The following is a 55,662-nucleotide window of genomic DNA, read 5'->3' as shown; positions in this document are numbered from 1 at the left end:
CTCGCGCTCGACCCAATGCCAGGTCAGCGTACCGCTTCCCGCCGACACGGGCTGGTCGCAGTCCTTCAGCACCATTAACAATCAGTCAGCGAAGGTGCCGGTCTGGTGGGGGTTCATGCACGCACTCTCGCGCGCCGTTACCGGCGCTTCGGTGGCGGCAATCCCGTGTGGGACAGACCTGCGGCAGATGAGGATGGAAATCGACGCAACCCGCATCGACGACCCGGTACTGGCTCAGGAAGTGGTGGATTTCAGCCAGGATTGCTACGGGCCAGCCCGTGCCAAGCTGTTCATGCAGCGTCCGGACCTCGATGAGGATCAGATGCACGACGTGACCTGGATCGGTTCGCGGTATTTCACTGACACGGGCGGCTACTACGACAGTTATCGGTCCAGCACGGCACGGGAGTCCTGGCCCTATGACAGCAGCCGGGATGCGGGCTTGGCGCAGGTCGCCAACGGCGGCGGCTATCCGACCTGCCAGCAGTGGTGGGCCGATGGCAGCAACGGCCTGCGGGCACGGCTGCTCGGGCAAGTGGACCCGAGCCTTTTGAACCGCCTGGCGGGCTGGGCCGGGTTCCTGAGCCGCACCGAGGTTGACGACTCGGTGATCCGCGCGATCGCTTCGCCGCGGCAGCAGAAGCTGAACCAGGGCAGCGTCTATACCGACTATGGCGGCCAGATCGACAAGACCTTGCCGAACATCGTGACCCGGGCCACGGGCGACGTCGGGATGGCGGTCGGGGCGATTGCGGCGTTTCCCGCCATGGACGTGGTGCGCCAAGCTTTGCCCATGGTGCTTGCCTTGCTCAAGATGGCATTGGTCATCTGCATTCCGCTCGTGCTGGTCGTGGGCACCTACGACCTGAAGACGGTCGTCACTGTCAGCGTCGTACAGTTTGCGCTGTTCTTCGTCGACTTCTGGTTCCAGCTCGCGCGCTGGATCGACAGCACCATCCTCGATGCGCTCTACGGGTGGGGCTGGGGATGGAACCGGCCGCACAGCAATTTCGACCCGGTGGTGGGGCTGAACAACGCCTTTGGTGACATGCTCTTGATGTTCGTCATGGGCACGATGTTCCTGGTGTTGCCGACCTTCTGGGTCGCAGCACTGGGGTGGGCAGGTGTTAGGGCCGGTGCGATTGCACAGAATCTCGCGACGGGATCAAAGGAAGCGAAAGACAGTACTTCATCGGGGGTCAACAGGGTGACGCGCTGAACGCCTAGTCGTCATACGGATTGTTCGGGTCGTGCGGGTCGAGACGATGTCCGTCGGACGAATACAGGCCGAATCCTGCTTCACCATGGCGCAGTTCGTCTCGTGGCAGCGAGAAGTCATCAGTGCCTTTGCCAAGACCGCGAGCCACAACCAACAGGCACACCAGCAGCAGTGCCGGCCAGAAAGCAACGTACAACAGCAGTCCCAGCACAACCAGCTTGACCGCCCACAGCAGTACGGTGGTGCCCGTCACCGGAACTCCCTTGGAGACCAACCAGTTCGACGTGCGCCGCTCACCGTGCGCGTAAGCGCGCCACCCTCGGCCAAAGGCTCGGCCGATGCGTTCTGCGAAGCTGATGCGGGTTGTAGTGTTCATGGTCGTCTCCTGCTGCTGAGGAAGATTTATTCCAGTTTGCTCCACGTCATTCGGTTCGGGGCTTCAATGTGTTCTCTTGCTGTTTCAGGGCGCTTCGTCCGGCTCCACCGGGCCGGGGTCAGGTTCCACGCCGATGCGATAGGCGGCAACGAAACGCGGCCAATCCACATGGTCAACCAGGTCGATGTCCTCGATGACGCTGACCTTCGTTCCCGCACGCTCGAACAGAGCGATGCTCGTGTCGGGATAGTTGTTGCGCGACGGATAGAGCAACCCGTCGAACAGTGGCTGGCCGTCGTCATCGAGCATCGCATGCACCTGGGCAGACACCTGCTGCGTATGCGTGTAGTTGCGGTTGGCCAGCTGCTCCAGATTCAGGCCGAAGTAGCCCGCCATGATGCCCGGCGCCGTGAGGTCGGCCAGGAGCACGTCGGCCATCACGCCTACTGCGCGCACCATCCGGCCCTTAACTTCTTTCAGCGCGATCGAGCGCTCCGTGTCCGCAAGCCACTGGTGCTTGTGAAACACCGACTCCATCAGCGCCGTGGGCAGGTCGCGCCCCAGGTACAGCACGCCATAGTCCCGCGCCGGGTCATCGTAGCGATTGGTGCCGCTGCGGCCATAGTACAGCGGGCTGCCCCGATAGACGATGCGGCTCACATGCTGGAGCAGTTCACCGGCATCGATCAGGAACGAAGGCAGTTCGCGGCTCATGGCGGTCTTGCCTCAATGCACCTGGACGCCCAGCACGTTGAACACCGCTTCGGCCACGTCATCGATCGTGCCATGCGTCACCGCATCCACCGGCGAGCGTCCGCCCAAGCCTTCGAGCGGTTCGGATAGTGCGCGGTAGATCGTCCAGTGGTCGATGCCCTCGACCTCTTGAAGCACGGTTTGGGTCAACTGCTGCTTCACCGGGTCGAGCTGCCAGTCGGGCAGCTTCTGGCCGCGCGGCCCCACATTCAGCGCCAGCAGCCGGCGCGCGAGGATGTCCTTGTAGATCTGCTGGCGCGACTTGTCCGCCAGCTTGGCGTACTCGGGGATCGGCAGGTTGTGCGGCTGGTTGAAGGATTCCAGCAACACGGCGCGGCCTCGCTGGACGTCGGTTTCAGTCGGGGTCCAGCGCGTTTCGGTGCGCAGCGCGGCCGCCTTGCGCGCCAGGGCCTGCTCCACCGTTTCGCCTTCGAGGTTGGCTGGCAGTTTTACCGCCTCCACGCGCTCGTGAATGAACGCCTGCAACTCGGCCGCGAAAGCCGGCGCATCCAGGATTTCAACGGTATCCGCGAAACGGCGCACGTCCTCCACGGTGACGCGCGGCAGACGATCGGCAATGAATTCAATGGCGGTGGGCATGGTCATCTCCCAAGCAGGTTTGAGACAGGATTCACTCTAGTCGCCCTTGTCGCATTTGTCAACTTAGTCGCCTGAGCGAGAGCCTACCTGCCGGGGGTAGCGTCCCCGCAGCATAGGCAGGGGCCAGCGCCAGGTCTCCGTCCAATCCATTCGTGCGGGTTCCACATTGACGCTGGAGACGCAACCCAGGCCCGGCTATACCGAAACGGTTAAAGGCCAAAGGGCCGAAACGGCAAGGGAATGGGGTGCAAGGGGAAAGGCCCTACCTCGAAAAGGCGAAAAGGCCTCCCGGCCGGCCCCCCAGAGGACACCCGCATGCTCTCCCTGTTCCAGCGAAAACGGCCCCCGGTCGCTGCCCCGTCGCCAGCGCCCGCCACCGACCTCCCGAAAGGGTTGCTGCGGCCCGAATCGGCCGCATCGCTGCTGGCAACACCGCGCCGGCAGAAGCTGCTGGAACACATCTGGCAGCGCACGTCGCTGTCGCGGCGGCAGTTCGCCACCCTATACCGCACGCCGCTGGAGCACTACGCCGAGTTGGTCCAACAATTCCCCGCATCGGAAAGCCATCACCACGCTTACCCCGGCGGCATGCTGGATCACGGGTTGGAGATCGTCGCCTATGCGCTCAAGCTGCGGCAGTCCCATCTGCTGCCTATTGGCGCCAGTCCCGAAGACCAGGCGGCGCAGTCTGAAGCCTGGACTGCCGCAGTCGCCTATGCCGCGCTGCTGCACGACATCGGCAAGATCGCAGTCGATCTGCACGTCGAACTGGCCGACGGCAGCACCTGGCACCCGTGGCACGGCCCGCTGCACCAGCCATACCGATTCCGCTATCGCGATGATCGCGAGTACCGCCTGCACAGCGCCGCGACGGGGCTGCTCTACCGCCAACTGCTCGACCGTGAGGCCCTGGACTGGCTCAGCGGCTATCCCGACCTGTGGGGACCGCTGCTCTACGTCCTGGCCGGCCAGTACGAGCACGCCGGCGTGCTAGGCGAACTTGTCGTGCAGGCCGACCGGGCTTCGGTGGCCCAGGAACTGGGCGGCGATCCGGCCCGCGCCATGGCTGCGCCCAAGCACGCGCTGCAGCGCAAGCTGCTCGACGGGTTGCGCTACCTGCTCAAGGAACAGTTGAAACTGAACCAGCCGGAAGCCTCCGATGGCTGGCTCACCGAGGACAGCTTGTGGCTGGTGAGCAAGACGGTCTCGGACAAGCTGCGCGCGCACCTGCTGTCTCAGGGCATCGACGGCATCCCCGCGAGCAACACCGCCGTCTTCAACGTGCTGCAGGAGCATGGCATGTTGCAGCCCACGCCGGACGACAAGGCGGTCTGGCGCGCGACCGTGACCAGTGCGACCGGCTGGTCCCACTCGTTCACCCTGCTGCGCCTCGCTCCCGCGCTGATCTGGGAAGCCGGCGAGCGGCCGACGGCCTTTGTGGGCACGGTAGCGGTCGATGCGACACCCGCAGAAAACGACGTCGGTGCACCGGCCACGCCACCTGTGGCTGGAGCGCCGCCAGCCCCGGAGGGCCAGGAGACGCCGCCATGGGAGGGTGGCAACACCGTCGTCACCGCGTCGCCGCCCACCGCCCAGCCCATGCCTGATGTGATGGAGGACATGCTGGTCATGGTGGGCATGAGCGACACGCCCGACGTTCTCCGGGATGAGCAGACCGATTCAGCCAAAGTTGCTACCGCACGCTCCCAAGTACCCATGCCGACGACTGCCGTGACCTCGCCACCATCGCTTGCACCCATAGCTGCGTCGCCATCCTTGAGCGCACAGCCGTCCGGTGAGCATTTCATGGAGTGGCTGCACCAAGGGATCGCGTCGCGCAAGCTCATCATCAACGACGCGAAGGCGCTCGTGCATACCGTGAGCGATACCGCGTACCTGGTCAGTCCAGGCGTGTTCCAACGCTACGCACAGGAGCATCCGCTGGTGGGCACGTTGGCCAAGCAGGAAAGCCAGCAGGATTGGCAATGGGTACAAAAGCGCTTTGAGCGGCTGCAGCTACATCGCAAGCATCCCAATGGCCTGAATATCTGGACCTCTGACGTCTCGGGCCCAAGAAAGTCCCGCCAACTGCATGGGTATCTGCTGAAGGATGCTTCCCTTGTATTCGCCGAGATACCGCCAAACAACCCCTATCTTTCATTGGCCAAGGAAGGATGAATCATTTCGGAGAAGCCTGATGAGAGAGGGTCCGCGGCTAGATGCGACTATGTGACTGCATCAGCGTGGCCTTCACGCCATCGCAATGCCTCGATCACCAACGCAAGCGCCGGTGAAATCTGCTTGCGGTTCGCGTAGTACAAGTGATAGCCCGGAAACGACGGCCACCACTCCTGCAGCACCGGTACCAACCGGCCCTCATCAATGTGCGGCTGCATGATGTCGAGGGGCACAAAGGCAAAGCCCATGCCATCCAAAGCGGCCCGGAGCATCAGGAAGGTGTTGTTGAACGTGGTCTGGCCGCCCACGCGCACATTGATCGACTGCCCATCCTTCTCGAAGTCCCACGCATACAGGCCCCCGTGGGTTGGTAGCCGTAGATTGATGCAGCGATGGTCGGTCAAGTCATGCGGCGTGACTGGCAGCGGCTTGCCGGCGAGGTACTCGGGGGATGCGGCCACCGCCATGCGCAGATTCGGCGCGATGCGCACGGCGATCATATCCTTGTCCACGCGGTCGCCTATGCGCACCCCAGCGTCGAAGCGGTGCGCCGCGATGTCGGTGAACGCATAGTCCACGCTGAACTCGACGTGGACGTCGGGGTAGTCCTTCAGCAGCGGCAGCAACCGAGGCCAGAGGACGGTGGAGATGGCGTGGTCGTGCGCCGTGATACGCACCGTGCCGGCTGGCTTGTCGCGCATGGCGCTGAGCGAGCCCAACTCCAGTTCGATCTCGTCAAGTCGGGGCGCCACTGCATCCAGCAGCCGCGCGCCGGCCTCCGTGGTGGACACGCTGCGGGTGGTTCGCGTCAGAAGCCGCACGCCCAAGCGGGCCTCCAGGGCCAGCATGGCGTGGCTCAGCGCAGAGCGGGACAGTCCCAGTTGCGCCGCGGCCCGGGTGAAGCTGCGTTCACGGGCCACGGCGACGAACGCTTGCAGGTCGTTGAGGTTCTCTTTTGCCATTGGTGAATCCTTTGCATCACCGTATATCAATTTTACGGTCTTCTAAACCAATGAAGAGAGCACTACAGTTCCATACGGACGATATTGCCTGCCAAAGGCAGTGAGCTGTCGAGGGATTCCTTGGCAATTACAGGCCACGAGCGAGACCCTGCTTGGGTGTTCCGCATTTGCCAACGCAGGCCTCGATCAAACCAGGAGGAAACCGATGCGATCTCGCTGCGCATCTGCGGCTTTGCTATTGGCATTGGCGGGGGCAATCACGCTGGCACATGCCGAAAAAGGGACGGATGCACCTCGGTCCATGCCCGCGCAGCGTTCAGCAACACCGAATCAAGGAGCCAGCTCGATGAATATCAGTTTGACGATCAACGGACAGGTGCTCTCCGCGACCTTGGAGGACAACGCCGCTGCGCGCGACTTTCTCGGCTTGCTGCCGTTGACGCTGGACTTGGAGGACTACGCCTCTACCGAAAAGATCGCGCAGTTGCCCAAGAAACTCTCCACGGCTGGAGCGCCAGCGGGTATCACACCTTCCGTTGGCGACATCACCTACTACGCCCCCTGGGGCAACCTCGCCATCTTCTACAAGGGCTTCGGCCATGCCAATGGCTTGGTCAAGCTCGGCCGCATCGAAGGCGACATCCAGGTGCTACGTGGCCGCGGCCCGTTGAACGCTCGAATCGAGGCCGTCGGGAAAGACTGATGCGCCGGCCAACGCTCACCCTCAAACATTGAAAGGAACAGCCATGGAACTCAAACGCGCTGGATCTCAGCCTTCCACCAAAGGGCCTGCCGAGTGGTTCACCGGCACGGTTCGCATCGACCCGCTGAACAACCCGCCCGCACCGGCCCGCGTGTCGTGCGCTGCCGTCACCTTCGAGCCGGGCGCACGCACGGCCTGGCACAGCCATCCGCTGGGGCAGACGCTGATCGTCACCGCCGGCTGCGGCTGGACGCAGTGCGAGGGCGAGCCCATCGTGGAGATCCGCGCAGGCGATGTCATCTGGTGTCCGCCCGGTCATCGGCACTGGCATGGCGCTTCGCCGACCACGGCCATGACGCACATCGCGATCCAGGAAGCCCTGGATGGCAAGAACGTCGAATGGATGGAACACGTCACCGACGATCAGTACCTCGCCGGGCCGCGCGGCTGAGCCGTCTTACTTCAGGAAAGGAAACTCATGCACTCGTTCCTCAAACTCGCTCTATGCGCGACCGCTCTGCAGGCCACGATGGCCTTGGCTGCAGAGCCGCAGGCCAACACGTCCGCTGATGCGCAGCAGATCACGCGCGCGGGGGACCAGCCCTCGGCTGCTGGCCCCGCCGAATTCTTCACCGGCCGCGTGCGGGTCGATCCTGTCTGGCCCGCCGACAAGAACATCAATGCCTCTGGCGGCCTGGTCACTTTCGAGCCCGGCGCGCGTTCGGCTTGGCACACCCATCCAGCGGGACAGCGACTGGTCGTGACCTCCGGCGTCGGGCTGACGCAGGAATGGGGCAAGCCGGTGCAGGTCATCCGCCCCGGCGACGTCGTGTGGTGCCCGCCCGGCGTCAAGCACTGGCACGGCGCAGCGCCCGGCACGGCCATGAGCCATCTGGCCGTCACCGGCACGGTGGATGGAAAGAACGTCACATGGATGGAGAAAGTCACCGATGAGCAATACAACGCACGCTAAACACCGTGGGACGCGGGCTCGTGCCGGTGTGCTGGCCTTGGCGCTGACCGCCGCATTGAGCCACGCATCCCATGCACAGGAGACCCAGCCGATGAACCCAGCACCCGCCAGCGCGCCCAGCGCTTCCGAAACTCTTTCTGCACGCCAGCAGGCCATCGTGCCCATTGCGGCATTTGCCGCCGCAGGCGACATGGCCAAGCTGAATGCCGCGCTCACCCAAGGGTTGGACGCCGGCATGACGGTGAGCGACGCCCGTGAGATCCTCGTGCAACTCTACGCCTATGCCGGCTTTCCGCGCAGCCTCAATGCGCTGGGTGAGCTGATGAAGGTGCTGGAGGCCCGCAAGCAGCGCGGCATCCAGGATGCGCCGGGCAGCGCGCCCAGCCGCCCCATCCCGAAGGGCGACGCACTGCTGGCCGCGGGCACGGCCAACCAGACCAAGCTGTCGGGCGGGCCAGTCGAAGGGCCGCTGTTCGATTTCGCGCCGACGGCGAACGAGTACCTGCGCACCCACCTGTTCGGCGACATCTTCGAGCGGGACAACCTCGATTGGCAAAGCCGCGAGCTGGCCACCGTGGGCATGCTCTCGGCACTGCCCGGGGCCGATTCGCAACTGCAGGCGCACATGCGCATCAGCATGAACGTGGGCCTCACGGCCGGTCAATTGCGGCAACTCACCCAGGTGCTGGCTGCGCGAGTGGATGCCGAAATGGCTCGCCGTGCGAGCGCGGCATTGGATCGCCATCTGGCGACCACGAAGGGGAAGTGAACATGGCATCCCCCATCCAACGCCGGCTCGGATGGGCGGGTGGCCTGACAGGGGGCGCCGCCTTGGGAATGGCGGTGTGGGCCAGCGAGATATCCAGTCCCGTGCAGTTCCCCGAGAACTACAAGCAAGGCGTCCACTACGCCACCGTGGAGCGCGGCAACGTGCGCGAGGAAATCTATACCAGCCGCGAAGCCATCGAGGCTGCCAGCAAGAACCAGCCGTTGCCCGATGGGACGGTGATTTTCATGGAGGACTACCGCGACGGCAAGCTGCTGCGCTACATCGCCATGGAAAAGCGGGCTGGCTATGGTGATGCGCAGCCAGAGGACGTGCGCACCGGGGACTGGGCCTTCCAGTCCTTCGGGCCGGATCGCCGCATCAACCGCAGCGAAAACCTGGCCCGCTGCATGGCCTGCCACAAGCCGCAGGCCCGCAATGACTTCGTCTTTACCTATGCCCGCATGCAAACGTTGGGGAGCAAACAACCATGAAAGCCACCATGCTGTACGGGCCGCGCGACATCCGCTTCGAGGAGCGGCCCGACCCGGCCATTCTCAAACCGACCGACGCCATCGTGCGCATTGCCGCCACCTGCGTGTGCGGCTCCGATCTGTGGCCCTACCGGGGCATTCAGTCCACGCCCGATCCCATGCCGATGGGCCATGAGTATTGCGGCGTGGTCGAGGATGTGGGCAGCGCCGTGCGCAGCGTCAAGCCCGGCCAGTTCGTCATCGGCTCTTTTTTCGCCTCCGACAACGCATGCCCGGTCTGCAACCATGGCTACCAGTCGTCCTGCCAGCAGGCCGAATTCGTCGGTGGCGCCCAGGCGCCGCTCCTGCGCGTGCCGCTGGCCGATGGCACGCTGGTCGCCACCCCGTCGATGCCCTCGCAGGCCATGCTGCCTGACTTGCTGGCTCTGTCCGATGTGATGGGCACGGGTTGGTTCGGCGCGGCAGCGGCTCAGGTTCAGCCCGGCTCCACGGTGGCCGTGGTGGGCGATGGGGCGGTGGGCCTGCTGGCGGTGCTGTCCGCCAGGCAAATGGGAGCCGAGCGCATCATCGCCATGAGCCGGCACGCAGCGCGCCAGCAACTGGCACGCAGCTTTGGCGCCACCGACATCGTGGAAGAGCGCGGCGACGAAGGTGTTGCACGCATCCAGGACATGACCGAAGGGCTGGGCGTGGACTGCACCATCGAATGCGTGGGCACGCAAGAGTCCCTGTGGCAGGCCATCCATGCCACGCGCGTGGGCGGCCATGTGGGCTACGTGGGCGTGCCCCACGGCGTAGAACTCAAGGGCGAGGAACTGTTCTTCGAGCACGTGCATCTGCACGGTGGCCCGGCGCCGGTGCGCCAGTACCTGCCGAACCTGATCGGGCTGACGCTGGATGGCAAGATCCGTCCCGGCCAGGTGTTCGATCTGACCTTGCCGCTGGCGCAGGTGGCCGAGGGCTACCAGGCCATGGATGAGCGCCGCGCCATCAAGACGCTGCTGATGCCGTAATGTCGCTAAAGCCGAGCGGTGGGTTCACGCATGCAGCGGATGCCTTGGCGTCAACGGAACGGCGCCGCGCACAGGCGACACTGACTGCGGCACTCCTGGGGTTCTTCGTCATCACCCTGGATGCGGTGGTGGTCAACGTCGCCCTGCCAACGTTGGCCCACGATCTTGGCGCCAGCGTGGACGGGCTCCAATGGGTCGTTGATGGCTACACGCTGATGTTCGGCGCGCTGCTGCTTTCGGCCGGCGCGCTGGCTGACCGCATCGGCGCACGCCGAGCCTTCGGCATCGGTCTGGCGGTGTTCGTCGTGGCCTCTATGGCCTGTGGATGGGCGCCGACTCTGGCGGTATTGGTCGCGGCACGCCTGGCACAAGGCGTCGGCGCAGCGGCGATGATGCCGGCCTCCATGGCGCTGATCCGCCAGGCGTATCCAGACCCGGTTCGGCGCGGTCATGCGGTAGCCCTGTGGGCCATGGGCGGCTCCGTGGCGGCCACATCCGGCCCGGTGATCGGTGGCTGGCTGGTTTCGCTGGACTGGCGCTGGATCTTCTTCATCAATCTTCCCGTCGGCCTGCTGACCCTGATATTCCTGGCGCGCACACCAGCGTCACCGCGGCGTCCCGCGCCCTTTGATGCGGCGGGACAGATGACGGCTGTACTCGCCATGGGGGCGTTGATCTACGGGGCCATCGAGGCGGGTGCGCAGGGGCTGGGTGCAACGCCGGTGTGGCTCGCCTTCGCGCTGGCATTGTTGGCGCTGGGTGCCTTCGTGTGGTCGCAACGCCGTGGGGCGCACCCCATGGTGCCCTCGGGCCTGTTGGCGCCACGCAATGCCCGGATTTCCATGGCGGTGGGCTTCACGTTCATGGTCGGCTACTTCGGTCTGCCGTTCGTGATGAGCCTGTACTTGCAACAGCAGCGCGGCCTGTCGGCGCCTGCGACGGGGATCGCCTTCCTGCCGATGATGTTGATTGGGCTCGTGCTGACGCCGTTCAGTGCGCGGCTGGTGCGCCGCTTTGGCGCGCGAACCATGATCGTGAGCGGACTGATGAGCATGGCCGTCGGGCTGGCGGCCGTGGCAGCACTGCCGGCGTCGGCGCCGGTCGCCTGGATCGCCGCGCTGATGGTGCTGGTGGGCCTGGCCGGCCCGTTTGTTGCGCCGCCGGTGACGGCGGTGTTGCTGTCCAGCGTACCGGCGGCGCTGGCGGGCACGGCCAGCGGCGTGTTCAACACCAGCCGCCAAGTGGGCGGTGCGCTGGCGGTGGCGGTGTTCGGCGCACTGCTGACGCAGGCGTCCAGTTTCATGGCGGGGATGCGCACCAGCTTGTTCGTGGCGGCTGGCATCGCCCTGATCACCGCGGCCGTGGGAACGCGCCTTCAGTCATCCGGTTCATCCGAGACGCCCGAGAGCACCTAGGGTGTGTTAACAATCGTTTGCTATGATTTGAGGAGCAAAACTACAAATCTGTGCAATGGCGAGAGAGCTTCTAAGTGACGCCAAATGGGCAAGGATCGAGGCGATGTTGCCCGGCAAAGCCAGCGACAGCGGAGTCACCGCAGCAGACAATCGGCGATTTATAGAAGCCGTTCTGTGGATCGCCCGAACAGGCTCACCCTGGCGTGATCTGCCCACAGAGTTGGGCAACTGGCACAGCACATACACGCGCTTTAATCGTTGGTGCAAACGCGGCAGATGGCTGGGCATCATGAGCGTGCTGGGGGTGGACCAGGATTTGGAAGCCCTCATGATTGACAGCACCATCGTCAGAGCCCACCAACATGCAGCGGGAGCCCAAAAAAAGCAGGCGATCAAGCCCTTGGACGCTCCAGAGGCGGGCTGAGTACCAAAATCCATGCGGCAGTCGATGCGCTGGGCAACCCGCTGCGCTGTTTGCTCAGTGGTGGACAGGTAAGCGATGTGACGCATGCGCAGGCATTGATAGAAGGGTTTGAAGCCGATGCCGTGCTGGCAGACAAAGGCTATGACGCCAATCATGTGCTGGAGTACCTTGCGCAGCGCGATATTGAGGCGGTTATACCGCCCAAAGCCAATCGCGTGGAGCAAAGAGAGTATGACCGTCATGTGTATAAGGATCGCAATTTGGTGGAACGGTTCTTCGGTCGTCTCAAGCAGTTTCGCCGCATCGCCACGCGATACGAAAAACTGGCGCGTAACTTCTTTGGCATGCTCAGTCTCGCTTGTGCCTATATCTGGTTGGCTTGATTGTTAACACACCCTAGGCGGATCGTGTTGGCCCGCTCGGTGATACGCCGGACCATCTCGTCCGCGATGCTGCGCTGGACGATCAGCCGGGAGCCCGCCATGCATGTCTGCCCCGTGGCAGCGAAAATGCCGGCGATCACCCCGTTGACGGCCGACGGAATGTCGGCGTCATCAAACACCACCTGAGGCGACTTGCCACCCAACTCCAGCACGACGCCATTGAGCTGGGTCGCCGCAGCCTGCGCCACGGCGCGGCCAGTAGCGGTGGAGCCGGTGAAGACCACCTTGTTCACACCTGGGTGGCCCGCCAGATGCGCGCCGATGTGGGGGTTCATGCTAGTTACCACATTGAACACGCCGGGCGGAAATCCTGCTTCCGCTACCAGCCGAGCAAAAGCCAGCGTGGAGGCAGGTGCATGTTCCGAGGGCTTGATCACGAAGGTGCAGCCCGCGGCCAGTGCCGGTGCCAGCTTGAATACCATCAGCATCAATGGGGCATTCCACGGCGTGATGGCGGCGACCACGCCCACGGGCTTGCGCTGGGTGTAGACCAGAAAGTTATTCTTGTCGGTCGGGATCGTGCGCCCTTCAATCTTGTCTGCCAAGCCCGAGTAATAGTTAAACCACTCCGGCAGGTAACGCAGCTGGAAGATCATCTCGCGGTACAGCTTGCCGGAGTCCCGTACCTCCATGCGTGCTAGCCAATCGGCGTTCTGCTCGACCAGTTCGCCCAGGCGGCGCATGAGCTTCGCACGCTGGAAGCCGCTCATCCTGCCCCAAGGCCCGTTCAGGGCCCTGCGCGCGGCCGCCACGGCCTGGTCGATATCCTCGGTGTCGGCATCGGGCACGTTGGCCCAAAGCTCGCCGGTGTAGGGATTCACGGTGCCGAATGTCTTGCCGGAGCGTGACGACACGTACTTGCCGTCGATGAACAGGTCGAATGTCTCCAGATTTGTGGTTGGCGCGTCGGCCAGGGCTTCTTGATTCATATACTGCCTCCAGGTGAAAATTGCTTCGGACCCTCGTTCGAAGCACGGGATTTGGAATGGAGGCAGTCTAGAAAATTGCGGTCAAAAGCTGTACTGAAACGTTTTCCTGCGCGTATAACCGGAAGTGATAGGGCCCCGCGTCATTACCCATTCAAGGCTAGGCAATTCATCGGATGAGGGCGTCCGCGTCCCACTGCCAATGATGGAAGATCAAACGGTCGTGGTGGCAATTCGACGGCTGACAAGGCGCAGTTGCTCGATGAATGCGCGCGCGGCGGGCGTGGGTAAGCGCTTGCCAAGCCACACTACGCTGATCGGCGGTAGTGTGAGATCAAGAGCAAAGGGCAGCAACTGCGTCAAGCCCAACTTTACGTCGTCCTGGAACACCTCGACCGGCATCGGGCAAACGATATCTGAATTGAACATCAGCGAACGCATGACCAAGTAGGACGTGGATTCCACCGGAGTCTTTGGTGTCCCCACCAGTGCGCGACGAAACATGTCTTCGAGCGCCGGTCTCGTCCGCACACCGGTCGGAGGCAGTATCCAAGGATAGGCCAGCACGTCGCTCCATCCGGGATGGGAGAGAGTAGTCAATGGATGTCCTGTCCTCACACCCAACCGGAAGACCGATTCGTACAAGGCCTCGGTGCGCAGTTCCTTGTCCTGTCCCGCGTAGAAGCGCCCTACCAGAAGGTCAATGCCGCCGGCCTTGAGATCTCTGAACATGGCGTCGGAGTTACCTTCGAGCACGGTGGTCGTGATGCGGGGCGCAGCCTGTAAGAGCTGCGATAACGCCAGCGGAACCAGATGCGGCGTCGAGACCGGAAGCGTGCCAATAGTAATGTGCCCGGCGGCGCCACTGTGCCATAGTCCCAGCTCTTCTTCAGCATCCTGTAGCTCCGCCAACACCAGGCGCGCGCGACGACACAGTATTTCCCCTTGCGGGGTCAAGACACTGCCCATTCCGCTGCGCTGCACCAAAACCTCACCCGAACCTTGTTCGAGTTGCTGCAGTGCCTTGGTGGCCGCCGGCTGCGTCACGTGGATCGCTTCGGCCGCGCGTTGCAGTGAACCTGTATCAGACAGAGCCACCAAGAGTCGAAGCTGGCTGAGGCGGATGCGGTGGTGAAGCGGTGACGTACTCATGATCAGAAAGATCCTCTAACGACCATCAGATCATGCCCGAAAGGCGCGTCCTGTACGCCTGGACGCGTTAGCGGAGTTACTCCGGTTGCAGCCCCAGGCTCTGGATCAGCCTGGCCATTTTTTCGTCGTCGCGGCGCAGTTTCAGGGCCAGCGCCGCTGAGCTGGTATCCGGCACAGCCCCCATGCCTACAGACTTCATGCCTTTGACGACCTCCGGCTCGGAGAGCACCGCGGCGATGTCGCGGTTCAGGCGCTGTGCCACGGCAGGCGGTGTACCGGGAGGGGCGAAAACAGCGAACCAGAACTCGCTTTCGTACCCTGGGGCCACCTCCGCGATCGCCGGTATGGACGGAAAGTCCGTCAACCGCTTGGCGCCCGACACACCGAGTGCAACCAGTGCACCGCTCTTGATGTGCGGCTCTGCCGTGCTCATCACGATGAACATCAGGTCGGCATGCCCAGCCAGCACGTCGTTGAAGGCCTGCGGCCCCCCTTTATAGGGGACATGATTCTGCTTGAGTCCGAGTTGCTGCTCAAGCAGGGCCATGTTCAGATGGTGGGGTGACCCGAGGCCCGCCGAAGCGTAGGCGATCTTTCCCGGTTGGGCGCGCGCCTTGGCCACGTATTCCGCCATCGTGGCGACCTTCAGCGAGGGGTGCGCGACCAGCACCATCGGCGATGCTCCCAGCTCGATGATCGGAACCAGATCCTTGAAGGTCTGTGCGGCCGCACCCTTAAGCAAGCGCGGCGAAACCGTCAGGTACGAGTCCGCGACGATGACGAGCGTGTGGCCATCGGCTGGCCCCTTGGCGGCCTGTGCGACCCCCAGGGTGCCTCCCACCCCCGGCCGGTTGTCAACGACGACAGACTGGCCGAGCCGAGGACCGAGTCTCTGCGCGATCAGCCGTGCCACGGCATCCATTGCCCCACCGGGGACCGTAGGGGCAATCAGCGTAATGGCCTTGCTCGGAAATTCGGCCGCGGCTGCGGTGGCGGAAAAAAGCGACAGCGCCGCAGTGGTGATGGCCGTGGCGGCTGCGTAAAGCAGGCCGCGGCGACTGAGGTGCGTTCCGTACATGTCTTTGTTTCCTGAGGTCAATAGAGTGAGGATCGCCGTCAAGCGCGTCCCATCGGAAAAGGAGATCGATCGTCGGCCAGCATGAGTTCGCGCGCCAGTGTCTCGAACAGGGCGGCGCGCGCACTGGCATGCGCCGGATCGTCGATCAGGTTGACGCTCTCATCCGGATCCTTACGCAGGTCGTACAGCTCGCTCCAGTAGGGTTGGTCGTAGGTCGTGAGCCGATGGGTATCGGTGATGACTGTGCGTGCACGAACGGGTACCTTGAGGCCGAACGTCGGTGCATGGCCATCCTCCTCCACCAACACGGCGTCCCGGCCTGCCTTGCCGTGTTCTGAGAGCACCGGCAGCAGATCTCGCCCTTGCATTCCGTAGAAGGGGGCCAAGCCGGCCCTGGCCAGGATCGTAGCGGGTATATCGATGGTTGAGGCCAGCGCCAGCGTCGAATCGACTTTGGCTTGCGAAGATATCGTGCCTGGATCAGACCAGATGAAGGGCACGCGTACCAGACTCTGGTAGTGCAGCGCCGCTTTCAGTAGCAGACCGTGGTCACCCATGAAATCTCCGTGGTCGCTGGTGAAGATCACAATCGTGTTGTCGTCAAGCCCCAGGTTCTTCAGCTGCGCGAAGATACGGCCCACGACGTCATCGATCATTGTGATCATCCCGTAGGTCAACGCCAGCGCAACCTTTGCCTCACGTTCATGGGCTGCGAAGCTCACTGTCGAATGGATGCGCCCCACTCTTTCTGCACGTTCGCGATGCAATGTCGCCACGGGTGCAAAGGAGTCGTCGCCAGCTTGATAGAAGGAGCGCGGCAGAACCATTTGCGCCGGGTCATACATATCCCAGTACTTGCCGGGGGGCGTGAAGGGATGGTGCGGGTCGGCGAAGGAACAATGCAAGAAGAAGGGTTGCTCGCGTCGCGCTGCGTCGTCCAGGAACGCCAAGGTCCTGTCGCCTACCCAAGCCGAGGGGTACTGGTGCTCCGGCACCCGCGTGCGGTAAGCCTGTGGTGCCGGATACCGATCATCGGGAATCGCGTTCCCAGGCCCACGGAGGCGGTCAATGTCGCCAGCCACCTCGCCCAGCCAGCGCGCATAGTCGCCTTCGACCATGTCGCCATGCATCGTGCATAGATCGACGTGATCGAAGCCGTAGTAGGGGGTCTGCACGCGGTGTGTCGGGTCGGTGCGCCAGCGACGAACCATCTCCTGTTCGTAGCCGCCTTCGCTCCAGCGCGAGGTAATGGCATCCGCATGCGCGTCCTGGGGGGCCTGCATGCCATCGGGCACCGGATCACGTGGTGCTTCAGCCGGCATGTCGGTCATGTTCTGAAGATGGCATTTGCCGACCAGACCGGTTCGATAGCCGTCGTCGCGCAGCAAATCCACGAAGGTGGTGGCATTGCGTGCCAGTGGAATGCCATTGCAGCGCGTTCCATGCACTGATGGCATGCGGCCAGTCATTAACGACGCTCGATTCGCCATGCACACGCCCGTTGCGACGTACATGCGTTCGAAGCGTGTTCCACGTCCTGCCAGTGCGTCGAGGTGGGGGGTGCGTACCTGTTGGTTGCCGTAGCAGCCGAGGTGGTCGGCGCGCTGCTGGTCGGTAGTGATCAGGAGGAAGTTGGGCTTATGGCGCATGGAGGCTTGTCCTGTGGTCTGCGTGAGTCGATACGCGCTCGTGTGTGTGCGCCGCAGTCTAGGGATGCCTGCTCTGTGTCGGTAGTGAAACTAATTCCCTTGGCCATAACCAACGGTGATATGCCCGCAACTAGATTCGGGCGGCTGTGCGTGACGATCTGACGGAAAAACCTCCTGGCCACAGGCGGGTGGCGCGATGCTGCGAGCCAACAAGTCACCGGTGCGCCGCGTTCGGAGCACTCGCAGATACGGATTCAATTGGAGCGCCCCAAACTTCGGTCTGCATGGGAATCGGCGCCTGCTGATGGCGTTGGTACCGCTGACAGGCTTGCTGCGACGGCATCGTTGGGCGCCACTCGCGCCCACGTGATCCCATCTGTGCACGACGCCTTCGGTGGTTGCAGAGGCTCCAAGATGGCTAGGCTTGGGTCCAAGGTGTCGAGCACCTTGAAAATCTCGAGTACGCATTCGTTCGGTTGGCTGATGTTCGCTGTCTACCGTCTCTTGATAGGAATGGCGTTGCATCAATACCTCATCCAACGTCGTACAGGTGGCCGTGTTGGATCCCGGGATGGTGGATCCAGCCGCGTGTCGTGCTACTGACGATGTTGGTTGTCGCGGTGATGGCAAGCATTGCCACGCACATCATGATCCCCGACTTCAGATCGTGGCCAAGCGACCGGACTCCCGCGCCCGCTGGGCATCCGGGAAACGGTGACATCAGCGCGCTCGTCTTACGCTGCGGCAGACTCGCGCGTGGTATCCGCCCCGAACAACTCGAACACCATGCCGCGCAGCCATTGGTTGACTGGCGTACGGTGCACCCTGGCATGCCAAAACACATTGATCGGCACATCGGGCAGCTTGACCGGATGCGTGCGTAGCGTCAAGCCAAACGGATCGGTAAGCGTCTGCGCCAGGCGCTCGGGCACGGTGGCGACCAGCGCAGAGCGCTGCAGGATATGGCCCACGCTCACGAAGTGCGGCACCGTCAACCGCACCACACGCTCGATGCCCGCTTTCTGGATCAGCTCGTCCACCTTGCCATGTCCTGTGCCAGCCGACACGATCACCAGATGCTCGGCGGTCTTGTAGTCAGCCAGCGTCAGGCGCGGACGGTCCAGAGCATGTCCGCGTCGGAACAGACACACATAGCGCTGACGAAACAGGCGCCGCTGGAAGAAGCCGGCCTTCAACTGTGGAAGCAGCCCGATAGCCAGATCCACCTTGCCGGCTTCCATGTCGTCGCGCAGGTTCACTGCGGTGTTCCGCACGGTGTTCAGTACCACGCCAGGCGCCTCGCGCCCCAGCCGCTCGATCAGCGCCGGCAGAAAGACAATCTCGCCGATGTCAGTCATGCCGATCGTGACGGTTCGCTTCAAACTGGCAGGTTCAAACTGCGTCCCCTGGTTCAAGCTGCTGTGGATCATACCCAGTGCATATCCCACAGGCTCGCCCAGTTGCTCTGCGAACGAAGTGGGCACCATGCCGCTGGGCGTGCGAACAAACAGCTCATCGCCGAAGATGCGGCGCATCTTGGCGAGCGCATTGCTGACCGCGGGCTGAGTTAGGCCCATGTTTTCGGCCACCTTGGATACACGCCGCTCCACCATGAGTTGCTGAAACAAGACCAAAAGGTTCAAGTCGATGTCCGACAGTTCCATTGCCGCACTCCATCACTATGAATGATATGAAGAATGAATGTTATTGTAAATGGTGATTATTTGGCACAATCTGCGACAGTGCCTTCAGGCCACCATTCATGGATATCCTCGTTCAGCCTCTCAATCATGTGATCAGAGTCACGCCAGGTGCAAACCTGCTCGAAGCGCTGCGCGCGGCGCAGGTGCCGATGTCGTATTCCTGTTTATCCGGACGCTGTGGAATCTGCCGGTGCCGTGTACTCGATGGTGAGGTGCTGGATGTTGGTCGTGAGCAACAACGGCCCGTAGACGGCATGGACAGTACCGTCCTGGCATGCCAGACCTATTTGACCGAGCCGTGCACGATCGAGGTACCCGCGCCCAACGAAGCGGTAGTGCACCGCGCGCGCATCGTTAAGGCCACAGTTGTCAACGTCGCGCCGATCGCTCAAGACATCATCCGGTTGTTGATTAAGCCTACCAAGCCAATGGCGTTCTCACCTGGACAGTATGCGCAGATCGCGTTCACGCCGACGCACACGCGACCGTATTCAATGGCCGGCATCTCCGACGACGAACTGCTGGAGTTCCACGTGCAGCACATCCCCAACGGCAGGGTCAGCAGCTATGTTGCTAACAGCCTCCGCGTTGGCGATGTCGTGAAAGTCAGTGGTCCTCTGGGTGCCGCCTACCTGCGGCACCAGCATGACGCCCCGACGCTGTGCGTGGCCGGTGGCACGGGACTGGCACCCATCCTATCGATAGTCCGCGGCGCCGTTGCGGCCAAGATGCTCAATCCGGTCCATCTGTATTTCGGCGTGCGGTCACCGCGCGAGCTATACGGCATGGATTGGCTCTCCGATCTACAGCGAGCGTATCCCGCGCTGAAGGTTCATGTGGTCGTCGCATCAGGCGCGAACTCGGCGACGCAGCGCCGGGGCCTGGTTACTCAGGCGATTGCCCAAGACCATACCAGCCTGCACGGATGGCGCGCTTACCTGCGTGGCTCACCACCGATGGTGGAAACCGCTATGGTGGTGATGCGCAGCAAAGGCATGGAAGCGGCGCACATCTATGCCGAGGCGTTCTACATGCAGGGAGACTGAGAGCTTTTTAGCCCTCAGCCAGCGTCCGGCTGCACCCCTGGGGACGCCTTGCGAAACGCCTCCATTTGCGCACAGGCTGCATCGACCGCCTGCACCAGCGGCCAGCGCCCGATGTCCATCTTGAAGCGGCGTGCACTCTCGACCTGCGGCACCAGGTAGACATCGGCCAGCGTGGGGCTGTTGCCGAAGCAGAAGTCACCCCGCCGCGTATCGGCCGCCAGCAGCGCCTCGATGGCGTCGAAGCCCGCGCTGATCCAGGTGCCGCACCAGTCGTTGACCACCGCCTCGTCCGCTCCGAAGCGATGGCGCAGCGCCTCCAGGATGCGCCGGTTGTTCACCGGGTGGATGTCGCAGCCCACGATGGCCGCGAGAGCACGCACGTGTGCTCGCTCGCCAGCATCGACGGGCAGCAGCGGTGGGTTCGGATGTCGCTCTTCGAGCCACTCGATGATGGCCGGCGACTGTGTCATGCGGTGGCCATCGGCTTCGAGCACGGGCACGAACTGCTGCGGGTTGATGGCCTTGAAGGCGTCGGCAAGATGCTCCTCGCGCCGCAGGTCGATTGCGACCTGCTCGTAGCGGAGGCCCTTCAGGTTCAGCGCGATGCGCAGGCGGTGCGAGGTGCCGCTGCGAAAGAAGGTGTAGAGCTTCATGGTCACAGGTCCATCAGTCCAGAGAGATCTTGGCGCGTTTGACGACGTCGCTGAACATGCGCGAATCGCGTTCCATGGCCTTGGTGAGTTCACTCGGCGGGCCGATGTAAGGCTCGAAGCCGAAGGTAGCCAAGCGATCCTTAACCTCGGCGGTCGCCAGCACCTTGCCGACGTCGGCGTTGAGCTTGTCGATTGTCGCCTTCGGCGTACCAGTGGGCGCGAACAGGCCGACCCAAGTCTTCACCTCGAATCCAGCCGGGCCGCCCGCCTCGCTGACCGTCGGGACATCGGCGTAACCCGGCAGCCGCCTGGGTGCGGCGAACGCCAGGAACTTGACCTTCTTCGCCTGGAACATCGGCCCGGCGGTCGCCGCCGTACCGAAGGCCCACTTGATGTCACCCGTAGCGACCGAGGTGTATACGTTGCCCATGTCCTTGAAAGGCACATGCGTCATCTTCGTGTCAGTTGCTGCTTCGAGCATCGTTGCGCCGACGTGGGCTACGCTGCCGATGCCCCAGGAGCCATAGGTGATGTCACCAGGCGCCGTCTTAGCCGCCTTGATCAAATCGCCTACATCCTTCCACGGCGAATTGGCGGCCACGACGACAAAGAAGTTCGTGAAATAGACAGGTGCGACCGGTTCGAAGTCCTTCACTGGATCATAGGGCAGTTGCTTGAACAGATGCGGCTGCAAAGCCATGTGGGTGTTATCCACCTGAAGCACCGTGTAGCCATCGGGCGCTGCGCGCTTGGCGTCACCGATCGCGATGAAGCCGTTGGCACCTGGCTTGTTGTCGATGACGAGCTGCTGCCCCCCAGTTGCGAGACAAGCGCTCGCCGAGGATGCGCATTACTGCGTCGGGGCCACTCCCCGGCGAGTACGGTGCTACCGAGCGCACCGGCTTGATCGGGTAGGTCTGAGCCACGGCGGCGGGCAGGTGCGCCGCAACTGCGAAGGCGAACGCGCACATCGCAAGCGCGCGGGCGATGGAACGTGAACAGATATAGTCAGGCATGGCGGTGGCTTTCTGGAACGGTGTGGATGGGATTAGAGGGGCGTGATTTGCATGCGCTCTGCACGCTCAACCAAGCACCTGGCTGCGGTGCGCGTGGAGCGCCTCGAAGATCGGCGCGTCGCTGAAGCGGAACAAGTCCAGCGCCGTGGCGTCCGACGCCCTTGCCGTGAACGGCTGCCACGACGGCACCACGAACAGATCACCTCGCGTCACCTCCCAGGTGTTTTCACCCACGGTGACAGTGCCACCGCCATCAAAAACCTGGAACACCGACGAGCCCACTTCGCGATGCGTCAGTGTCGAAGCGCCTGCGCGCACGCGGTGCATTTCGGTCCGCATTGTCGGCAGTACATCGCCGCCTGTTGAGGGGTTAGTGAAGCGCACGGCCGCGTGGCCGGGGCTCACCGTGCCGGCCTGGCCTTCGGCCTCCAGCGCGAGTTGATCGGCCAGCGCTCGATCGGTATCAACCCAGCGGTAGGCCAGTAGTGGCGTGGCGGGCAAGGCCGACTTGCTTGAGACCGGACGCAGGCCTGGATGGCCCCACAGCCGCTCGGAGTACGAACGCTCGGCCGTGGTGCGCTCAGCCGGCGTGATCTTCTCGCGACCCACCTCGAAAAACTGGCTTTCGGTGTAGTACGAGAACGGGATGTCCAAGCCATCGATCCAGGCCATGGGCGCGGTGGCTGCGTTGTGGTGGGCGTGCCAGTTCCAGCCGGCCTGCGGCAGGAAGTCGCCACGCGACATGCGCACCGCATCGCCATTGACGACCGTCCAGACGCCTTCCCCCTCCACCACAAAGCGAAAGGCGTGTTGCGTGTGGCGGTGCTCCGGTGCATCCTCGCCCGGCATCAGGTATTGGATCGCCGCCCACAGGGTGGGCGTGGCGAAGGGGCGGCCGCCGAGCGCCGGGTTGGCCAGCGCGATGGCTCGACGCTCGCCGCCACGGCCCACCGGCACGATCTCGCCGGCCTGCGCAGCCAGCGCCTTCAGGCGGTCCCAGCGCCACAGATGTGGGACGGCCTTGGACTTCGGGTGCTTCGGCATCAGGTCGCCGATCTCGGTCCACAGCGGCACCAGCAGCTCCTGCTCGAAGCCGCGGTACAGCTGCTCCAACGCGGGAGACGGGTCGGGTTGCCCGCGGCCAGCGACTGCGTGCAGCCGCACGGGGGAAGGTGTCAGATCGATGGTCATGGTGGGGTCTTCTTGTTTCAGTTCACGGTCATTCGGCGGCACCGACGTTCAGCACAATCCCGCCCACGCCTTCGATTTGGCCGTCGATGCGGTCGCCCGGCTGCAGCGGGCCGACGCCCTCGGGCGTTCCCGTGAAGATCAGGTCGCCGGGCAGCAGGTGGTAGAACTTGGACAGGTCGGCGATCAGTTCGGGGATATTCCAGATCAGCTTGGACAGGTCGGACTTCTGCCGCACTTTGCCGTTGACCGACATGGACAGGTCTCCCTGGCTCAATACCGTTTTCGGCATGGGCACAATCTCAGAGACGATGGACGACTGTTCCACGTCCTTGCCCAGGTCCCAGGGGCGGCCCTTCTCGCGAGCCACGAGTTGCAAGTCACGACGCGTCATGTCCAAACCGCAGGCGTAGCCGTAGATGAGGCTGGGCGCATCGGCTTCGCTGACGCGAAAGCCGGGCGCACCGATGGCCAGCACCAACTCCATCTCGTGGTGATAGTCCTTGGTGCCGGGCGGGTAGGCCACGGTGGCACCGGATTCGACGAGCGTGGACGGGGCCTTGGTGAAGTAGAACGGCACCTCGACCGACTTGTCGACCGGACGGCCCATCTCGACCGCATGCGCGTGATAGTTGCGCCCGACGAAGAACAGGCGCTGGATCGGCAGGCGCTCGCTGCGGCCACGCACGGGCAGTGAGTAGACAGGAGGCGGGGTCCAAAGGTATGTGGTGGTCATGGAGTTTTCCTTTAAGGTTTAGGGGGTGGGATGAGGGATCCGGCGTTGGCGGCGCGCGCGTTTCGGGCTGCGGCCTCACGGGCTGCATGCTGTACCGATGCGGACTTGCCGTGGTCGATCAGCAGCACGGCCAACATGCCGATGGCGCCGGGGATGGCGATGGCAAAGAAGTTCTGCTGCAGAGGCAGTTGTAGGCTGACCAACACACCGATGACGATGGGCGCCAGGATCGCGCCACCGCGGCCGATGCCCAGCGCAAAGCCCAGACCGGTGGAACGGATCGCCATCGGATAAAACTGCCCGGTGTAGGCGTTGGCTACGATCTGTGTGCCAATGGTTGAGGCCCCTGCAAGGGCGATCACGATGAACAACAGTTCCTGCGGCATGGCAAAACCCAGCAGGCTGACAGACACCGCAGCCAGCGCGTACATGGACGCCAATACGGTCTTGATGTGAAAGCGGTCAGCCAGCCAGCCGCCGCCCACCGCGCCGACGATCGCACCGACGTTGAGAACCAACACGAAAGTCAGCGCCGAGCCTAAGCTGTAGCCAGCACCGGCCATCAGCTTGGTCAGCCAGGAACTCAGCGCATAAACCATGAACAGGCACATGAAGAAGGCTATCCAGAACATCAGAGTGCTCCAGCTTCGGCCCTCGGCGAACAGTTGCCGCGTGGGCGCGCCCTGTGCCTTGTCGCGCGCCGGCACGGTGAGATGGTCAGAGTCCTGCGGCTGGTAGCCGGGCTCGATGCGTGCGGCGATGCGCTTGAGCTCCTCGTGCCGGCCCTTGGCCAGAAGGAAGGGCATGGACTCGGGCAGCGACTTCAGGATGAAGGGGATCAGCAGCATCGGCAGCGCGGCGGCGAAGAATACCGACTGCCAGCCGTAGCTCTCGATCAGCCCTTTGCCCAGAAGCGCCGCCAGAATGCCGCCGACGGCGTAGCCGCTGAACATCAGCGTGACCAGCGTGGCGCGCACCTTCTTAGGCGCGTACTCGGTCATATGGGCGACCACGTTGGGCATGACGCCGCCGATACCCAGGCCGGCCAGGAAGCGCGAGGCGGCGAACAGCAGCGGATCGCGCGTCAGGCCCGCCGCCGCCGTGAACAGGCTGAACAAGGTGATGCAGATGACGATGGACCAGCGCCGGCCGATGCGGTCGGCTACCGCGCCCAGGAAGACGGCGCCAAAGGCCATGCCAAACAGGGACGAGCTGACCATGAGGCCGGCTTGCGTCGGGTCCACGCCCAGGTCTTTCATGATGGAGGGCAGTGCGATGCCGACCACCGCCAGGTCATAGCCATCGAAAATGATGATCAGGGCGCACCAGAACAGCACGAGGCCGTGGAAGCGGTTGAAGCGGGCATCGTCCGCGAGTTGGTGAACGTCGATGTGACGCATGGCTTTGTCTCCTTGAATTTCTTGCAACGGGTGGCCGTGCCGTCAGAGCTTGGCCAACGGCGTGCCCAAGTCGGCCAGGCGGGCCGCATCGACGTTCTTGCGCTGCTCGATCAGCCGGCGCGCAAAGCGCAGATCGCGCGCGGCGTTGATGCCGATGGCGGCTTCGATCACGTCGCCCGCCAGATAGAGCAGCAGGCCGCTGCCCGCGCCTGGGTCGCCGCGGGTGACGACCTGGTGTCCGGGCCTGGGCAGGCCATAGATCTGCAGATTCATGCCGTACTGATCGGACCAGAACCAGGGCAGCGGCTGGTAATCGACCTTCATGCCGAGGGCTGAGCGCGCGGCGGCAATGCCTTGTTCCTGTGCGTTCTGCCACGACTCCAGCCGCAACGGGCGCCCGGCCCAGGGGTTGGGCGCGACGGCCACGTCGCCGGCGGCCAGGATGTCGGGATCGGAGGTCTGGCAGCGCGCATCGACGATGACGCCGCCGTCGCAGGCCAGCCCCGCGTCCCGCGCCAGCTCATCGTTCGGGACCAGGCCCACGCCCAGCACGATGGTGTCGCAGCGCAGTGCGCCGCCATCGGCCAGCAGGACTTGTGCGCGCCCATCGGCATTGGCCGCAAAGCCCGCAACCCTGGCCCCGAGCAGCACCTCGGTGCCCTGCGCGCGGTGCAGCGCCAGCAGGTGCGCGGACACCTCGGGTGGCACCGTGCGTTCGCACAGGCGTGTCTGTGTTTCGAGCACCACGACCGCGGCGCCTTTCTTGCGCGCCGTGGCCGCCACTTCCAGCCCGATCCAGCCACCGCCGACCACCGCCACGCTGCGCCCTGGGGCGAGCAGCGGCGCCAGCGCCAGCGCGTCGTCGATGGTGCGCAGCGTATGGATGGCGGCGGCATCGGCGCCAGGCAGCGGCAGGGTGCGCGCGCGCCCGCCGGTGCACAGGATCAGCTTGTCGTAGGCCAGCCGCTCGCCGCCGGCCAGCACGACATGCCGAGCAGCGCGGTCGATGCGGCGGACCGTGGCGCCGGGGCGCCAGTCGAGCGCCAGCGCCTCGAAGGCCTGCGGCGGCATCAGCCGGGTGCTGTCCGGCAAGGCCTCGCCGGCCAGCACGGCCTTGGACAGCGGCGGGCGCTCGTACGGCGCATGGGCCTCATCGCCGATCAGCACGATGCGGCCGGCAAAGCCTTCCTGGCGCAAGCCATGGGCGGCCCAGCCGCCGGCCTGGCCGGCGCCGACGATCACGATGGTGGCGATCGGGCATGCGGCAGCCGCGACCGCAGGTCGCTCAGCGTTCATGCGGGTCTCCTTGTGGGTGGTGGGCGGCGTTCAGTCGAGGGCCAGCCAGACGCGGCCGCCCTCGATTTTCACGGGGTAGCTGCGCACGGCCTCGGTCACGGGCGCACAGGTCGGCCGGCCGTTGCGCACGTCGAACTTGCCCTGGTGCAGCGGGCATTCGATTTCGTGCCCTTCCAGAAAGCCGTCGCACAGCCGCGCATGGCCGTGGGTGCAGAGGTTGTCGGTGGCGAATACCTCGCCCCCGACCTCGTACAGCGCGATATCGTGGCCCGCGACGGCCACGCCGATCACATCGCCCTCGGGCACCTCGTCCCGCGCGGCGGCATCCGTCCAATTCAGGTTGTCGGTCGTCATGGCAGTGCTTTCAGATCGGGTAGATGAGCGAATTGGGGATCATCTCGCTGTCGTAGACCACGAGGCGGCTGGCGAATTTGAGGCCCTCGGGCGTGCGCACCACTTCGTCGAGGTAGCGGCCCACATTGAACACCGTGGATTCCTTGGACAGTCGGGTGCGCAGCACCGCATAGTTGGCCTCGCTGTGGATGCGGCCGTCCGCATCCACCCGGTGCACGATGGGCGCGCCGACCACATGGCGCTGGTAGTAGGGATCGTGGAACAGCGTCTCGCGGATGCCGTAGACGCGGTCCTTGAGCATGCCCTTGCTATCGAAGGCCAGCGTGGCCAGCGGAAAGCCGCGTTCATGGTTTTCGCGCGGCTGCAGCTTGTAGACGCAGGCTTCGGTGAAGAACTCGGGCCAGGCTTCCCAGTCGGCGGCGTCGAGCGTGGCAGCATAGCGGGCATAGAGCTGGGTCAGCTCGAAATAGTGGGGGAACTGCATGATCAAGCCTCCATCACCGTGCGCCAATATTCATACATGCCCCGGATCAGCGTCTCGGTGACCATGTGGTCGGTGTCGCCCACCTCGCGCCCGCCCAGCTCGGCCAGCGTGCGGTGGCTGGGCTTGGTCTCGAAGCCTTCCTGCGACCATTCGATGACCTCGCCGTCGTCGGCCGAGACGAAGCCGGCCGGGCCGAACAGATTGGCTTGGCGCAGGCGGCGCTGTGTCATCTCCTCGTTGTCGTCCTCGAAGCCGAAATGCGTCCAGACGAAATCGAAGGCGCCATGCCCGTCGGGCTGGATATGGCGCGTGGAGACGCTGTTGACTTGCTGCTGGAAGATAACGCTCGGGAACACGGTCATCATCACCGCCGTCGGCTCGCCCCACCAGTCCTCGTGGACGATGTCCAGAAAGCGTGCGTCATGGAGCTGCATACTGTCCTTGAAGCTGGATACCTGCGTGACCTGCTCGGCCTTGCCGGAGGCGCCGCGCCTGGAGACCATGGCGGCGTGGCGATGGCGCGCGTCCATCAGCATCTGCGACTTGTTGTCGGCGCGCCAAAGCCCGAAGGTGACGAACCAGGTGTGCAGCAGGCCCGGGTGGTACGGATCCTTGATGTTCTCCTGCATCAGCTTCCAGTTGCCGGGGATGCGCTGGCGGTTGTAGCCCAGGATCCTGAGCTTGCGGCCGTTGAACAGGCGATCGAAGTAGCCGAGGATCACCGGACCGAGGAAGTCCTCCAGCGACTCCACGTCATGGTCGAAAGACGCGAAGACAACACCGCCTCGCGTGGCCACCTTGAGCTTGGTCAGACCGTGGTCGGCTGGATTGAAGTCTGCCGGCATGCCACCGTTGACCTTGCCATCCTGCTTCACGCCGCGGCGAAACGGCACGCCCTGCAAATCGCCAGACAGTGTGTAGTTCCACTGGTGGTAGGGGCAGGTCAGGCTTTCGCGGTTGCCATGCCTCTCGCGGCAGAAGGCCATGCCCCGATGCGCACAGACGTTCTCGACGACATGGATCGAACCGTCCTTGTCGCGCACCAGCAGCACCGAGCGCTCGCCGATGACCGTGCGCTTGAAGTCGCCGGGGTTGGGGATCTCGGCCTCCAGGCCAACGTAGTTCCAATGGTTGCGGTAGAAGAGCCGGTCCAGTTCCTTGCGATACAGGATCTCGTCGGTGTAGGCCTGAAACGGGATGCGGCTGGTGCCGTCGGTTTCCCAGCGGATCTGCTGTGGAAAGACGGTGACGGGGCATTCATGCATGGGCGTCTCCTTTGTTGTGCTGTGGGTGCACGGCGCGCTGGCGATGCCACGCCGCGTGCTTTTCTGGACGCGATGACGGGCCTTATGTCGGAGAAAAACCGTACCTCGCGTCTGGATACGGATCATTCGCTACCAGGCTATATCAGTCAATGGAATGTCTGTGATACACAACATCACCGACATGAATGTAGACACGGATGCTGCGCCCCTCGCGCAAAAGCTGGGGCGTACTGAATCGATCTTCAGCAAACCGCCCACGCTCTCATGGTTTCAACACGTCCGCCTGTTTGAATTAGGTGCGCCGCAGAAAAAACAAGAAAATCAAGTACCCCGAAAGTCCATTGAACGCCCGAAACGATCACCAATCTCAGATCCGTGATTTCGCCTGCGACCTGGTCATCTCCCTTGAGTTCGTCCGACCACCCAGTCTGCCCGCCCGCCGCGCAAGTTCGCAGCGATGTGCTGCCCCAGCCGGTTTTCGATTACTGGCTTCCAGGGCACCAAGCTGAACCCCATACCGTCATCGAGCATGGCAAAGCGCCCGCTGGCCAGCATCACACTGCGCCGATAGATGCCGGCCACGCGCTGGCCGTCGGCCACGGGACGATGTTCCATACCAGTGTCGGCGGAAATGTCCTTGCCGGCCTGCGCCAGTTCCCGATTACGTAGCGTGCCCAGCAGGTTCCGGGCGAGGATCACGCGCTGTCCACGCCGTTCGGCCAGCCCCTGTTCGGCCAGGAAGTCGGCGCGCTGTTGCATTGCCTGCTTGGCCTCGCCGCCAAAGCCTAGGTCGCCCAGCCCTGAGCCACCGCCGAGCAATTGCTGATCGAGCCAAGTGGCGCCGATCACGCGCGCCTGCCGCTCGATGGGCAGGTGCGATTTCAACTCCACGGCCACTCCGCCCATCCGCTGCGCGTCGTGCTGGCGACCGCGTTCGGTCAGGTCATCAGGCACTTTCCATAAGCCCTCGGCCGCGCGCTCCACGATGCCCGCCCGGCGCAGAACTTCCAGCCGCCGTACGTGCGCGGCAACAACTTCCTGCGGATCGCGGCCCCGCACGGCCTGACCCTGCGCGATGGCGAGGTGATGATCGGCGCGGTACAGGCCATCGCTCGCCAGCGCGGCGATGTTGCGGTCGGCCGCACGCACGTCCGCCGACCCTTTCACTTCAACTACGGCGCCCGTCGGATAGTTTGCCTGCTCGTCACGGGCGTTGAGCGCGACGTAGTGAGTCTTGCCGTCCACCCCGTCGATGACCAGATAGCCCCGGTCGCGCAACTCGTCGACGAGTCCCTTCGCGGCCACGCGGCCGACGATGGTACGGCCATCATCGCCCGGCTCGAAAACCGCCAGCTCGCGTGGCTCGCCGTTCATGGCCCGCTGCATGGTACGGATGATGTCGCCGCGCTCGCCCAAGGCGCGCAAGGTCTTTTCAGCGTCGGCGTGAACGGCCCAAGTGCCAGGCTGCATTTCATCGGCCAGGCCCATGCGCTGTAAGCATTGCAAGCGGCCCACCAGGAATTGCCGCTGGCGTTGCAACGGAGGTTCGTTGAAGCGTTCGATATGCACCCGACCATCGTCGCCGGCCTCGCGTTGTAGCGTGCGATCCAGACTCGTCCACCGCTCCTGCTCCACCTCACGTTGCAAGGTCTGCTCGATTTCCAGCTCGGTGCGCGGCCCAAGCCATTCGGTCGCCAGCTCGGCCGCGCGATGCCGAAACCCATCGGCGATGTAGTCGCCCGCGATGATGAGATCTTTGCCCGTGTCGTCGCGCCCGCGCACAACGAGGTGGGTGTGCGGGTTGTCGGTGTTCCAGTGATCGACGGCAACCCATTCCAGCTGCGTGCCCAAGTCGGCCTCCATACGGCCCATCAGGTGCCGGGTGTAGGTGCGCAGGTCTTCCAGCTCAGCCCCGTCCTCGGGCGAGAGGATGAAGCGGAAATGGTGCCGGTCATCGGCGCAGCGTTCCTTGAAGGCATCGAGATCGGCTTCGTCGGTCTGTGGCCCATAGGCCCGGCCTGGTTCGCCGTCGCGGCCCACACCGTCGCGCTCGATGTAACGCAGGTGCTTGGCGAGCGATTGCGGGCTGGCTTGGCGCTGGTTCACCAACAGCGTCTTGATGGTCACGCGCCGCGACGTGGGCGTGAGCTTCGCGCCCGCAAACCGCGCCGTCGTATGGCCGCGCCCCAAGCGCGAGCCGGGCCGCTGGCCGGTGGTTTTCCCGCCGCCAGCCGATGCCGAGCTGCGCACCGAAGACTTGCCGCTGCTGGCCTTGCCGGTCTGCTGGAGCACCTTGGTGATGAAGCTCTGGCCCCGGCTCTTCGGGGCCTTTGGAGGGGTCGGGCGGATGCGGAAATCGTCGTCGCGGCGGTCGGTCATGGCTGCGCTCCCTGCAAGCTCTGGCGTGTCCGGGCGTGCGAAGCACGCGGACATGCCCGCATCGGCGCGGGCTTCGCGCCCCATGCGGCACGGCGGCGAAGCCGCTGCGTGCCGCGCTACCCCCACGTGCAGACAGGCTTTCGACGCGGCCCGGTGCCGCGTCCTTTTGTCTTGCCTTCCGCCTTTGCCCCTCGCTGGCGCTCCGGGCAGCGGCGGCCCGGCGGCGCTGCTGCACGAGCAGCCAGCACGCCGGCGAACGCGCGAACCAGCGCGATGAAGGCCGCAGGCCGGGCGCGTTCTAGGCAAGACACCTGCACATGGGAAGGCAGCGCGAAGTGCGGTGCGAATGCACCCGCACTGCACGCGCGACGACACGGCGACGAACAGCAGAACGACACGCCCGATGGCACGACAAGATGCACGGCAACGTGCAGCGAATCGTCGGCGATCATGGGCGTGACTCCAGCCAGACCGGACGCGCAACGCCGATCACGGCGGCTGTGCTGACCGGCCCGAAATACCGGCTGTCGAACGACGCCGGGTTGATCGCGCTCAAGAGGAACAGTTCGCCAGGCCGGAGCTGGCGGCATTGTCGCCAGGAAGGCAGCGGACGGCCCAGCCGGTCGGCGGCCAGCACGCCGGCCACCGGCACGCCATCGATCCAGACCAGCGCATCGAAAACGCACACAGTTTGCGGTGCGATGGCGCCCACGCGCTTGAGCAGCGGCACGCGCGCCGGCAGGTAGCGGCGCTGCGCAGCCAGCGCGGCGGTGTCCGCCGGCAACGTGGTCACGACGATGCTGCCAACGGACAAAGGCCGGGGCAGCGAGTCGGTGCGCTGGTGGAGCGGTTCCACGCGATACCAGCCAATCGCCACGCTGTCGGACGGGTTGTAGATCAGGCGCGGTAGCGGATGCACGAAGGACGCCCAGGCCAACGCAGCGAGGCCGCAGGCGGACAGGCCCGCCAGTACGAGGTGAGCGCGCAGGCGTGAGCGCGGACACGGCGCGGTGCCGGCAGTAGAAACGGCGGTCATGACAGCGCCCTCCCGGTCAACCAGGCAGCGTGCCGCTCGGCGGTGTATTCGGGCAGAGGCAAGCGCGCCGCGAGCCGGTTCGCGAGCGTGCGCCAGTACGCGGACGAGGCAGTAGCGGGAGCAATACCCAGCGCCTCGATGGCGTCGATGCGCTCCAGCACGGCGCGCACCTGATTCTCGCCCTCGGCGTGCAGCAGCAGGCGCGCGCCCGGCTGCACGCCGGGGAGGCGCTGCGCCGTGTCCAGCGGCGGGCAAGTCTGCATCACCATGAGCTGCCAGCGGATCGTGCCGTAGTCGTTGGCCTGCCAACGGATGCGGCAGAGCACGGCGTTCGGCATGAACATGGCGAGACTGCGCCAACGGTCGAGCCGCAGCGTGCGCGCGGGTTCGCCAAAGCGCAGGTAGAGCTTGAAGCGCGGTTCGATGTAAGCCAGCGCCACGCGCGTCAGCGGCGCGCTGGCAGGCTGGCCGGAAAGTGCTGCGAGCGCAGTCGTGGCCGCGCCAGCGACAGGCGAAGCGGATGCAGTCATGGGGTGTTCTCCCTATGGTGTTCTGGAAACTCTCTGTCCAACAGGCCGCGCAGCAAGTCGACCACCGTCACGCCCTGCGTGAAGGCCGAAACCTTGATGCGCGCCCGCATCGCGGGCGTGATGTCGAGGGTCAGGCGAGCCGTGTAGGTGTCGCCCTTGTTGAGTGCATCGCCGTCGCCCTGGCGAATCCACGCCTCGGCGTGCGGATTCGTGGGTGGGCGCGCGCCGATGCCGACGCGCTTGGCCGCGCGTTTGCTGTTTGGCGGCAGCTTCGCTGTCATGCCGGCCACCGCAGCAGTTCGTCCACCAGCGCGGTGATTTCGCGCGCAGCGGCACTGTCCGGCGCCGTCTCGCGGGCGAGCCGGCCAGCGGCCACGCTGTCGGCAAACACGATGCGCTGGCGCACTTCCGCGCGCAGCGCAGGAAGCGGCTGGTCGGCGAGCGCCTGGCGCGCTTCGCGCCCGATCACGGTGGTGCTGACGCGCCGGTTGATGACGAAGGCCGCGCGCAGCGCAGGCCGGAAGACTTGCGCCTCGCGGATCAGCGCCACCATCTCGACGCTGGCCCACAGGTCGTAGGGGCTGGGCTGCACGGGGATCAGCACGCGCTCGGCCGCCAGCAGCGCGGAGCGCGCCAAGGCGGCGATGCGCGGCGGCCCGTCGATGACGACGTGATCGGCTCGGCGGGCGAGTTCTGGGGCCTCCTGATGCAGCGTTTCGCGTGCGAGGCCCACGGCGCTGAACAGCCGTGGCAAGCCTTGCTGGCTTCTGCGCTGTGTCCAGTCGAGCGATGAACCCTGCGGGTCGGCGTCCAGCAGAACGACGTGCTGGCCGCGCATCGCCAGCTCGCCGGCAATGTGCGTAGCGAGCGTGGTCTTGCCCACGCCGCCTTTCTGGTTGAGCAGAGCGACGATCATGGCCTGGCCCTCCTTGCTGGAAAGCCGGGCTGTTGCTGCTGCGCTTCGTGCCGCGTGGCGGTTATCCACCGTGGCGCGGCGCTTCTACTATCAGTTAGAGAATTTAAGTTAGGGAAGTTAGGAGAGGCTGAAACCCGCGCCGTTATTGGCTTTGCGGCCGATCCGTACTCCTGATAGCACGATAGCCGTACTCCCAATAGCACGATACCTCGTACTCCTGATAGCACGAGTCCGTCCACAGGCAACGCACCGTTTATCCCCGTGCCGTGAACGGCACGGGCCGAAAGGTCAGCAGTTCGGCGCTGTTGTCCGGCATTCGCTCGATGCCCAGGACGTAGCCGGGCATCGACTGCCGCGCGACCAGCGCGCGCAGGTCGTAGGCGAAGTCCGAGAAGCGCGTGGCGCTGCCCGATTTCCGATACAGGTGCCGGAAGTCGAATTGCCAGCCGCCCGGCTGTCGCCCGCCGTGCTTGCGCACCAGTCGGTACAGCCACCGCTCGATGCCACCCGTGAGCCGGAAATATGCCGGGTCGATGGTCAGCACCAGCGCGGCATCCATGACACCCGCATAAAACCAGTCCGGCAGGATCAGCTCCAGCCCCAAGGGCGTGCCCATCGCATCGGCCAGCTCCTTCCACTCGTTGATCCACGAGAAGCGGTGCAGCCGTCTTCCCGTGGTCTCGCGGATCGACGTGGCCACCGTGGTGGACTGCAGGCGATCCAGCGCGGCCTTGAGGCGCTGGTAGTCGCGCAGCGACGTACCGCGCCCGATGAAGCGCAGGATCTCGTAGGGCGTGGCCTGCATCAGCCGCGACGGGCTTAAGCCCGCGTCGCGCGCCTCCACGATCTGCGAGGCAGCCCAGATCAGCACGTCCGCGTCCCAGATCGTGGCGATGCCGTGCTCCTGCGTGCCCTCCACTCGGATCGTGATGCCGCTGGCGCGGAAGTCGATCGGCGCCGTGCGCCGCGACTTCGCCAGCGAGAAGAACGGAAAGGCCATCAAGTCCTGGCTGTCGCGCGGCGCCATGTCGCCCGGCAGGGCGCGGAACAGGTCGAGCTGTTCGCGCTCCGGCACGGGCCGCTGCCGGGACGGCAGCGCAGGGCTGGACATGGCGAAGGCCACCCGCGCGCCAGCGATCAGCGCGCACGGCTGTCCGCCGAGTGCTGCTCGGCGTACTCGGGATCGGACGTGCTCTCGAAGCTGCGCTCGGCGGCCCAGGCATCGAGGTCGGCCACGGCGTACATGACGCGGCGGCCGAACTTGCGGAACTTGGGGCCGCCACCAAGCACGCGCTGCTTCTCCAGCGTGCGCGGCGACAGCCGCAGGTAGTCGGCGGCTTCGTCGTTGGTGAGATAGCGCTGCGGCTGCGCAGCGGAAGCAATGGGAGCGGCGGCAGGCCGCAAGGGAGCAGGACGCATGGTGAGAACCTCCATCGGTTGCAGGGCTCCGGCCACACAGCGCAACCGGATGGAGGCAGTCTCAGAAAACGAAGCCCTCTTGCTCAGGGTCGTTTTGCGCTCTCTTCAAAACGACCCTTCTCAAGCGGCGGCAGTTGTGCTAGGCGGCGATAGCCGCCGCGCATCAACGCATCGCCGCGCCGTACCAGGCGGCGAACCTTGGAACGCAGGCCGCCGTCGCTGTACCAGCCGGCCGCGGCATCGACGCCGAACAAGCCCTCGGCCACGTCACGCAAGGACGCGCCCGCGAGGGTGGCGTCGAGCGCCTGCAGGGTGTGTAGCTCCAGCAGCGCCGCAGGCGGTGGCCTGGGCCGCGCCATTGGCGCAGGCGTGTCGGGCACATGCGTGGTGCCGCGACCGCGGTGGGCGTAAGCCATGGCCATGCCGTCCTCCAGGCTAGGCGCCAGCGCATAGCGCAGGCAATGGCCTGAACTGCGCGCGATCAGCGCCAGGCCCTTGCCGTCATGCAACAGTTGCTTGTGACCGGGGATGCACCAGAAGGCGAAGGCCGCAGCGTCAGGCGGCGGATCGGCATCCGGGTGGAGCTGCACCACGGCCTCATGGCCGGGGAGCCAGGCCGGATGCGCGTCACGCGCATCCAGGGCCGGGTCTTCCAGCAGACGCAAGCCCCAGCGATGCGCAGCATCGAGGCGGCGCGCACGGTGCAGCCAGTCAAGCCGGTAATCGGGATGGCGGCGCAGATACTCCCAGGCCAGTGCCAGCGTATCCAGGCACAGCACGTAGAGGTAGGCGGCAGTCGGATACCAGTGCGCGAGGTGGTGCGGTTCGGCCATGACGCAAACTCCCGTAGAGCAGGACGGCCGTCACCGGTTTCACACGCAAACGTCACCGCATCGAACTAGCATCCAATCGTGAATAAGCTGGTAGATTAGTAACTTGCGTGTCAAGACGAAAGGCATCCGATGGATTGCATGGATCGTCTGAATGCGACGGTGGCGCGCGAGGAAATGCGCGCCTCCTGCGCTATCCACCGTGCCCGATGGCACGGCTGGCGTCATGACCGTTTGCGTCAGGGTGGCACTGGTTTGGTGCAACAGTGCGGACTAAGACCTGATGGGTCTGGAGCAAGACCAAAATAGCCTCAATGCGCCCGGCTTGGCTTCGGCGCGCACGGCTCAATCGAGGACGGAACCGTTCTCCTGAGCCAGCCGCAGGTACTCCGACAACGGGCGCACCGCCCGGAAATACCGGTCCCGCATGACGGGTTGCTGGCGTGGCCCGACGATGGTCGCCAGGTCGGAAAGTTTCACCGTCCCCAACTCGGGCATGCTGATTCCCAGGTCGATCAGGCCGTAGGCCGTGTCCCCATCGACGGGATCGAGCGAGGTCAGCAGCCAGGTGGCGTGCGCATCTGGCGTGAACAACCGCACCACGGGCAACGGGTCATTGGCCAAGCCAGCGGCCAGGACCCGGCCGTGTTCCAGCAGTTGCTTGCGCTCGTCCTCGGTGATGAGCTGGTTCATGGGCGTCCCCTCATTCGCACAGAACCGCCGAAGCGTGAAAGCGCAAAACCGCATCGGCGGGTTTGTGGAAAGGTACGGATGCGGCTTTGCGCCTCTGTGAGAAGCCGCAGATACGGATTTCCGTAAAAGCACGAAAGCGGCAGGCGGGCATAGTTGAACACTATAGATTGTAGTCCTATAGGGCGCAATCGGCTGTCATCTTGGATTTTGGGGAGATCCAGGGTTGGCAGCGAAACATACATTGTCGGAGGCACTAAAGACCATCAGGAAAGCACGTGGTTTGAGCCAGGAAGCGTTCTCGGACGTGTCCAGCCGCACCTACATGAGCACGCTGGAGCGCGACCTCAAAAGCCCTACCTTGAACAAGCTGGCCGAGCTGTGCGAGGTCATGGAGATTCATCCGCTCACGCTGCTGACGCTGGCCTATGCCGGCGGCGACCTGCAGCAGGTCGATCAGCTTCTGGTGCAGGTGCGCCAGGAGTTGGAGACTGTGGCGAAGAAGAGTGACACGCCATAGCGTGCGTCATCGCTGGCGTGGCCGATCCGGCGCCGCCGGTTCGGGGACTGCAGGGGCGCCAAGCATCGCGCGGCGGGGATAGGCCGCAGAGCTTTCCCCCGGAGGTAAGCGCAGCGCGCAGCGCCATCGGCGCGAAGCTGCGATAGGGATTGAAGCCGAATGGCCATGACGGCGAAGTCGGCATGGGGCGCAGCCCGCAAAGCCCGGTCGGCGCAGTGCGCCGAATCGCCCAGCATCCGCCCTGGCACCATGAGGTCATGGTGATGCTGCCCGACCACCACTATCACGAAGCTGGAAGAGCCAAGCCTTCCAGTCTGCTGATCCACGCAGTACAGCGCCCCGCCGCAGCGGGCGGGGCGCTGGCGGCCGTCAGGCCGCCTGGGGTTTGCTGCGCGACCAGATCAGGTCGTGCGTGCCGTTCTCACCTTCGATCAGGCGGGCGTAGACCGTGGCCGGGAACGAAGGATCGTCAAGGGTCACGGAGATGTACTCGCGCCCGGCCTCGCTGGTCTTCTTCCACGCCGCGCCGATGTCGTGACTGGCGGCCTGCAGGCGGAAGTCCGGAGCCTTCTCGTTGTCGCCCTTGTCGTTGGGCACCAGTTTGACCTTGACGTTGAGCATCAGGGTGCGAAGCGTGCCGGTGAAGCCGTCTTTGTCTGCGGTGAAGCTGCCGATGTTGGCCATGATGAAACTCCTTTTGGTGGAACAAGGTTCGCGCCCATCGCGTCCTTGTTGTGATCCGGCCGGCGGGGGACGGGCGGGCTGCACCGCTTGCGGTCGCAACGCAGTGGAGAGCCGGGAGGCGAAAAGAATTTGGCCCGCGAGGAATGCGCGCAGCGCAGGGGAAATTGTTTTCGCCGGACGGTTGCAGCCATGAAGCCCGAGGCGCAGCCGCGCCACCGCCAGGATTCACAACAACACAAGGACGCCTTGGGCCGAACCGCATCGAAAGGAGACAGAGCCGACTCGGCATCCCCGCATGAAGGCTGCACTGGCCCGCCCACTGACGCAGGCCAGGTCAACCACCCGACGACAAGCGAGAACGCCCCGGCCGCACCTTGCGGGGCCGGTCTTGAGGCGTGGCGTGGAAGCTCCATAGCGATGCCGGGCGGGATGTTCGTGAACCGTCCTTCGTGACGTGATGGGCAAGAACCGCCAGCGTTGAGGACGGCACGCATTCGCACAACCTGCCGCAGCAAGCACCAGCGTGTTCGCCAGCTCTGTCCATTGCGGCGGGGCGCTGGCCGGGCCGCAATGGCGCAGCCGGTTTGGCAGCATTGAGGGACACCAAGCTGTGGCACAGCGGGGATAGAACGTCTTTGGCACGATGCTGATGACGGTTGTTCCTGCGTCCTCACTATGCGCTGCATCTCCACTTCAAAAAATAGATCTCCCTGTTTTGGGCTTTGGAGCAGTTGGGCCGATTTATGATGCTGCGCGTCCAAGCCAAACCTTGTGTATTTTCTGGCCAAGCAAGTTATTGATTCATATAAATAAACCATGAACCCTAGGATGAAGTTCCTTTTGAAGACGATGCAAGGAGTGGCGCTGCTTGCAGCTTGTGCAGCAACATCGGCAAGCACGCTAACTCCCTATTTAGATTCAAACATCATCTACATCAAGCTTGAAGGCCGGATCGAAGAAGGTGATCCTTATCGCTTGATGCAAGTCCTAAATACCTCCAAGGCCAAGAACTTCAAGGTCTGGGGACTAATCCTCAAATCTCCTGGAGGAAGCGTTGAGGCTGGATTGCAACTGGCATCGATCGTCCGACAAAATGGCCTGTCGACCCACGTAAGCGCCAACGACATTTGTGCAAGTGCCTGCTTCTACCCATTTGCAGCGGGCGTTTATCGGTGGGCCGACACCAATGCGCGTGTAGGAGTTCATAGCGCCGCAGAAAACGGAAGGGAGACAGACAGAGCAACAGCCGCAACGATCCGTTTCTCTAGAGTGCTCGCCACGTTGGACGTGCCTGATGCCATTCTCGGCAAAATCGTCAAGACGCCGCCAGAGAAAACATACTTTCTCACGCCGCAAGACCTAGCCTCCATGGGCGTGCAGTTCATACCTACTCCTGCTAGCAAAATTCAGAACATCCTGGCAGATGCTGGTATGAGTGCGCAAAAAATACGTGACCCAATTCAAGACAGAAAGCGCGCTCGTGAGCTAAACCAGTTGGGATTGGATGAGCTGCGCGATGGCCGCATTGAAAAGGCTGTAGCTACGCTGACTGAGGCTGCAACGCTATATCCATTCGACGCGGAAATCCTTGGAAACTTAGGCTATGCACAATATTTGCAAGGCATACATGATGCAGCACTTGGCACACTTTTAACGGCGTTAAAAGTGCAACCCACCCGAGCTGCAACGCTCCAAAACCTGGGCTTGGTATACGCGGAACTAGGCAAATCAACGCAGGCGGCTCAATATTTCCTTGCCTACGTGAAAGCGGCCAAGAACACACAGGTGGCTCTGGATACGCTGCAAAAATGGGCCGTCGATACGACACGCCCGGAACGCGCGCAAGCAGCGCTGCTAGCTGTGAACTCACTCAACGATCCCAGCATGTGAGCATGCTTGGCTTTGTATTTGCAGATCGGGCGCGGTGCTAACGATGCTTATTCCTTCGTCTCGATGATCCACCACACGGCCCGCGCCAAGGCACGGCCCGTGATGGGGTGAATGTCGGTGAGGTCGGCGCAGGCCATCCAGCCCGAGGGCGGACGTTAGCCGCGCACGTCGCCCTCGCCGTGCCAGCGGCGTGCGCGCACGGTGCCGGGGACGTAGATTGCCGCCATGCGTGGGCAACTGGTGGTATTGATGGTGGGCATGGTTCGGCTCCCTGCGGCAAAGCGCCCCGGCCTTGGCCGGGGCGCTTGCCTTCGGCATGGGTCAGGCGGCCAATACTTTAGCGGGTTCATCCGCCTCGGTGGCGACGTCCTCCGCACCGTTCTGCGGGTCTGCCTCCGGCGCGTCTGCCGTATTGAAGATGGCAGGCATCCAGGCCGTGCCCTTCGCCAGCCGCTCGGCCTCGCTGGCAATGTCGGCCTTCTTGAGCTTCGCCAGCCGATTGACGCTCTCGGGCGCAAATTCGCCCACGGCTTGCAGAACCACAGCCTTCGGAACGTGTTTGAAATACCCCTCGGCGGTCGGCTGCCACCACGTGGCCATGTCAAGGCCCACGGCCTGCGCCAGTTCCGCGCCCGGCTGCTGCACCGTGGCACGCGGCGTCACCACGTCCACCGTCGAAGCCACGCACACGGCCAGCAGCTTGACCAGTTCGCCTTGCTCCATCTCCAGCAGCGCGGCGAACAGTTCGGCACTGTCCTCGGGCAGCTTACCGCTCCATGCCTCTTGCAGTTCGCGCAGGGCCACAGCGGCGGGCGACTCGGGCCAGTCCGGGGCCATGCCTTCCAGCCGGTCTTGCACTTTCAGGCTCACGCCCAGCGGCATATCGTGGCCGTAGTAGCGGCTCTGCAAGACGGTCTGCACCATGCCATGCACCAGCGCGGCCAACGCGACTTGCGGATGCCGGGCGGCTTCGATTTGCAGCGCGGCGGTGCGATGGGCGCTCAGGCGCTGGGCCAGTCGGTCGGAAATCGCTGCGGCCTTCGGCTGCATGTCTTCCTCGCCTTCGTCATCGTTCGCGGCATCTGGGTCGCTGAACCCTTGGCGCAGCCTTTCGAGCGTGCGCAGCGCCTTGGCCTCGGCTTCACGCAGCAGCCCCCGATGAATCACGGCCTCGCCGTTGCGGTCGATGGTGACGATGGCACCGGCTGCGGCCTTCACGTTCGCGCCGTATCCCTGCAAGCCTTCTTCCAGCGCTTGCAACTGCTCGCCCAGGGCTTCGCCTTCCTCCTGCAAGGCATCGGCCTTGTCCGCGTCGTCGGAGTCCGTCGCGGCATCAATGGCTTCGGCCACCTCCTGCATCTTGGCTTGCAGCTTCTCGATGCGTTGTGCTTCGCGCTTGCTCGGTTCGCGGCGCTCCCTCGGCGCACGCTGGAAAGCGTGCAGATCGGCATGGGTCATGCCCGGCGTGGCATCGGCCCAAGCCCAGCCCTCGGCCCTCACCTCGGCGGCGATGCCCGCCAGCTTGTCTTGCGCCAGCCGCTCCAGCAATGCGGCGTCGGTCAGGTACACGCCCGCATCGCCTTCCGCGAACAGATCACGGCGAACTCCGCCGCCCGCCTGCTCGTAGGCGTCCAGCCCGACGAAGCGCACCAGCGGATGCCGGTAGGCATCAATCTCGCGCTCGGTGAGGCGGTCGCGCAGGTCGGATGGCTGGCGCTGCCATTGCGGCGCATCGTAGAAGGCACTTTCCTGCGCGCCGTGGTCGTCGGTGATGGACAACGCCATCAACTGATCCAGCGTCACGGCATCGGCCCGATAGTCCGCCATCAGGCGTGGCGAAACATTCGCCAGCTTCAAGCGGCGCTGCACCACCAGCGGCGTGACGGAGAAATCCGCCGCAATGTCCTCGATGGGCCGGCCTTCGGCCACCAGCGCCGCAAAGGCTTCAAACTGGTCTGCGGGGTGCATGGCTTCGCGCTGCACGTTCTCGGTGAGGCTGGCGGTGCGTGCCGTGCCATCGGCCACCTGCAGGCAAGGCACCTGCCAATCCTTGGCGATGCGGTGTTTCTTCGCCAGCAGCTTCAAAGCTGCAAGGCGACGGCCACCGGCCACCACCTCGTAATGCTTGCCATCGGCGGATGCAATGACGATGAGGTTTTGCAGCAGGCCCACGCGCTGGATGGACGCCGCCAGTTCGGGGATGGGCATGCGCGGGACGGTCTTGCGCACGTTGCGGCCCGTGAGGCGCAGCACCAGCCGCGACAGCGGAACCAGAATCATGTGCTTGCTCGGGTCGGCGGCTTGCAGCACATTCGCGTCGCTGCTGGCTGCGGTGTTGACGGCGCGGGCTTCGGTGTAGGTAATAGCGTTCATGGTGAATCTCCAATCGAGTGAAACAAGGGAATGGAGGGGAAACCGCCCCTCCGGCGGAGGAACGGTCAAGCCTTGAGGGCGCGCATGCCATCGGCCAGCAGCCACAGGGCACGGTTCAGGCGAATGTCCGAATCAATGCCCTGCACGGGGCGGGTCTGCTGTCTGCGGCCATTGGCGGCGCGGCCATGCAATCCGCCCTTGGTCAGGTTCTCCTGCGTGCGGTTGAACACGCTCCACAGGTCGGGGCGGCGGTCGTCGAAGCGGCGCGGCATCAGGATTTGCGATTCCGTGATGGGCGCGGGCTTAGTCGGGTCGTCGTACTTGAGGGCCAGCGCGGCGCGGGCGAACACTTCCGATTCCCCGGCATCCAACGTGATGGCCTGCATGGATTCGCGCGATTCCTGCGCATGCTCGAAACCACTCAATACCTGATAGGCGCCCTCGATGACGTGCCCGGCCACGTCGCCTTTGTGGGGCACGCGCACATCGCCCACGGTGTCGCCGCAGACAAGGCCATTGCTGCAAACGAAGCGGAACATGCCGCCCAGCAATTGATAGCTGCTCGTGCCGTCGTGCGAGTTCAGCAGGATGATTTCGTTGGCTTCGCGGGCGTTGATCTGGTTGGCATGACGCAGGCGCAGCATGTGTTTCGTGTGCTCGCGCCGACCCTCGTTGCGCACGCGGGTCTGGCACACCCATGAAGGGTTGAAACCCCTCCTTGCGAAGCTCGGTCAACACGGCAGCCGTGGGGATGTAGGCGTATCGCTCGGAGCGGCTCTCATGCGGGGCATCCGCGAAGATGGACGGGGCCACCCTGCGAATCTGGTCATCGGACAGCGGGGTTTCGCTGCGCAGCGCGGGGGAGTGGGAAGCAAAACGGGTTGCAAGCATGTCGTTCTCCTGAACAAAAAGGCTGTTGAAGAAAACCGCACACCGGATTCCAAGATTCGGAGCCCAGCCTTTGTGGCTGTTCGGTGCGGTCGGCACGAGGAACCCGGTTGGCCCTGTTGCCACCGTCTTTCCTGAGTTCATCGCCCGCGGCCAAAGGAGCGCGCGGACGGGGGCCGTCAAGGAAACAAGCGCAGGGTGGGTGCGGCCCGCAGGCGCAGCCGAGGACACGGCCCTGCGCGCCTTGATGGCTCACGGGAGCGGGCTACAGTCGCGGACAAGGTGATGGAGTCAGGGAAGACGGCTGGACCTGGCAACGGTCCTCCCTGTGTGCCGACCGCACGGCAAGCGAAGCGCGCAGGCCCGGATCTGGAAGCCGGGCCGGAGGCGTCAGCCGAGCGGAGCGAGGGAACGATGGAAGCCCGAAGGGGGCGAGACGCCGTGGCCGAAGGGTGCGGCGGCTCGATGCGCTATGCGCACGACAGCGCGACCGGCCATGCCCCCTTGGCCGGGACGCCCACGCAAGTCACCCCAAACTTCAACAAATAAAGATACTTGTTGTAAATTGTGACTTGGACGGAAGTCGTATCTTTAGCCGCAAAGAAACATCAGGAGAAAAAATGACGCGTAGAGCCTTTTACAGCTTTCACTACCAGCCAGACAACTGGAGAGCTGCCCTGACCTGCCCCCTTTTGCCGTGCCATTCATAACGAGGAAGTCCGGGGTTGCAAGATTAGTTGATCTCGATGGTGGTTGAGCTGGTTTGAGCTGCATCGCCAGCGCGCTGGCGATGCAGCTCGGCGAACTTGGCCGGTGGCATTCGCCCGCAGCTGCTATGCGGGCGGACCTCGTTGTAGTCCTGGCGCCAGAGCGTGATGGCCGACCGGGCCTGCTGCAGCGTCTCGAACCACTGCTCGTTCAGGCACTCGTCCCTGAACTTGCCGTTGAAGCTCTCGATGTAGCCGTTCTGCATGGGGCGTCCCGGCTCGATCAGGATGTGACGGATGCCGTGGGCCTGCGCCCAGCCCATGAAGGCCCGGCTGGTGAACTCCGGACCGTTGTCGGTGCGCACGGCCTGCGGGTAGCCCCTGAACACGGCCGCTTGATCCAGCAGTCGCGTAACGTATTGCCCCGAGATTCCCCAGTCCACCGAGATGCTCACGCACTCGTGGCTGAAGTCATCGGCCACGGTCAAGCACTTGATGCGCCGTCCCGTGCTCAGGCTGTCGCTGACGAAGTCCATGCTCCACACCTCATTGACCGTCGTGGCCAGTTGCAGCGGCACGCGTTCGTTGGCGGGGCGTTTGACCTTCTTGCGCTTGCGCACCGCCAAGTTGGCGGCGCTGTACAGGCGGTAGACGCGCTTGTGGTTCACAGCCGGGAAGTGCGGGCGCAGCATGTCGTGGATGCGCCGATAGCCGAAGCGCCGGCGTGCATGCGCGATCTCGACGATCTTGCTGCTGAGCTCTTGGGTCATGGCATCGGTCTCGGGTGGGTGGCGGTAGCTGTCGCGGGAGAGCCCCACAAGCCTGCAGGCGCGCCGCTCGCTCAGATCGCATTGCTCGATCATGGTGGCGATGGCCGCGCGCTTGGCCTGTGGGGCTAGCGCTTTACCCCGAAGGCCGTATTCAGCGCGTGGATGTCCAGATGGGCCTCTGCCAACAGCTTCTTGAGCTTGTTGTTCTCGGCCTCGAGTTCACGCAGCCGCCGGGCGTCGGGCACGTCCATCCCACCGTACTTGGCACGCCATTTGTAGAAGGTCGCGTCGCTGAAGCCGCCTTTGCGGCACAGATCCTTGATCGGCAAACCGGCCTCGGCCTGCTTGATGAAACCGATGATCTGCTCCTCGGTAAATCTGCTCTTTCTCATGTCCGTCATTCTCCAAGTTGACGGACTTCGCTGCCATTACGCTGGTACGGCTGGGAGGGGGCAGGTCACAGGCTATCCGCATTGGGGCCGCATCGTCGCTCCCATCGAAACCGACGCCATGTTTGGAGACATGTGCTCCAGGGGACTGCGCATTGATGGACCTGAAATTGCGCGTATCCGCGATGCGGCACGTCGGCACGAAATGGTGGTTTCGATCGGCTTCAACGAAGGGACGGATGCGAGCGTGGGTTGTCTCTGGAACGCCAATGTGCTGATCGGTAGTGATGGTGGCTTTCTCAACCATCACCGTAAGCTGGTGCCTACCTATGTGGAGAAGCTATTCTGGGCGAATGGAGACGGTTCGGGTCTGAATGTAAGCCAGACGGCCCTTGGGCGAATTGGCATGCTGATTTGTGGTGAAAATGCCAATCCGCTAGCGCGCTATGCACTGATGGCGCAGGGAGAGCAGGTACACATTTCCAGCTATCCGTCTGTCGCACCTTCGCTGCATCCGGATGGGACTGGTGGTTATGACATCCAAGACGGTATTCGCATCCGCGCGGCAGCGCACTCCTTTGAAGCGAAGGTATTCAACATAGTTGCTGGGTCCCCGTTTGATGCAACTGCGCGCAAGTATCTGGAACGCATCGGTGCCGAGAGGCTCGCCTTGCTCGACCATGGATCACCCGTCGTGTCGATGATCACCGATCCCTCGGGAAAACCGATCTCTGAGGTAATGCAAGCGGATGAAGGTCTTTGCGTGGCCGAGATCGACCTCGCCAAGGCGCTTCCTGTCAAACGCATTCATGACGTAGTGGGTTACTACAACCGATTCGACGTCTTCAGTCTCAAGGTTAATAAGGCAAAAAATCTTCCAATCGATATTTGCAATTCAGGAAATGAGCAGGCGTTCTTGAAGCAGAACACATCGCCTGCCAGTGAGCACCCAGAAGGCGTCGACGAATTCAAGGCTACGAGGTAAGAGGGTTTAGACGAGATCGGCTACCGCAGGTAGTCAATCGACAGGAGGCAGAGCCTCAGTGCTGTTGTTCAACTGTGTTGTGCATTGCTGCCTCGTTGACACTATGACCGGTATGCTGGGCAAACAGCAGTTTGACGAAGAGAGATCCAGCTGCAGATCTCGATCGATACTCGTGCTGGCCGGTCAACCGTAATGCCGATCGTCGAGACTCGATACGACGTCTACTTCGTGGCCCTTTGTCTCGTAGCGCACAGCACGTACGTCGTGGACCACGATGGAGTCTCGTCTCAGCGAGAGAGTTGGATTCTGAGGCTTTGGTCCATGCCGGTAGGCCTCGCGCTCTGGATAGAGGATGCAAGGATGAAACCAGCGTTCCGGACCTTCTTCTTCGTATTCCCATAACGCAACCTCGGCCGTGGCCTGATCGCCATGAGCGTTTTCCACATCACTAGCCTTGCGAAACAGGACGACGTTGTCACCAGCCGGCGGTTCATCCGGGCGTCGATTCTGAGCAGAGGCATAGACAATGCCTTCGAGGTTTAACGCAAGGTGGGCGGCTAGGTAATCTGCAACAGCCTGTGTCACCAGGTAGTCCCGATCTTGAAGTTCGGGGACCACAGGGGCTGAGATGCGGTCCCCCAAAGTTCGGAGGAAGTCGCGTCGCTGTGCAGCGGCACGCGTGTTCGGATCAAACAGGCTGCTCTCGGGGCTCAGTTCAACCGTCGCCAGTCGCCGCAGATCCAACAGACGTATCGGACGAATAACGTCGAATGCGGCAAGCACTACTCGGCTGCCGACTGGCGGACGCACTTCAGCAATGCAAACTTCAGGCGAGGTTGCTCCGTAGAAAGCCGGCTGACCCTGCCCATTCATTCTTCCTGCCGCGCCAATGCCGGCGGCTGGCGATCCCAGCAGCCGTTCAGGCCACTTAAGCGCTTCAGTTAAGGCTCCGTCCGTCTGGAATACCCGTGCCCGATAGAAGGTGCTCAGGAGCGTTCCGGGTCCTGCCTCCACGACCACAGGCAAACCTTCCATGTTTCGATCATTGGCAAGTTCGCCGAAGATCTTCTCAAGCAGATGGATCGCCTGGGGATTGAAATAGCGAACGTCGCTACGGAGGCTCTCTTCCATCTCCCTCCAAGAGTGGCTGAGTTCCGCTGCCATGCTGGCTTTGCGAACAAACCACGGTTCATCGTCGCCATATCGCGATTCACCGGAACTCGGGTCGTGCCAGAGGCTTGCAAGGCTCTCAACTACTGCCTCAACGGCTTCTTGGGGCATGCCAGTCAAACGGGCGACCGTCGATGGTAGATCCTCCCCAGCGGGGGTGTAATTGAAACGCACCACCGCCATAGTATTGCTGGAGTCCTCGAAGAAGGTGTCGAGAACTTCATCGCAAAGCTCAGTCACCATCCATAGATCGGCTGCGCTTTTCGCGTCGCAATATTCGCAAGGGGTTTTATCTGAAGAGGCATCTTCGACAAGCCGCCGAAGAAACGTGTCGCCAATACAGCTTGAGCAGATGAAGCTCATAGATGAACCTTTAGAGAAAACCAGGTCGACAACATACCCTTAGCAAGAAATCTAGAGATTGTCAGAAGGTTGATAAGAAACGAATTCAACATCCAAGAGGCAGTAGATGAGATTTGCTACTCCCGCTCAATCACGCGCAGCAATGCGGTGCGACGCTCAGACAGCGGGCCAAATAATTGAGTTACATCATCGACGGACATGCCAGCTTGAAGAGAATCGAGAATGTCTGCCCAGTCCTGCATGATGATTTTGCGCGAGCCGATGAATTTTGTATGGTCATAGGGGGCTCGAGAAGAATCCTTGGCGCGCTTTGAGTGTGCTAACTGGAGATCAACGCGCTTTTCAGGATAGCCCAGCAAACTTAGTATCGTCGTCGCTGTTGAGCGGAAACCATGTGATGAGAAACGACCGGCGTAACCCATCCGCTTCAGAGCTTGATTGAGCGTTGTCGTCGACATTACTTGGCCAGGCTTTCGATAGCTTGGAAACAACGCCTTTCCACCACCAGTCAGAGCATGTAGTTCTCGCAGAGCGACTAATGCTTGTTTCGACAGCGGGACAATGTGTGGGCGCCGCATCTTCATGCGTTCGGCCGGAATAGTCCATACCGCTGCATCAAGATCAAATTCTTCCCAGGTCGATTTACGCAATTCGACAGTTCGGACATACGTCAGCGCCATTAGCTTTAATGCTAAGACCGTTGTGCGGTAACCACCCTCACCATCAACCCGATTCAGAAAATCGGGAATCTCGGCCCATGTCAGCGGGGGATTGTGGCGGACTTGCGGACGCTTCACCAACCCCTTTAGTAAGGAGGCCGGGTCGAACTCGCAGATTCCTTGAGCGGCAGCGTAGGAGAAAATCTGGCCGCACCACTGCCGGATCAAAATTGCGACAGTCTTTGCGCCTCTATTCGCCACCTCCTTGATTATCGGGCGGAGATGTGGCGCTCTAATGGTGCTGATCGGCAGCTTGCCGAGCTTTGGGAAAACGTCTTTTTCGAGGTAGGTTGTGACTTGCCCACGGTAGTAGTCACTCCAGTGTGCATTGCTGACGATCCACTCTTTGGCGGTTGACTCGAAAGTGTGTTCGTAAGCCTCGACCTGCAACGCGACCTTGGCCTTCTTTTCGACGATGGGGTCGATGCCTTGCCTGACAAGGGACTTGGCCCAGTCACGCTCTGCGCGCGCGAGCTCCAACGACACTTTGGGGTATACGCCGATGGAGTAGACCTGGGAGGCTCCTCCCAGACGATAGCGATACCACCATAGCTTGCTGCCGTTGGTTTGAACGCGAAGAAAGAGGCTTCCACCGTCACGAAGTTGGTAGACCTTCGGACCTGGCTGTGCTGTCTCGACCTTGCGAGCGGATAAGAGATTGAGTGCCATGTGTATAACGCCTCCACTTTGCCCCGTTACACACAGCATTACACACTTTAGCAGTGGATTTGTCCAGCTTTCAGTAGCCGTCCGCAGACACTCAACTCAATAAAATCAATAACTTATCTGAACTCAGTAGATGTTGTTGGATGTTGATGGACGCCAATGTTAGTTGTCTAGCATCAACAGCATGGGCAATCTCCTTGAGTCTTGGAGCCGCCGTGCCGGGGGAGCTATCTTGAGATGCGAACCTGTCACCGGTACCGGCGGCAGGATGCAGTTTTGAACCGCAACGACATGCCGCTTCCTAGCGGAAGCGCCACCACTGGGAAGTGAGGGTCGTAGCGAGTCGGGACATGATGAGTCGGGCTTGAAAACTGTGATGAGACGGGGCCTGTGCAACGGGACAGGCTGACTTCTGGGCGGATTCTAACGTGTCCTGGGCGAACGTGTCGAGTGCGGCTTTGCACGAGGACCGACAGTGCCCGCTTGCAAGCCTCGCAGACGCAGCCCCGCGCAGAGCATCCCGAAATGGGCTGGAGCGAACCTGCGGCCGGACGGCGCGCCGGCAGCGGCGACAGGCCATAGAAACGCCGATAGAATCGTCAACAGGCGGATACTCAAAAAAATATCGCCGTATTACCCAGTCCCTCCGTATCCGCCATTACATAAATCAACCGGGCGATAAACGATGCGCCTTCCCTCGATACAGGGTCTGCTTGCTTTCGAAGCTGTGGCACGGTTGCGCAGCGTCAATCTGGCGGCCGACGAACTCAGTATTACCCCGAGCGCCGTCAGCCACCGCATCCGCCAACTCGAAACCCAATTGGCGGTGCGCTTTTTCTCCGGCCGCGATTTCAATCTCAGCGTCGACGGCGTCACCTATCTGGCTCGCGTGCGGGAAGCCATCACGGCGCTGCAACAGGTGCCCGGCCACCAGAACGCACTGGCGGCACGCAGATTGCGCGTCGCGGTCACACCCACGTTCTCGCGCCAAATGTTGCTGCCTCGGCTGGCGGTTTTCTGCCACGCGCATCCCAACATCGAACTGATGCTGCAGGTGGCCACGCCCGTGCGCAACATGACGGTCGAAGAGGCCGACATCGAACTGCGCTTCGGCACCGGGCCGTTTCATGACCGAGAATGCCTGCCCTTGCTGGCCGATGAGGTCAGTCCGGTGTGCAGCCTCGATTATCTGCGCCGCCACGGGCCGTTCAACGGTTTTGCCACCGACGATGCCGTGTCGCGTGCCCAGTTGCTGCGCACGCCGCTGGAATCCTGGAGCACCTGGTTCAAGGCGCACGACATCAATCTGCCCGAACCGGCCATGGGCAACCAGTTCAGCGACCTTGGCCTGATGCACGACGCGGCCGCGGCCAGCCTGGGGGTGGCGCTGATGCGCCTGAAGCTGGGTAGATCGTGGCTGGCCAGCGGGCAGTTGGTGCGGCTGTCGACCCGCAGCGTGCCGTCGCCGAATGCATATTTCCTGTGCTGGCGGCCGGGTGCGCTCGAGCGCGTGGAATGCGCGGCCTTCGTCGATTGGGTGCGCCGCGCCATGGATGACTGAGCAGAAATTCGACCTGAATTGTTTTCAGGTCGAATAACGCGATTTTTCAGATTGCCGCTGGAAGCGCGCCATATAGTGTTCTCCCAGGCAACAGCATGGTCGCTATGGAGACACCGTAATGCGGACGCAGATTCGCGAGCCACGCGCATGGCCAGCCTGCTGTGGCAGCGCGACGGCCTGGCCGACATGCTGGGCGCCTTGTCGATCCGCCCTCCCTCTTCGCAACCCCCCTGCCAGCCCGCCACCAGGGCCATCACCCATGCGCTTGAATGACTGCCACAATTTCCAAGATTTCCGCCGCCTGGCCCGGCGCCGTCTGCCCAGGCCGATTTTCGACTACATCGATGGCGGCGCCGACGACGAAGTGACGATGCGCCGCAACACCTCCGCATTCGATACCTGCGCCCTGGTTCCCAACGTGCTGCGCGGCGTGTCGGACGTGGACCTCTCGGTCACCGTGATGGGACAGAAGCTCGACCTGCCGTTCTATCTGTCGCCCACGGCGCTGCAACGGCTGTTCCATCATCGAGGCGAGCGCGCCACCGCGGCGGCGGCCGAACGTTTTGGAACGATGTTCGGGGTCTCGTCGCTGGGCACCGTCTCGATGGAAGAGCTGGCCAGAAAGCACAGCACCCCGCAGGTCTACCAGTTCTATTTCCACAAAGACCGCGGCCTGAACCGCGCCATGATGGAGACTGCCCGGCAAAGCGGCATCAAGGTGATGATGCTGACGGTCGACAGCATCACCGGCGGCAACCGCGAGCGCGATCTGCGCACGGGCTTCACCATTCCATTCCGCCTGACAGCGGGTGGGATGTATCAGTTCGCGATCAAGCCTGGCTGGGGCCTGAATTTCCTGACGCATGAAAAGTTCAGCCTGCCGCAGCTCGATGCCCACATCGACATGAAGGGCGACTCGTTGAGCATCAGCCGCTACTTCACCGAGATGCTCGATCCCACGATGAACTGGGACGACGTGGCCCGGATGGTGGCGCAATGGAACGGCCAGTTCTGCCTGAAAGGCATCATGAGCGTGGCCGATGCCCGCCGGGCGGCCGACATCGGCTGCACCGGCATCGTGCTGTCGAATCATGGCGGGCGCCAGCTCGACGGTTCGGCCACGGGCTTCGACCAGCTCGACGACATCGTGCAGGCGGTCGGCCACCGGCTGGACGTGCTGATCGACGGCGGCATCCAGCGCGGCACCCATGTGCTGAAGGCGCTATCGCTGGGAGCCAAAGCGGTGGGGCTGGGGCGCTACTACCTGTTCCCGCTGGCTGCCGCCGGGCAAGCCGGAATCGAGCGGGCGCTGGGCCAGCTCAAGAGCGAAGTCGTGCGCGACATGCGCCTGATGGGCGCGCGGCGGGTGTCGGACCTGGGGCGGGAAAACCTGCGATACGTCGCCGTCGGGTAGCGCTGTCCTGGATACAGGGGTCTTTTGATCTATCGGTTCGGACACCCCAGCGAGGCATCGCAGCGCGCGGCCGGGCTGGGATTCGATTCCGGAAAGCGCCCTCCGGTCCGCCCCGCTCATGCTCGGCCTGGCGGGTTCACTCGAACCCGTACAGCCGGGCCGGGTTGTCCACCAGGATGCGCGTGCGCACGGCCTCGTCTGGCACCCAGGCGCAGAACAGATCGACCAGGTGGCCGTCGTCGGGCACCTGGCCTGGCGTGAACAGCGCGGGATGCGGCCAGTTGGTGCCGAAAACCAGGCGGTCCGGACGTGCCTGCACCAACGCCTGCACGATGGGACCGATGTCACGATAGTGCGGCGCGCCGCTATCCGAGCGGCGGTACCAGCTGGAGATCTTGGTCCAGCAGTCGTCGCGTTCGCGCAGTATCTTCAGCAGCGTCTGGAAACCCGGCGATTGCGGCCCCTGCGCGCCGCGCACCGCGCCCAGGTGGTCGAACACCAGCGGCACCGGCACGCGCAGCAGCTCGTCTTCCAGCGACACCAGTTCGTCGATGTTGGCCACGTGCACCTGCACGTGCCAGCCCATGGGCTTCAGGCGATCCGCCAGCGCGCCGATGGCGGCGGTGCCGCCATATCCTTTTACATGCGTGGACAGCCGCACGCCGCGCATGCCGCCGCGATCCAGGCGCGCGAGCTCGGTGGGCGTGACGTCCACGGACAGGCCCGCCACGCCACGCGCCCGGTGCCGGCCCAGCTCGGCGATCACGTCCAGCGTCAGCGAATTGTCGGCGCCGTACACGCTGGCGCTGACCTGTACCGTGCGGTCCAGGCCGACCTGGTCGCACATCTTCAGGTATTGCTCCAGCGTGGCCGTTTGCGGGGTGTACGAGCGGCCGGGGATCAGGGGATAGCGCGCCTCGTCCTGGTAGACGTGGCAGTGGCAGTCGGTGGCGCCGGCCGGCAGGGCCCAGGCGGGCCGGCTGGCGCGCGGCAGCGGCGGCAGGCAAAGAGGGGGGATGTCTTGGGCTTGCGGTTGCATGCGAGGTGTCCTCAATCGGCCGGCTGGATGTTGGCCTCTTGCGCGACCTTGTTCCACTTCACGGTCTCGCTGGCCAGGATGCGGTCGAAGTCGGCGCCGCTGCCGGGCAGGGCGTCCGCGCCCAGGTCGCGCAATTGCTGCCGCACTTCCGGCTTGGCCAGGCTCTCCTTCATGGCGGCGCTGACGCGATCCAGCACCGCCTTGGGCGTGCCGGCCGGGAACAGCACGCCGGTGGTGGTGCTGGCCTCGAAGCCGGGCAGGCCGGACTCGGCCAGCGTGGGCAGTTCCGGCATCACGCTGGAGCGCGTTTCCGTGGTCACGCCCAGGGCGTGCAGCTTGCCGGCCTTGATCTGCGCGAGGGTGGAGGCCAGTTGGTCGAAGGTCATGTCGACGTGGCCGCCCAACAGGTCGGCCACGGCCAGGCTGCTGCCCTTGTAGGGCACATGCAGCAGCTTGGTGCCGCTGAGCTTCTGGAACAGTTCGCCGGTCAGGTGCGCGGCGGTGCCCACGCCTGCCGACGCCATGGTCAGCTTGCCGGGGCGCTCCTTGGCATAGCTGATGAATTCGGCGACGGTCTTCACGGGTAGGGCGGCGCTGACGGCCAGGACCAGCGGCGCACGCGCCACGGTGCCGGCGGCGGCGAAGTCCTGGGTGGGCTCGAGCCTGGCGTTCGGATGCAGCGCTTTCAAGGCAGCCAGCGCCCCGGTCGAGCCCAGCACTGCGGTGTAGCCGTCCGGGGCGCTGCGCGCCACGAACTCGGCGCCCACGATGCCGGCGGCGCCGGCCTTGTTCTCGACGATGACAGGCTGTCCCAGGCTTTGCGACAGGCCGCTGGCCACGATGCGGGCCGTGGCGTCGATGTTGCCGCCCGGCGGGAACGGCACGATCAGGCGCAGGGGTTTCTCGGGATACTGGGCGTGGGCCGGCAGCGCGCCCGCACAGAGCAGCAGGGCGGCAGCAAGCCGAAGGGCGATCTTCATGGTGTCTCCGTTGTGGTTATGGACGGCCGCGAATCCTTGGCGTTCGCGCCGGGATGCGGCGGCGGCCCGGGGCACCGGGCCATGCCGCGCATTGGGGGGGAATCAGCCCGCGTACTTGCGGCTCAGTTCCAGCAGTTCAGGGGTGCCGACCAGGCCATTGAGGGCGTTGAAGTCGTTCATCTCGGGCCACATCGGTTCGGTGGTGCCATGCTCCTTCAGGCTGGCGAAATAGCGTTGCAGCTGGCGCGAGACGAAGCGGGCGGTGCCGCCGGGAAAGATGACGATGCGGTAGCCGCGTTCGGACAGCTCGCGCGCGCTGCGCACGGGCGTCTTGCCGCCTTCGACCATGTTGGCCAGCAGCGGCGTGCGCGACGCGAACTGCTTGCACACGGTGTCCATGTCGGCCGTACTGTTCACGGCCTCGATGAACAACGCGTCCACGCCACAGGCCAAGTAGGCCTCGGCGCGTTCGCGAGCGGCCTCCAGGCCCTCCACGGCCACGGCATCGGTGCGCGCCAGGATCAGCGTGTCGGTCGCGTGGCGGGCGTCCAGCGCGGCGCGCAGCTTGCCGCACATCTCGGCGGTGGACACCAGGCTCTTGTTCTCCAGGTGGCCGCAGCGCTTGGGAAACGTCTGGTCCTCCAGCTGGATCATGGCGGCGCCGGCGCGTTCGAACAGGCGCACGGTGCGCTGCGTGTTCAGGGCGTTGCCATAGCCTGTGTCGCCGTCGACGATGATGGGCAGGCGGACGCGGTCGGTGATGCGTTGCAGGACGTCGGCGGTCTCGGTGGCGGTGGTCAACCCCACGTCGGAGCGGCCGAGCTGCGAGTAGGCCACCGCGCCGCCCGACAGGTACAGGGCGTCGAAGCCGGCCTGCTCGGCGATCAGGGCGGTCAGGGCGTCGTACACGCCGGGCGCCAGCACCGCCTGGGGGCCGGCCAGGCGATCGCGCAGGGAAATGCGGTTCATGTCATCTCTCCCGAGGCCGCGTCAGGCCGCCTGGGCATCGCGTTGAGCGGCCAGCTGCGCTTCCATGTCTTCCTTCAGCACGCGGGGCTTCCAGGTCTCGAAGCGCATGCCCATGGCGGCGGCCTGGCGCTTTTCGTAGTCCAGGAACTCTTGCGTGATGGCGGTGCCGCGCACGCCGCCGCGCACCGCGCCGGCACGCGCGTCGCCGTAGTACTCGGCCCAATCTTCAGGCAACGGCTGCGAGGTGGGCACGGCCAGCCACAGGCGGAACAGGTGGCGTTTCAGGTCGGGATCGTCGAAATCCTCGAACGGCGTGCGCGAGTGCAGCGTGACGTAGTTGTTCAGCAACTGCATGTCGCCGCGTTCCAGTTCCATCGAGAAGCACAGCTGGTCGCTGGGCAGCAGTTCGTCCAGCAGGTCCAGCGCCTCTTCCTGTTGGGCCGTCAGGCGCGGCACCTCGGGAAAGTCGCGCTGCGCCGCCACGGTATTCTTGCGGTTGGTGCGCGCCGAGAAGTATTCGGGATGGTTGCCGAAGATGGGGCAGCGGTAGAAGGGCGGCTGGCTGGGATCATTGGTGCCCTGGTAGCTGTGGAAGAACGGGCTTTCCAGCACGGGGATCAGATCCGGGCGGCGGCGCCGCACTTCATCGCGCAGGGCCATGGAGCTGACCACCTTGCTCTGGCCGCCGGTCTTGGCGGTGCGGCGGCACAGCAGCGCGACCACGTCGCACGAGTCCTGGTGGAAGTCGAGGCCGGCATTGGTGTTGTAGCCGCGGCCCCCCTTCACCTTGTATTCCCCGCCCTCGTTGCGCACGTCGTTCATGACCTGGCTGGCGCGGTTCTGCGTACGGCCCACGCCCATGTGCAGGCCCATGCCCCAATACGCCAGGCGGGAATCCTCCTCGGTCCACTCGTCCACCGGAAAACCCTTGACCAGGCACATGCCCCAGCGGCCCTGCGTAATGGCGATGGCGCGGGTCAGGGCATCGCGGCTGACCCGCGGCAGGGGGAAGTCGGTCTGCTCCATGGCCAGCAGCGGCTTCGGATGCTGCTTGGCGTAGGCCAGCGCATCGCGCACGCCCTGGATTTCGTCGGCCTTGAGGCGAAGGATCCAGGAGGTGTCCTGGCTGGCTTGCTCGGCGGTCCAGGGTTGGGGGCGTTCGGACGGGGCGGCTTGCATGGGTGTCTCCTGCGTGGTGCGTATGGGGTATGCAGGGTAGTCTAAGCAACCGAACTAAATTAGAAAAGCGAACTTATTTGACAAAGTTCATAAGAAAATTTGATGTAGTGGCGTGCTGCGGCGCGGCGGGCCCGGCCGTTTGCCGTTTCACGGCCGGCGCCAATCGGCTGCACGGCTTGGTCCCCTCCGCCAGTAGCCGGCCAGCGCGGCCCGCCGTAGACTCAAGACCTATCTCTTACAAGGAGCGATCGATGACTTTCCGCATTCGACAGGTCAGGACGGCATGCGCGGCGCTGGCGCTGGCGGCCTGCGCAGGCGCGGCCTGGGCGCA

54 protein-coding genes and 2 pseudogenes (1 of these 56 only partly in view) are annotated in these 55,662 nt (G+C 63.8%); 17 read left to right on the top strand and 39 right to left on the bottom strand.

Annotated elements, in window-relative coordinates; all coding sequences use genetic code 11:
• A protein-coding gene (locus tag A6745_RS10215; protein WP_066126584.1) for a conjugal transfer protein TraG N-terminal domain-containing protein crosses the window boundary here: on the top strand, positions 1-1,219 show its 3' portion. Its footprint begins 290 nt before the window's first position; 1,219 of the gene's 1,509 nt are visible here — the last part of the coding sequence; its start codon lies beyond the left edge, outside the window; the stop codon is at positions 1,217-1,219.
• A gap of 4 nt (positions 1,220-1,223) precedes the next feature.
• On the opposite strand, the gene A6745_RS10210 is transcribed toward A6745_RS10215, so the two are convergent.
• The 3 genes from A6745_RS10210 to A6745_RS10200 all read right to left on the bottom strand — a co-directional run bounded on the left by A6745_RS10210 (position 1,224) and on the right by A6745_RS10200 (position 2,948).
• Positions 1,224-1,595, bottom strand: coding sequence for a DUF3742 family protein (locus A6745_RS10210; protein ID WP_066126582.1), 372 nt, complete (start codon positions 1,593-1,595; stop codon positions 1,224-1,226).
• A gap of 84 nt (positions 1,596-1,679) precedes the next feature.
• Positions 1,680-2,309 (bottom strand): RES family NAD+ phosphorylase, encoded by a 630-nt coding sequence (locus A6745_RS10205; RefSeq protein WP_066126581.1) that lies wholly within the window; start codon positions 2,307-2,309, stop codon positions 1,680-1,682.
• A gap of 12 nt (positions 2,310-2,321) precedes the next feature.
• A complete protein-coding gene (locus tag A6745_RS10200; RefSeq protein ID WP_003090221.1) occupies positions 2,322-2,948 on the bottom strand; it encodes a hypothetical protein in 627 nt (208 codons plus the stop codon).
• A 315-nt stretch (positions 2,949-3,263) separates the two neighbouring features.
• Between A6745_RS10200 and mobH the strand changes: the two genes are divergently transcribed.
• The gene (mobH, locus tag A6745_RS10195) at positions 3,264-5,126 is read left to right on the top strand and encodes a MobH family relaxase (RefSeq protein WP_066126579.1); all 1,863 of its coding nucleotides are present in this window, start codon (positions 3,264-3,266) and stop codon (positions 5,124-5,126) included.
• A gap of 47 nt (positions 5,127-5,173) precedes the next feature.
• Here the strand turns inward: mobH and A6745_RS10190 are convergent, their stop codons facing one another.
• Positions 5,174-6,088 (bottom strand): LysR family transcriptional regulator, encoded by a 915-nt coding sequence (locus tag A6745_RS10190; protein WP_066126576.1) that lies wholly within the window; start codon positions 6,086-6,088, stop codon positions 5,174-5,176.
• 346 nt (positions 6,089-6,434) lie between these two features.
• On the opposite strand from A6745_RS10190, the gene A6745_RS10185 reads away from it, so the two are divergent.
• The 8 genes from A6745_RS10185 (at position 6,435) to A6745_RS27805 (ending at position 12,259) form a co-directional block, all read left to right on the top strand.
• Positions 6,435-6,791: a cyclophilin-like fold protein gene (locus tag A6745_RS10185; protein ID WP_082853007.1), complete on the top strand. Its 357-nt coding sequence runs from the start codon at positions 6,435-6,437 to the stop codon at positions 6,789-6,791.
• A gap of 43 nt (positions 6,792-6,834) precedes the next feature.
• Entirely contained in the window at positions 6,835-7,242 is a 408-nt protein-coding gene (locus tag A6745_RS10180; protein WP_066126572.1) for a (R)-mandelonitrile lyase, read from the top strand.
• 27 nt (positions 7,243-7,269) lie between these two features.
• Positions 7,270-7,764 (top strand): (R)-mandelonitrile lyase, encoded by a 495-nt coding sequence (locus A6745_RS10175; RefSeq protein ID WP_082853006.1) that lies wholly within the window; start codon positions 7,270-7,272, stop codon positions 7,762-7,764.
• The gene (locus tag A6745_RS10170; RefSeq protein WP_082853005.1) at positions 7,742-8,533 is read left to right on the top strand and encodes a carboxymuconolactone decarboxylase family protein; all 792 of its coding nucleotides are present in this window, start codon (positions 7,742-7,744) and stop codon (positions 8,531-8,533) included. The genes A6745_RS10175 and A6745_RS10170 overlap by 23 nt, the downstream gene beginning before the upstream one ends.
• 2 nt (positions 8,534-8,535) lie before the next feature.
• The gene (locus tag A6745_RS10165) at positions 8,536-9,024 is read left to right on the top strand and encodes a cytochrome P460 family protein (RefSeq protein WP_066126569.1); all 489 of its coding nucleotides are present in this window, start codon (positions 8,536-8,538) and stop codon (positions 9,022-9,024) included.
• Complete coding sequence (locus A6745_RS10160; RefSeq protein ID WP_066126567.1) at positions 9,021-10,037, top strand: zinc-dependent alcohol dehydrogenase family protein; 1,017 nt, start codon at positions 9,021-9,023, stop codon at positions 10,035-10,037. The genes A6745_RS10165 and A6745_RS10160 overlap by 4 nt, the downstream gene beginning before the upstream one ends.
• On the top strand, positions 10,037-11,452 hold the full coding sequence (locus tag A6745_RS10155) for a DHA2 family efflux MFS transporter permease subunit (protein WP_066126564.1): 1,416 nt from the start codon (positions 10,037-10,039) through the stop codon (positions 11,450-11,452). Before A6745_RS10160 ends, A6745_RS10155 begins: the two co-directional genes overlap by 1 nt.
• A gap of 55 nt (positions 11,453-11,507) precedes the next feature.
• Positions 11,508-12,259, top strand: a protein-coding gene (locus A6745_RS27805; RefSeq protein ID WP_231885967.1) for an IS5 family transposase whose coding sequence is annotated in 2 segments (ribosomal slippage) — positions 11,508-11,832 and positions 11,832-12,259 — 753 coding nt in all. Because the reading frame shifts where the segments join, the coding sequence is not laid out codon by codon here.
• On the opposite strand, the gene A6745_RS10145 is transcribed toward A6745_RS27805, so the two are convergent.
• The 5 genes from A6745_RS10145 to A6745_RS10125 all read right to left on the bottom strand — a co-directional run bounded on the left by A6745_RS10145 (position 12,241) and on the right by A6745_RS10125 (position 18,788).
• Positions 12,241-13,248, bottom strand: coding sequence for an aldehyde dehydrogenase family protein (locus tag A6745_RS10145; protein ID WP_066126561.1), 1,008 nt, complete (start codon positions 13,246-13,248; stop codon positions 12,241-12,243). The genes A6745_RS27805 and A6745_RS10145 overlap by 19 nt on opposite strands.
• 210 nt (positions 13,249-13,458) lie before the next feature.
• Positions 13,459-14,397 (bottom strand): LysR family transcriptional regulator, encoded by a 939-nt coding sequence (locus A6745_RS10140; RefSeq protein WP_066126560.1) that lies wholly within the window; start codon positions 14,395-14,397, stop codon positions 13,459-13,461.
• A 76-nt stretch (positions 14,398-14,473) separates the two neighbouring features.
• The gene (locus tag A6745_RS10135; RefSeq protein ID WP_066126558.1) at positions 14,474-15,475 is read right to left on the bottom strand and encodes a Bug family tripartite tricarboxylate transporter substrate binding protein; all 1,002 of its coding nucleotides are present in this window, start codon (positions 15,473-15,475) and stop codon (positions 14,474-14,476) included.
• Positions 15,476-15,513: 38 nt separating this feature from the next.
• Positions 15,514-17,124, bottom strand: coding sequence for a sulfatase family protein (locus tag A6745_RS10130; protein WP_066126556.1), 1,611 nt, complete (start codon positions 17,122-17,124; stop codon positions 15,514-15,516).
• A 734-nt stretch (positions 17,125-17,858) separates the two neighbouring features.
• Positions 17,859-18,788, bottom strand: coding sequence for a LysR family transcriptional regulator (locus tag A6745_RS10125; RefSeq protein ID WP_066126554.1), 930 nt, complete (start codon positions 18,786-18,788; stop codon positions 17,859-17,861).
• A 98-nt stretch (positions 18,789-18,886) separates the two neighbouring features.
• Between A6745_RS10125 and A6745_RS10120 the strand changes: the two genes are divergently transcribed.
• Positions 18,887-19,873 (top strand): 2Fe-2S iron-sulfur cluster-binding protein, encoded by a 987-nt coding sequence (locus tag A6745_RS10120; RefSeq protein ID WP_066126552.1) that lies wholly within the window; start codon positions 18,887-18,889, stop codon positions 19,871-19,873.
• A gap of 14 nt (positions 19,874-19,887) precedes the next feature.
• On the opposite strand, the gene maiA is transcribed toward A6745_RS10120, so the two are convergent.
• From maiA to A6745_RS10030, 19 genes are all read right to left on the bottom strand, one after another.
• Entirely contained in the window at positions 19,888-20,526 is a 639-nt protein-coding gene (maiA, locus tag A6745_RS10115; protein ID WP_066126550.1) for a maleylacetoacetate isomerase, read from the bottom strand.
• A 13-nt stretch (positions 20,527-20,539) separates the two neighbouring features.
• The gene (locus tag A6745_RS10110) at positions 20,540-21,289 is read right to left on the bottom strand and encodes a Bug family tripartite tricarboxylate transporter substrate binding protein (RefSeq protein WP_231885968.1); all 750 of its coding nucleotides are present in this window, start codon (positions 21,287-21,289) and stop codon (positions 20,540-20,542) included.
• Between the two features lie 319 nt (positions 21,290-21,608).
• Positions 21,609-22,733 carry a cupin domain-containing protein gene (locus tag A6745_RS10105; protein ID WP_066126620.1) on the bottom strand — a complete coding sequence of 375 codons (1,125 nt, stop codon included), beginning with the start codon at positions 22,731-22,733 and terminating at the stop codon, positions 21,609-21,611.
• Positions 22,734-22,761: 28 nt separating this feature from the next.
• A complete protein-coding gene (locus A6745_RS10100) occupies positions 22,762-23,466 on the bottom strand; it encodes a fumarylacetoacetate hydrolase family protein (RefSeq protein ID WP_066126548.1) in 705 nt (234 codons plus the stop codon).
• 11 nt (positions 23,467-23,477) lie between these two features.
• A complete protein-coding gene (locus A6745_RS10095; RefSeq protein WP_066126546.1) occupies positions 23,478-24,866 on the bottom strand; it encodes an MFS transporter in 1,389 nt (462 codons plus the stop codon).
• Positions 24,867-24,908: 42 nt separating this feature from the next.
• Complete coding sequence (locus A6745_RS10090) at positions 24,909-26,162, bottom strand: NAD(P)/FAD-dependent oxidoreductase (RefSeq protein WP_066126542.1); 1,254 nt, start codon at positions 26,160-26,162, stop codon at positions 24,909-24,911.
• Between the two features lie 30 nt (positions 26,163-26,192).
• Positions 26,193-26,516, bottom strand: coding sequence for a non-heme iron oxygenase ferredoxin subunit (locus A6745_RS10085; RefSeq protein WP_066126540.1), 324 nt, complete (start codon positions 26,514-26,516; stop codon positions 26,193-26,195).
• A 10-nt stretch (positions 26,517-26,526) separates the two neighbouring features.
• Entirely contained in the window at positions 26,527-27,000 is a 474-nt protein-coding gene (locus A6745_RS10080) for an aromatic-ring-hydroxylating dioxygenase subunit beta (protein WP_066126538.1), read from the bottom strand.
• Positions 27,001-27,002: 2 nt separating this feature from the next.
• A complete protein-coding gene (locus A6745_RS10075; RefSeq protein WP_066126536.1) occupies positions 27,003-28,265 on the bottom strand; it encodes an aromatic ring-hydroxylating dioxygenase subunit alpha in 1,263 nt (420 codons plus the stop codon).
• Positions 28,266-28,661: 396 nt separating this feature from the next.
• Positions 28,662-30,644 carry a relaxase/mobilization nuclease domain-containing protein gene (locus A6745_RS10070; protein ID WP_066126534.1) on the bottom strand — a complete coding sequence of 661 codons (1,983 nt, stop codon included), beginning with the start codon at positions 30,642-30,644 and terminating at the stop codon, positions 28,662-28,664.
• A 116-nt stretch (positions 30,645-30,760) separates the two neighbouring features.
• Positions 30,761-31,096 (bottom strand): hypothetical protein, encoded by a 336-nt coding sequence (locus A6745_RS27800; protein WP_231885966.1) that lies wholly within the window; start codon positions 31,094-31,096, stop codon positions 30,761-30,763.
• Complete coding sequence (locus A6745_RS10065) at positions 31,093-31,680, bottom strand: S26 family signal peptidase (protein WP_066126530.1); 588 nt, start codon at positions 31,678-31,680, stop codon at positions 31,093-31,095. Before A6745_RS10065 ends, A6745_RS27800 begins: the two co-directional genes overlap by 4 nt.
• Positions 31,677-32,210, bottom strand: a complete 534-nt coding sequence (locus tag A6745_RS10060) for a DUF2840 domain-containing protein (protein WP_066126528.1) — start codon at positions 32,208-32,210, stop codon at positions 31,677-31,679. Before A6745_RS10060 ends, A6745_RS10065 begins: the two co-directional genes overlap by 4 nt.
• Positions 32,207-32,491, bottom strand: coding sequence for a chromosome partitioning protein ParB (locus tag A6745_RS10055; RefSeq protein ID WP_066126618.1), 285 nt, complete (start codon positions 32,489-32,491; stop codon positions 32,207-32,209). The genes A6745_RS10060 and A6745_RS10055 overlap by 4 nt, the downstream gene beginning before the upstream one ends.
• Positions 32,488-33,126 (bottom strand): ParA family partition ATPase, encoded by a 639-nt coding sequence (gene parA / locus A6745_RS10050; RefSeq protein ID WP_066126527.1) that lies wholly within the window; start codon positions 33,124-33,126, stop codon positions 32,488-32,490. Before parA ends, A6745_RS10055 begins: the two co-directional genes overlap by 4 nt.
• 253 nt (positions 33,127-33,379) lie before the next feature.
• Positions 33,380-34,237, bottom strand: a complete 858-nt coding sequence (locus A6745_RS10045; RefSeq protein WP_066126617.1) for a replication initiator protein A — start codon at positions 34,235-34,237, stop codon at positions 33,380-33,382.
• Positions 34,238-34,263: 26 nt separating this feature from the next.
• Positions 34,264-34,545: a helix-turn-helix transcriptional regulator gene (locus tag A6745_RS10040; protein ID WP_066126615.1), complete on the bottom strand. Its 282-nt coding sequence runs from the start codon at positions 34,543-34,545 to the stop codon at positions 34,264-34,266.
• Positions 34,546-34,628: 83 nt separating this feature from the next.
• Positions 34,629-35,378 (bottom strand): DUF2285 domain-containing protein, encoded by a 750-nt coding sequence (locus A6745_RS10035; RefSeq protein ID WP_066126525.1) that lies wholly within the window; start codon positions 35,376-35,378, stop codon positions 34,629-34,631.
• Positions 35,379-35,720: 342 nt separating this feature from the next.
• Positions 35,721-36,068, bottom strand: coding sequence for a DUF2958 domain-containing protein (locus A6745_RS10030; RefSeq protein ID WP_066126524.1), 348 nt, complete (start codon positions 36,066-36,068; stop codon positions 35,721-35,723).
• 223 nt (positions 36,069-36,291) lie between these two features.
• On the opposite strand from A6745_RS10030, the gene A6745_RS10025 reads away from it, so the two are divergent.
• Entirely contained in the window at positions 36,292-36,585 is a 294-nt protein-coding gene (locus A6745_RS10025; RefSeq protein ID WP_082853004.1) for a helix-turn-helix domain-containing protein, read from the top strand.
• Positions 36,586-36,954: 369 nt separating this feature from the next.
• Here the strand turns inward: A6745_RS10025 and A6745_RS10020 are convergent, their stop codons facing one another.
• Positions 36,955-37,269, bottom strand: coding sequence for a DUF736 domain-containing protein (locus tag A6745_RS10020; protein WP_066126521.1), 315 nt, complete (start codon positions 37,267-37,269; stop codon positions 36,955-36,957).
• Between the two features lie 828 nt (positions 37,270-38,097).
• Between A6745_RS10020 and A6745_RS28655 the strand changes: the two genes are divergently transcribed.
• A complete protein-coding gene (locus A6745_RS28655) occupies positions 38,098-39,159 on the top strand; it encodes a tetratricopeptide repeat protein (protein ID WP_175218203.1) in 1,062 nt (353 codons plus the stop codon).
• Positions 39,160-39,206: 47 nt separating this feature from the next.
• Here A6745_RS28655 and A6745_RS10015 read toward each other — a convergent pair.
• The 4 genes and pseudogenes from A6745_RS10015 to A6745_RS10000 all read right to left on the bottom strand — a co-directional run bounded on the left by A6745_RS10015 (position 39,207) and on the right by A6745_RS10000 (position 44,289).
• A pseudogene (locus A6745_RS10015) lies at positions 39,207-39,419 on the bottom strand (hypothetical protein).
• Positions 39,420-39,480: 61 nt separating this feature from the next.
• Positions 39,481-41,532, bottom strand: a complete 2,052-nt coding sequence (locus tag A6745_RS10010) for a ParB/RepB/Spo0J family partition protein (RefSeq protein ID WP_066126520.1) — start codon at positions 41,530-41,532, stop codon at positions 39,481-39,483.
• A 65-nt stretch (positions 41,533-41,597) separates the two neighbouring features.
• Positions 41,598-42,423: pseudogene (locus tag A6745_RS10005) on the bottom strand (DUF932 domain-containing protein).
• Positions 42,424-43,153: 730 nt separating this feature from the next.
• Positions 43,154-44,289, bottom strand: a protein-coding gene (locus A6745_RS10000) for an IS3 family transposase (RefSeq protein WP_407922726.1) whose coding sequence is annotated in 2 segments (ribosomal slippage) — positions 43,154-44,034 and positions 44,034-44,289 — 1,137 coding nt in all. Because the reading frame shifts where the segments join, the coding sequence is not laid out codon by codon here.
• Here A6745_RS10000 and A6745_RS09990 point away from each other — a divergent pair.
• Positions 44,288-45,271, top strand: a complete 984-nt coding sequence (locus A6745_RS09990) for a nitrilase-related carbon-nitrogen hydrolase (protein WP_231885965.1) — start codon at positions 44,288-44,290, stop codon at positions 45,269-45,271. The two genes, A6745_RS10000 and A6745_RS09990, sit on opposite strands and share 2 nt — an antisense overlap.
• Positions 45,272-45,454: 183 nt before the next feature.
• Here the strand turns inward: A6745_RS09990 and A6745_RS27785 are convergent, their stop codons facing one another.
• Positions 45,455-46,804, bottom strand: a complete 1,350-nt coding sequence (locus A6745_RS27785; RefSeq protein WP_082853003.1) for an RES family NAD+ phosphorylase — start codon at positions 46,802-46,804, stop codon at positions 45,455-45,457.
• A 116-nt stretch (positions 46,805-46,920) separates the two neighbouring features.
• Positions 46,921-48,192: a tyrosine-type recombinase/integrase gene (locus A6745_RS27780; protein ID WP_082853002.1), complete on the bottom strand. Its 1,272-nt coding sequence runs from the start codon at positions 48,190-48,192 to the stop codon at positions 46,921-46,923.
• Between the two features lie 682 nt (positions 48,193-48,874).
• Between A6745_RS27780 and A6745_RS09980 the strand changes: the two genes are divergently transcribed.
• The 3 genes from A6745_RS09980 to A6745_RS09975 all read left to right on the top strand — a co-directional run bounded on the left by A6745_RS09980 (position 48,875) and on the right by A6745_RS09975 (position 51,164).
• Positions 48,875-49,750: a LysR substrate-binding domain-containing protein gene (locus A6745_RS09980; RefSeq protein ID WP_066126515.1), complete on the top strand. Its 876-nt coding sequence runs from the start codon at positions 48,875-48,877 to the stop codon at positions 49,748-49,750.
• Between the two features lie 147 nt (positions 49,751-49,897).
• Positions 49,898-50,023, top strand: coding sequence for a hypothetical protein (locus tag A6745_RS29540; protein ID WP_269148890.1), 126 nt, complete (start codon positions 49,898-49,900; stop codon positions 50,021-50,023).
• A complete protein-coding gene (locus tag A6745_RS09975; RefSeq protein WP_066126514.1) occupies positions 50,010-51,164 on the top strand; it encodes an alpha-hydroxy acid oxidase in 1,155 nt (384 codons plus the stop codon). The genes A6745_RS29540 and A6745_RS09975 overlap by 14 nt, the downstream gene beginning before the upstream one ends.
• A 136-nt stretch (positions 51,165-51,300) precedes the next feature.
• On the opposite strand, the gene A6745_RS09970 is transcribed toward A6745_RS09975, so the two are convergent.
• The 4 genes from A6745_RS09970 to A6745_RS09955 all read right to left on the bottom strand — a co-directional run bounded on the left by A6745_RS09970 (position 51,301) and on the right by A6745_RS09955 (position 55,331).
• Positions 51,301-52,203, bottom strand: coding sequence for an amidohydrolase family protein (locus A6745_RS09970; RefSeq protein ID WP_066126513.1), 903 nt, complete (start codon positions 52,201-52,203; stop codon positions 51,301-51,303).
• 11 nt (positions 52,204-52,214) lie between these two features.
• On the bottom strand, positions 52,215-53,183 hold the full coding sequence (locus A6745_RS09965; RefSeq protein WP_066126511.1) for a Bug family tripartite tricarboxylate transporter substrate binding protein: 969 nt from the start codon (positions 53,181-53,183) through the stop codon (positions 52,215-52,217).
• A 102-nt stretch (positions 53,184-53,285) separates the two neighbouring features.
• Positions 53,286-54,152: an isocitrate lyase/PEP mutase family protein gene (locus tag A6745_RS09960; protein ID WP_066126507.1), complete on the bottom strand. Its 867-nt coding sequence runs from the start codon at positions 54,150-54,152 to the stop codon at positions 53,286-53,288.
• A gap of 21 nt (positions 54,153-54,173) precedes the next feature.
• Positions 54,174-55,331 carry a TauD/TfdA family dioxygenase gene (locus A6745_RS09955; RefSeq protein WP_066126504.1) on the bottom strand — a complete coding sequence of 386 codons (1,158 nt, stop codon included), beginning with the start codon at positions 55,329-55,331 and terminating at the stop codon, positions 54,174-54,176.
• Between the last annotated feature and the right edge of the window lie 331 nt (positions 55,332-55,662).

Origin of the sequence: Bordetella ansorpii, from assembly GCF_900078705.1 — a bacterium.
Taxonomy (GTDB): domain Bacteria; phylum Pseudomonadota; class Gammaproteobacteria; order Burkholderiales; family Burkholderiaceae_B; genus Bordetella; species Bordetella ansorpii_A.
The sequence above is the reverse complement of the archived record's forward strand: the minus strand, read 5'-3'. Positions and strand labels throughout refer to the sequence as shown.

Bases quoted from the DNA above. Each gene is read 5' to 3' on its own strand.
- A6745_RS10085 (WP_066126540.1), bottom strand. From the start codon at position 26,516: ATGACGACCGACAACCTGAATTGGACGGATGCCGCCGCGCGGGACGAG.
- A6745_RS09955 (WP_066126504.1), bottom strand. From the start codon at position 55,331: ATGCAAGCCGCCCCGTCCGAACGCCCCCAACCCTGGACCGCCGAGCAA.
- A6745_RS10180 (WP_066126572.1), top strand. From the start codon at position 6,835: ATGGAACTCAAACGCGCTGGATCTCAGCCTTCCACCAAAGGGCCTGCC.
- A6745_RS10125 (WP_066126554.1), bottom strand. From the start codon at position 18,788: ATGGAACTGTCGGACATCGACTTGAACCTTTTGGTCTTGTTTCAGCAA.
- A6745_RS10060 (WP_066126528.1), bottom strand. From the start codon at position 32,210: ATGACTGCATCCGCTTCGCCTGTCGCTGGCGCGGCCACGACTGCGCTC.
- A6745_RS10200 (WP_003090221.1), bottom strand. From the start codon at position 2,948: ATGCCCACCGCCATTGAATTCATTGCCGATCGTCTGCCGCGCGTCACC.
- A6745_RS09960 (WP_066126507.1), bottom strand. From the start codon at position 54,152: ATGAACCGCATTTCCCTGCGCGATCGCCTGGCCGGCCCCCAGGCGGTG.
- A6745_RS09990 (WP_231885965.1), top strand. From the start codon at position 44,288: ATGTCCGTCATTCTCCAAGTTGACGGACTTCGCTGCCATTACGCTGGT.
- A6745_RS10045 (WP_066126617.1), bottom strand. From the start codon at position 34,237: ATGTCCAGCCCTGCGCTGCCGTCCCGGCAGCGGCCCGTGCCGGAGCGC.
- A6745_RS10185 (WP_082853007.1), top strand. From the start codon at position 6,435: ATGAATATCAGTTTGACGATCAACGGACAGGTGCTCTCCGCGACCTTG.
- A6745_RS10065 (WP_066126530.1), bottom strand. From the start codon at position 31,680: ATGACCGCCGTTTCTACTGCCGGCACCGCGCCGTGTCCGCGCTCACGC.
- A6745_RS10165 (WP_066126569.1), top strand. From the start codon at position 8,536: ATGGCATCCCCCATCCAACGCCGGCTCGGATGGGCGGGTGGCCTGACA.
- A6745_RS10190 (WP_066126576.1), bottom strand. From the start codon at position 6,088: ATGGCAAAAGAGAACCTCAACGACCTGCAAGCGTTCGTCGCCGTGGCC.
- parA (WP_066126527.1), bottom strand. From the start codon at position 33,126: ATGATCGTCGCTCTGCTCAACCAGAAAGGCGGCGTGGGCAAGACCACG.
- A6745_RS29540 (WP_269148890.1), top strand. From the start codon at position 49,898: ATGGCCAGCCTGCTGTGGCAGCGCGACGGCCTGGCCGACATGCTGGGC.
- A6745_RS10105 (WP_066126620.1), bottom strand. From the start codon at position 22,733: ATGACCATCGATCTGACACCTTCCCCCGTGCGGCTGCACGCAGTCGCT.
- A6745_RS10090 (WP_066126542.1), bottom strand. From the start codon at position 26,162: ATGAACGCTGAGCGACCTGCGGTCGCGGCTGCCGCATGCCCGATCGCC.
- A6745_RS10130 (WP_066126556.1), bottom strand. From the start codon at position 17,124: ATGCGCCATAAGCCCAACTTCCTCCTGATCACTACCGACCAGCAGCGC.
- A6745_RS10010 (WP_066126520.1), bottom strand. From the start codon at position 41,532: ATGAACGCTATTACCTACACCGAAGCCCGCGCCGTCAACACCGCAGCC.
- A6745_RS10175 (WP_082853006.1), top strand. From the start codon at position 7,270: ATGCACTCGTTCCTCAAACTCGCTCTATGCGCGACCGCTCTGCAGGCC.
- A6745_RS10095 (WP_066126546.1), bottom strand. From the start codon at position 24,866: ATGCGTCACATCGACGTTCACCAACTCGCGGACGATGCCCGCTTCAAC.
- A6745_RS09970 (WP_066126513.1), bottom strand. From the start codon at position 52,203: ATGCAACCGCAAGCCCAAGACATCCCCCCTCTTTGCCTGCCGCCGCTG.
- A6745_RS10080 (WP_066126538.1), bottom strand. From the start codon at position 27,000: ATGCAGTTCCCCCACTATTTCGAGCTGACCCAGCTCTATGCCCGCTAT.
- A6745_RS10155 (WP_066126564.1), top strand. From the start codon at position 10,037: ATGTCGCTAAAGCCGAGCGGTGGGTTCACGCATGCAGCGGATGCCTTG.
- A6745_RS10140 (WP_066126560.1), bottom strand. From the start codon at position 14,397: ATGAGTACGTCACCGCTTCACCACCGCATCCGCCTCAGCCAGCTTCGA.
- A6745_RS10070 (WP_066126534.1), bottom strand. From the start codon at position 30,644: ATGACCGACCGCCGCGACGACGATTTCCGCATCCGCCCGACCCCTCCA.
- A6745_RS28655 (WP_175218203.1), top strand. From the start codon at position 38,098: ATGAAGTTCCTTTTGAAGACGATGCAAGGAGTGGCGCTGCTTGCAGCT.
- A6745_RS10120 (WP_066126552.1), top strand. From the start codon at position 18,887: ATGGATATCCTCGTTCAGCCTCTCAATCATGTGATCAGAGTCACGCCA.
- A6745_RS10020 (WP_066126521.1), bottom strand. From the start codon at position 37,269: ATGGCCAACATCGGCAGCTTCACCGCAGACAAAGACGGCTTCACCGGC.
- A6745_RS09965 (WP_066126511.1), bottom strand. From the start codon at position 53,183: ATGAAGATCGCCCTTCGGCTTGCTGCCGCCCTGCTGCTCTGTGCGGGC.
- A6745_RS10040 (WP_066126615.1), bottom strand. From the start codon at position 34,545: ATGCGTCCTGCTCCCTTGCGGCCTGCCGCCGCTCCCATTGCTTCCGCT.
- mobH (WP_066126579.1), top strand. From the start codon at position 3,264: ATGCTCTCCCTGTTCCAGCGAAAACGGCCCCCGGTCGCTGCCCCGTCG.
- A6745_RS27800 (WP_231885966.1), bottom strand. From the start codon at position 31,096: ATGATCGCCGACGATTCGCTGCACGTTGCCGTGCATCTTGTCGTGCCA.
- A6745_RS09980 (WP_066126515.1), top strand. From the start codon at position 48,875: ATGCGCCTTCCCTCGATACAGGGTCTGCTTGCTTTCGAAGCTGTGGCA.
- A6745_RS10210 (WP_066126582.1), bottom strand. From the start codon at position 1,595: ATGAACACTACAACCCGCATCAGCTTCGCAGAACGCATCGGCCGAGCC.
- A6745_RS10205 (WP_066126581.1), bottom strand. From the start codon at position 2,309: ATGAGCCGCGAACTGCCTTCGTTCCTGATCGATGCCGGTGAACTGCTC.
- A6745_RS27785 (WP_082853003.1), bottom strand. From the start codon at position 46,804: ATGAGCTTCATCTGCTCAAGCTGTATTGGCGACACGTTTCTTCGGCGG.
- A6745_RS10055 (WP_066126618.1), bottom strand. From the start codon at position 32,491: ATGACAGCGAAGCTGCCGCCAAACAGCAAACGCGCGGCCAAGCGCGTC.
- A6745_RS10145 (WP_066126561.1), bottom strand. From the start codon at position 13,248: ATGAATCAAGAAGCCCTGGCCGACGCGCCAACCACAAATCTGGAGACA.
- A6745_RS10030 (WP_066126524.1), bottom strand. From the start codon at position 36,068: ATGAACCAGCTCATCACCGAGGACGAGCGCAAGCAACTGCTGGAACAC.
- A6745_RS10075 (WP_066126536.1), bottom strand. From the start codon at position 28,265: ATGCATGAATGCCCCGTCACCGTCTTTCCACAGCAGATCCGCTGGGAA.
- A6745_RS10160 (WP_066126567.1), top strand. From the start codon at position 9,021: ATGAAAGCCACCATGCTGTACGGGCCGCGCGACATCCGCTTCGAGGAG.
- A6745_RS09975 (WP_066126514.1), top strand. From the start codon at position 50,010: ATGCGCTTGAATGACTGCCACAATTTCCAAGATTTCCGCCGCCTGGCC.
- maiA (WP_066126550.1), bottom strand. From the start codon at position 20,526: ATGAAGCTCTACACCTTCTTTCGCAGCGGCACCTCGCACCGCCTGCGC.
- A6745_RS10135 (WP_066126558.1), bottom strand. From the start codon at position 15,475: ATGTACGGAACGCACCTCAGTCGCCGCGGCCTGCTTTACGCAGCCGCC.
- A6745_RS27780 (WP_082853002.1), bottom strand. From the start codon at position 48,192: ATGGCACTCAATCTCTTATCCGCTCGCAAGGTCGAGACAGCACAGCCA.
- A6745_RS10170 (WP_082853005.1), top strand. From the start codon at position 7,742: ATGAGCAATACAACGCACGCTAAACACCGTGGGACGCGGGCTCGTGCC.
- A6745_RS10100 (WP_066126548.1), bottom strand. From the start codon at position 23,466: ATGACCACCACATACCTTTGGACCCCGCCTCCTGTCTACTCACTGCCC.
- A6745_RS10035 (WP_066126525.1), bottom strand. From the start codon at position 35,378: ATGGCCGAACCGCACCACCTCGCGCACTGGTATCCGACTGCCGCCTAC.